Here is a 54911-nt window from a genome sequence, read left to right as displayed (position 1 = left end):
ACTGTCGCCGTGGAATTGATGGCCAGCGGCAACGACGCGCTTTTTGGTTACTTTTTGTCGCTCGGACAAAAAGTGACTCGCCGGCTACGCCGGCGAAACCGCGGCGCCCGCCAAGAACGACACGCCCAATACCAACCACACATCCGTACATCTGGCCCGAGCACGACGGACGGCGATGCCGAAGAAGAGGCCAAGCGTGTGAACTGTCTCGCAGGTGGCGCCGATGCCACGCAGCTTGAACGATCCGGACGGCTGCAGCGATTCCAGCTTGAGCCAGACAGTACGTCCGGCCGCTGCGCTCAGCGATGGCGAGGCCAGCAGAGGGGTCTCGATGCCATCACGCGATCTCGACAACCACCTTGGCGCGCGCGGTGCCTGCGGTGACGAGTTCGTATGCCTGCTCCGCCTGCGCCAGCGTGAAGCGGCGCGGATCGACCACCGGCCGCAACAGCCCGCTTTCCACCAGCCGCGTGGCCTCGCTCATTATCTCGCCGTGATGGGCGCGCAGCTTGCCGGTGAGCAGCGGATACAGTGTGAACACGCCGGAGTAGGTGGCTTCGCGGAATGACAGCGGGGCCAGCGCATGCGTTCCCCAGCCGAGCGCGCTCACCACGTGGCCGAAGTGCTTCACCGCAGTGAACGAGGCATCCAGGGTCGGGCCGCCGACCGTGTCGACGACCAGCTCGAAGCCTTCACTCTGCGTGTGCGCGGCGACGTACGCTTCGACAGGCTGCGCGCGGTAGTCAATGGGCGTTGCGCCGAGCTCGCGCACCAGGTCAAGATCCTTCTCACTGGCCGTGGCAAACACTGTGGCGCCCAGCGCGCGTGCCAGTTGCACCGCGATATGGCCCACGCCGCCAGCGCCGCCTTGCACGAGCACGGTCTGGCCGGTCCGCAGATGCGCCCGATCGACGATACCGGCATAGGCCGTGATGAAAGCCAGCGGCAGGGCAGCGGCCTCGCGCATCGACAGATTCGAGGGCTTGCGGGCCAGGAGGTCTGCGTCGACGGCAGCATACTGCGCGAGCGAACCCTGCAGGCCGCCCACGCCGCCGGTCATGCCGTAGACTTCATCGCCAGGGTGAAAAGCGGTAACGCCTGCACCGACTGCTTCCACCGTGCCGGCCATGTCAATGCCAAGCACGAGTGGTAGTGGATGCCGCGCATGCGCGGCGGCGCCCGCCCGGATCTTGGTGTCGAGCGGATTGAGGCCGCTCGCAGCGATGCGTACCAGTACCTGCCCAGGGCCAGGGGTGGGCCGGGGCAGTGTGGTTGGTTCGAGGGGGCCGTTGTAGTGGTTCAGCACCAGGGCCTGCATGGACATCGTCATCTCCTGTGTTTCCATTCGGTCGTCACGCCTGGCAATCTTGCATTCCGCGTGTCGTTGGACTCATGATGGTTCATGCGGAATCGCATGGAAATTAATAATCCTGAATGGTGGCTAGTCATAAATGCATGACCGTGGACTCGAATGGAGCGATGTGCGCATCTTCCTTGCCATCGCACGGGCCGGGACGCTCGGCGGCGCGGCCCGGGTGATCGGCCAGACACAACCGACCATGGGCCGGCGCCTGAGGGCGCTGGAGGAGGCGGTCGGGCAGGCCTTGTTCCACCGCACCAGTGATGGCTTGGTGCTGACCGACGAAGGCAGCGCCGTGCTGGTCTACGCCGAGCGCATGGAGGAGGAGGCACTCGGCCTCTCCCGAGCGCTGGCAGGACAGGGCAACACACTGACAGGCTCGTTGCGTGTCACGTCGTCCGACTGGTTCGGCATGCATGTGCTGACCCCGGTCTTTGCCCGTTTCCTCAGGCAGCATCCGGATGTGTCGCTGGAACTGGTGACGGATTCCCGCCAATACAGTCTGGCGCGCCGCGAAGCCGACCTGGCGTTTCGCATCACGCCGTTCGAGGAACCCGACGTCATCCAGCGCAAGCTGATGCACATGAACTACGCGCTGTACGGGCACCGGGATCTCGTGGCGCCTCGCGCCGGCGATGGCGAGGGTGTAGCGCTCATCAGCATGGATACCGCTTTCGGCACGCTGCCCGACGTGGCATGGGTCGGGCGATTGCTGCCCAGGGCACGCATCGTTTATCGCAGTAACAACCGTGGCGTACAGGCGCGCATGTGCGCCGAGGGCGGTGGCTTCGCAGTGCTGCCGTGTGCGCTGGGCGATGCCACGCCGGACCTTCGGCGCATCGATCTGGGCGAAGCGCCGCCGGGGCGCGATGTCTGGTTTGGCCTTCACCGCGACCTGCGCCGGCTGGCACGCTTGCGGGCGTTAGTGGACCTGACGGTGGCGTGCCTGGGAGAGCGATAGGTGCGCCGCGCGCGCTCCGTCAGACGGCATCGCGCATCGTGGTTCGCAATGATCGCTGCTGGCGCCGATACGCGCCTGGCCCCACACCGAATTGTCCGCTGAAGGCGCGCCCGAACGCAGCCTGCGAGGCGTAGCCGCACCGCTCGGCGACGGCGGCGGCCGAGAGGTTGTCCTGCTGCAGCAGGCGCGCCGCGCGCTCCATGCGTAGCGTCGTCACGAGTTCCAGCGGTGTAATGCCGCCCAGTTGTGTGAAGCGCCGCGCGAGCGTAGCGCGAGAGACGTTGGCGGACTGCGCCAGGCTTTCGATCGTCCACGGCCTTTCCGGTGCGCCCACGACGGCATCCACCGCCTTCGCCATGCGCGTGTCAGCCAGCAGGGCGAGCACCCCCCGTGTCACCGTACCGCGCGAGATCAGCGTGCGCAGCAGCACCGTAAAGAGCGCGGTCGACAGGTCGGCAATGATGGCCGCACCGCCCGGCCGAGGCGTTTCGGCTTCCGCATGCATCATGCCGATCAGCCCGCGCAGCCAGCCAGCGTCATGCCCGGCCTCGCCGGAGGATGGCCCGGCCGTAGGCACGCACAGCATCTCCGGCAGTGCGCGCAGCAGGATTCCGGCGCCGCCGCCCAGAACGAAGGTGCCGCAGAGAATGTCGAGTGGCGCGTCGGCCCCCGGCACGGTGATTTCCGTGACCACGCCGTTGAAGCGCTGCGATGCCGTTCCGCGCGGCGGCCCGCTTCGCCTGGTGCGTTGCGCGCTGGCCAGCGTGTGCGCAGCGCCGCGCGGAAAGAGCAGGACATCGCCTGCGCTCACCGGCAAGACGTCCTTGCCGATTGTCACGTTGGCACGCCCGTCGAGGATCACGTGATATGGCATGTGGCCCGCCGGCGCCTGCGCGTTATGCGCGGACCACGCGCCGGCCACGCGGCAATGCAGGTCCACCGTGCCGGATGGCGACAGCAGCCGCACCAGTTCGCTGAGACTGTCCATGGGGTCTCCCTCGTGGATGAGACGATAGAGCAAAAACGTGAGCGGATTCTAGCTCTTTCGAATCTTCCAGGGGCCTACCATGAAGTCAAGGGAAGCAGTGCTTGCCTTCACTGACAGGAAACCGGAGAACCATCATGACCACTCGTCTGCATACCATCCCCGTCCAGGACGCCACCGGCCAGACCGCCGAGCTGTTCGGCGCCATCCGCAAGGCAATCGGCAAGGTGCCGAATGCTTATGCGACCATCGGCAGCAATGCCCCTGCTGTGCTTGCCAATGCGCTGCAGACAGGGCAGATCTTGAAGAATGGCGCTCTGTCGGCGCGTGAGTTGGAGGCGATTAACCTGGCCGTCAGCGAGCACACCGGCTGTGACTATTGCGTGGCTGCACACACGCTCATGGGCAAGCTGGCAGGATACAGCGGGCAGCAGATGCGCCAGTTGCGGGAGGGAAGCTACCCCGATGACGTGAAGATCGATGCGCTGGTGCGCTTCGTGCTGGAACTCGTTGGTACCCGTGGTACGGTGCCGGCGGAGAGCGTGCAGGCGGTGCGCGCCGCCGGCTACACGGATGGCCAGATCGTCGAGGTCATCCAGGCCATGAGTGCCATCCTGTTCACCAACATGGTCAACCGTGTGAACGACACGACGCTGGATTTCCCGGCGGTGGCCTGACACGCTCTCCCGGCGGGCGCCTTGAATGGGCAGCGCCGCCGGGGGGCGAGGCCGGCCCGAGTCCGGACATACCCGTCCAGCGGGTCAGGTATCTCTGGCACGAACAGGGTTTCGGGATTCTTCTGTTTCGCTTGAAGATCATTCAAGCGCCAGCCCAATTCTCAATCGGTGCAGCGGCAACCAGAATGGATACCAACTTGACCGATACGGGTACGCCGCCATGCAACTGGACCACGCCACCATCGTCAGCGAGGATCTCGCGACCGTTCGCCAGTTCCTTATTGAAGTCGCTGGCCTGCAGGAGGGCCCTCGCCCGCCTTTTCGCTTCGAAGGTTACTGGCTGTACCTCGACGGTCGTCCCGTCGTTCATCTCGCTCCGGCTACGCGCGAGGGCATCGATGGCCTGGCGTTGAATCGTATCGACCACATCGCGTTCCGCATCGGCAGTCGAGGCGAATGGGCCGCGCTTCTGGCCCGCCTCGATGCGAGGAAGATCTCCCATCACGTGTCCAGCTTGCCACCGCTGCAAGACGTGCAGTTGTTTGTTTCCATCGCGCCTGGCGTCGGCGTGGAGTTCGTCACGGCGCTCGCCAATGTTGTTGGCCAGACAACTACCTAGCACCCGGCCACCGTATTTCCGTTCCACCCAGGGAGCCCATCATGACCACCCCATCGCTTGCCCGTCACTTCGTCCATGCCACGCTCGCTGCAATCGGTGCAGCCATGTTCTCGGCAGCGCTGCCTGCCATTGCCGCTGACGATGAACTTGCGCAACCAGAGACGCTGATCGTCGACAAGACGCTGCCAGCGCAGCAACTTCAGGCGCAGATCCTGGCTGCCCGGACCTACGCGACATTCTGGAGCACGGGCGACGAGGCACAGGCGCGCCGGGCGCTCGCTCCGGACTTTGCGGATCGCACACTGCCAGCGGGCCGGCCACAAGGCATTGCCGGTCCGCTTGCGGCTTCGCAGGGATTTCATGCGGCAGTGCCTGACGTGCATGCTTCCGTCGAGCAGATGATCGTGACCGGCGACCGCGTCATTTCCCATCTGCGCTTTACCGGCCATTTCACCGGCAGGTTCAACGACGTGCAAGGCAAGGGCCAGCCGGTCGACTTCATCGCCACTGACATCTATCGTGTCAGGAACGGGCAAATCACCGATAACTGGCATCTCGAGGACAACTTCACGTTCCTGCAGCAACTGGGGGTAGTGGCAAAGTAAGCAGGCGGAAACCGGGATACAGCCCGGATGAAGGACCACGAAGGAGTTGCATCATGAATTTCAATGGCATGAAGGTCTTGATCGTCGGTGGCAGTTCGGGCATTGGCGCCGCCACGGCCAGCGCGTTTGCGCTGCAGGGCGCGCACGTGACGATCGCATCCCGCAATCAGGCGAAGCTTGAGGCGGCCGCCCGCAAGCTGGGTGAAAACGTCAGGACGGCCACCATGGACACTACCGACGATGCCAGCGTCCAGGCATTCTTCGATACCGCCGAAGCATTCGACCACGTCATTGTGTCGGCGGCGCACACGCCGACCGGGTCGGTACGCGGTCTCGAACTGGCCGACGCCTATCGCGCAATGGATAGCAAGTTCTGGGGCGCCTATCGCGTAGCGCGCGCCGCGCGGATCCGCGAGGGCGGTTCCCTCACGCTGGTATCGGGATTTCTTGCCGTGCGTCCCAGCCAGACGTCCGTGCTGCAGGGCGCGATCAACGCCGCGCTCGAATCGCTTGGCCGGGGTCTGGCGCTGGAACTCTCGCCGGTTCGCGTCAATACGGTGTCTCCGGGCCTGATCGCTACGGAACTGTGGTCGAAGCTTGATGAAGCCGCGCGGGAGAAGATGTTTGAAGCCGCCGCGGCACGGCTGCCGGCGCGCCGGGTGGGGCGGCCAGAAGACGTTGCCAACGCGATCCTCTATCTTGCATCGACCCCGTATGCCACTGGATCAACGGTACTCGTTGACGGAGGCGGGGCGATCGCATAAAGCCTGCCTGCAAGACCTGCCCCCAACGCGTGCCAGCGGCCATGACGGACAACCTTGGCGATATCCGGCTCTTCGTCGAAGCGGCAAATCTCGGCAGTCTTTCGGCAGCGGGCCGCAAGCTCGGCCTGTCGCCGGCTGCGGCCAGCGCCCGGCTCGTCAAGCTCGAGTCTGCGCTGCGCACGCAATTGTTCGAGCGTACGACGCGCAAGTTGCGGCTGACCAATGAGGGCCGGATCTACCTTGCCCATTGCCAGCACGCACTCCAGACGCTTGAAGATGCGCATGCCATGCTTCATGCAGGCCACACACAGGTGAGCGGACGCCTGCGCGTTTCCGCAACGTCGGACTTCGGGCGCAGTATGCTGAGGCGCTGGCTGGACGAATTCAATGAAGAGCATCCGAACGTCAGCATCGCGCTGGTCTTGTCCGACTCGATCCAGCATCTGCTCCACGACGATATCGACATCGCGATCCGGTTTGGCGTGCCTGCCGACAGCACGATGATCGCGAAACGCCTTGCCGATAACCGGCGTGCACTGTGTGCGTCGCCTCGATATATACAGAAGTTCGGTGTTCCCGTTCATCCCGACGACCTGTCGGAACACAGGTTCATACTGCTGTCGTCGGCGTCGGGCGTCGCCAACGATTGGCACTTCACTCGCGACGGGGAAACCGTGCAATTTTCCGCGCCGGTTGCGAGCTCCCGCGAGACGAACGACGGTGCACTGGCAAGGGAATGGGCTGTGGAAGGACGCGGCATTGCCATGAAGTCGATCTGGGATATCGCGGCCGATCTGCGCGATGGGCGGCTCGAACTGCTGCTGCCGGAATGGCGTTGTCCGGACTTGCCCATGAATGCCCTCTTTCAACGCAATCGATACATGGCGCCGCGTGTGCGTGTGCTGCTCGATTTTCTGGGAGAGCGCATAGCGCTGGCTTCTGCAGAACTCGAGAAGTTTTTCCGCTAGCCGGGCAGTACACGTTCGCTGCTGGCTGCATCTACGCTGCTGCGGCTGCCCGGCGCTTGCCTATGCGAACGTGACTCCGGGACGCCTCCATGGCATTCATTTTTGTTTGCGCGCCATGCAATAACGTAAATTTACAGGCAGGCGTGCATGAACAATCATGATCCGTGCGACCGGCAGTCCAACCCGGCACGGATGTCACGTCAGGTGAACGGTGCTCAGGTCGCCCTTGAGTGTGTTCATGTAGTGAAGGAAGGAGACCTTGTCATCAAAACGAAGGTTGATCACCGCCTGGCGGTAAAACTCGTGGATCTTCGGCTGCAGTTCTTCCCAGAACTGCCTTCCCTTGCTGGTCAGGACCACGCGTCGTGCGCGGCGGTCTTCATCGCTGGTCACGCGCGAGACGTGTTCCTCGCGCTCGAGCCGCTTTAGCACGCCATCGAGGTTCTGGCGGCTCACCACCAGATACTCGGCCAGTTCGGAGAAGGACATGCCGTGCGTGGCCTTCGGCCGCGACAGTGCTCCCATCACGGCCCACTGCACACCACTGATCCCCAGTTCGTTGGCGGTCTGGCGATGCAGGATGTTGCCCACCTGAAAAAGTCGGAAGAACAGCCGGTTGGTGACATCCAGTCCGGACTGGTCAGGACGCTCTTCTGCGCTTGCGGATTTCATCTGCTTCCCTTTGCTTCGAATCTTGTTGGCTTCCATGAGGCATGAATCGACTGGACGCCAGATGATACCTTGCCGTCGCCGCTGCGCCGCCCTGACCAGGGGCCGCAGCTTTTTTATTGTGCTTTAACATCAATGTGTTGACATAGATTCCGCGCCTAGCACTGGATTTGATAGGCAAATTTAAGTGGCTTCTCAAAATATTTATATCAAGATCTTGTCATATATGGGGTTGAGCGCCTAGACTTCCGATCACCACAACACACGGTCTTGGAGGCAAACAAACCATGGATCAGTACCCACGCCTGATGGCTCCCCTCAGCGTTGCAGGCATCACCCTCAGGAACCGCATCGTGATGGGCGCGATGCACACCCGGCTGGAAACCCTGGACAGGCCGCATGAAAGGCTGGCCGCGTTCTACGGCGCACGCGCCAGGGGCGAAGCCGGCCTGATTCTGACCGGCGGGTATGCGCCCAATCCCGCGGGGGTTTTCGAACCTGGCGCGCCGCTGCTATGCGAACGCAGTCAATTGGCGGAGCACCGTGCGATCACGGGGGCGGTGCATGCAGCAGGCGGGCACATCGCGCTGCAGATCGTTCATGCAGGTCGCTACGCCAAGCACCCTCTTTGCGTGGGGCCGTCTGCCGAGCGGGCCCGGATCAACCCGATTGCGCCACGCGAGCTCACGACGGAGGAGGTCTGGCAAACCATTGAGGACTTTGCCAATACCGCGGAGCTTGCGTGGGAGGGTGGCTACGACGGCGTCGAGATCATGGGGTCGGAGGGGTACCTCATCAATCAGTTCACGGCGCCGTTCACGAATCAACGAACCGATGAGTTCGGCGGCAGCTTCGAGGCGCGCATCCGCTTTCCGCTGGAAGTCCTGAAGGCCATTCGCCGTCGTGTAGTGGACCGCTTTCTGGTGGTCTACCGGATTTCCGCCGTTGACCTGATCGAGGGCGGGATGACCGGCGCGGAGGTGGCCGAGCTGGCGCGGCGCGTGGAGGCCGACGGCGCGGACATCATCAATACCGGGGTGGGCTGGCACGAGTCGGCGGTGCCGACGATTGCCGCGTCCGTACCGCGCTCGGCGTGGGCGTATGCGATCGAGAATGTGAAGCGGGCAGTTGACATCCCCGTGATCGCATCGAACCGGATCAATACGCCGGACGGCGCCGAGGCGCTGCTGTCATCAGGCTGTGCCGATATGGTTTCCATGGCAAGGCCATTGCTCGCGGACCCCGATTTTGCCAGGAAGACCCGCGTTGGAAAGGCGGCCGAGATCAATACCTGCATCGCTTGCAACCAGGCCTGCCTGGACCGCATCTTCACAGATCGCACCGCCACCTGCCTGGTGAATCCGCGCGCAGGCAGAGAGATCGAGTTCATGCCAAAGCCACCCGAAGGGACAAAGCGGATCGCGGTGGTCGGTGGTGGGCCTGCTGGCATGTCGTTTGCCATCAATGCAAGCGAGCGCGGTCATCGGGTCACGCTGTTCGAAGCCGGCAATGAACTCGGCGGTCAGCTCAACATGGCGCGCGTCGTGCCGGGCAAGAATGAATTCAACGAGATGCTCCGGTATTTCCGTACCAGGCTCGACGGCCTTGGTGTGACGGTACATCTGGGACGCTTCGTGAAAGCCGGCGAACTGCTGGAAGCTGGATTCGACGCAATCGTGATTGCGACGGGCGTTCGTCCGCGCTCACCTGGCTTTCCAGGAGTGGATCATCCCAAGGTTCTTTCATACGTCGATGTGCTCGCCCGCGGCGCTGCCGTCGGGCAGCGGGTGGCCATCATCGGCGCAGGCGGTATCGGCTTCGATGTGGCCGAGTTCCTGCTCGGCGATGCGGAAGAGTCACTGGATCCCGCCAGTTTCCTTGCTACATGGGGTGTCGATCCGTCGCTGTCCACGTCAGGCGGCCTGAGCGAATCGGCCGAAACTGTTGCCCCCGCCCATGCGCGCAGGGAGGTACACATGTTCCAGCGCAAGCCCGAAGCACTGGGCAAGCGCCTGGGCAAGTCGACCGGCTGGATTCTCAAGTCCAGGCTGAAGCGGGCCAACGTTGCGATGGCGAGCGGAGCGGTCTACGAACGCGTGGACGATGACGGCCTGCACTACACGATCGACGGCAAGACGCACGTTCTGCAGGTCGACAACGTCATCCTCTGCGCCGGCCAGGAGTCCGAACGCGGGCTCTACGAAGCGCTTCGGTCGAGTGGTGCAAATGTCCACGTAATCGGAGGTGCCGATGTGGCCAGCGAGCTGGATGCGCTGCGCGCGATTGATCAGGCAACGCGGCTCGCCATGACCGTATGAAGGCGCGTGGCCCTATCGGGCCGCAAGAACAGCCATACCACCGAGATGCAGGACTTCCTGGAGACACTTCATGGTGACAAAATTTGATCGGGAGCTCGATCAGCGCGCGGCAAACTACCAGCCGCTGACGCCGCTCCATTTCCTGAATCGGGCCGAGGATGTATACCCGCATCGGATCGCCATTATCCATGGCGACCGCTCATACACGTGGAAGGAATATGCCGGACGCTGCAGCAAGCTGGCTGGCGCGTTGATCGATCACGGCATCGAACGTGGCGATACGGTTGCCATCCTGGCGCCCAACACGCCAGCCATGCTCGAAGCGCAGTTTGGTGTGCCGATGGCAGGCGCCGTGCTGAACTGCATCAACATTCGCCTTGATGCCGCGGCCGTCGGCTTCATTCTCCGGCATTCCGAGACCCGCCTGCTGTTTGTCGATCAACAGTTCGCCGAGGTTGCGCGCGCGGCCATCGCCGTGCTTGGCGAGCCGATCACCGTTGTGGATATCACGGACCCTGAGGTGGCGGGCAGCCGGCCGGTTGGGCGTATCGAGTATGAGTCGTTCCTCGCCGGCGCGCCGGACACGCCGGATATTCGCCTGCCCCTGAGCGAATGGGACGCGATTGCGCTCAACTACACGTCGGGAACCACCGGCAATCCGAAGGGTGTCGTGTATCACCACCGGGGCGCATATCTCAATGCGCTGGGGCAGCTTGTCAATGCCGAGCTGAGCGGCGACGTACCGGTCTACCTGTGGACCTTGCCGCTGTTCCACTGCAATGGCTGGTGCTATGCCTGGGCGCTCGCCGCGGTCGGCGCGACACAGATCTGTCTGCGCAAGGTGAGCGGAGCCGCAATCTATGACGCGATAGCCAACCACGACGTCACGCATTTCTGCTGCGCCCCGACAGTGCTTTCCTTCCTGATCGAGAGTGTGCCGCCGTCGTGGGTGCCACCGGCCAGGCCGATCCGTGTGCTGTCGGGCGGGGCGTCACCGCCGCCGGCGGTCTTCCGCAGGCTGATCGAGCTCGGCTTCCGCGTGCAGCATGTCTATGGCATGACCGAGATGCACGGGGTTGCCACGATCTGCCAAAGCCAGGAGGCATGGCAGGCGCTGCCGGAAGAAGAGCATCTGGTTCACCTTACCCGACAAGGAGTCAGAACTGTCGTCATGAACGAAATGATGGTGGCGGATCCCAATACGCTATCGCCGGTTTCGCGGGATGGCAGTTCGATGGGGGAAATCCTGCTCAGGGGCAACCTGGCGATGAAAGGCTATTTCAAGAATCCCTCTGCAACGGAGGAGGCGTTCGCAGGTGGGTGGTACCACACCGGAGATCTCGCCGTGGTTCATGCCGACGGATATATCGAAATCAAGGATCGCTCAAAGGACATCATCATCTCGGGGGGAGAAAACATTTCCTCGGTCGAGGTCGAGGACGTCCTTTACGAGCATCCGGCCGTAGCAGGCGCGGCTGTAGTTGCGGTGCCGGATCCACGTTGGGGAGAGGTGCCATGCGCCATCGTCGAACTCAAGGCGGATATGGCGGGTGACATCAATGCCAGTGAAATCATCAGCTTCTGTCGCGCCAGACTACCTGGCTTCAAGGCGCCGCAGCACGTGATCTTTGACAGTCTGGCGAGAACCGCGACGGGAAAACTTCAGAAATTCAAGCTACGCGAGTCCGCGTTACAGCACCTGGTGGGCAACGGTGCGATCGGGCCCGATTCAGGTACGACGGAGTAAGGGAATGCGAGATCTCGACAACAAGGTGGTGGTGGTTACAGGCGCGGCTGGCGGAATCGGTACTGCAATTTGTCGGCGCTTCGTCGATGCCGGCGCCAGGGTGGTAGCGGTAGACAAGGATGAGGATGCGCTGCAACGGCTTGCCGAGGCACTCCGGCCCTTCAATGCCCAACTGGCATTGCTCCCGCTCGATATTACCAACCACGAGCACGTCGTCAGCCGGATCGGTTCGATCGCGGAGCGCCTGGGCGGTATCGATGCTCTGGTCAACAATGCGGGATGGGATCTGCCGGTGCAATTCCTGGAAAGTTCGCCGGAATTCTGGAACAAGGTCATCGCCATCAATCTGGTCGGTCCTTTGAACCTGCACCATGCCGTGCTGCCGCACATGATATCGAGAGGCGGGGGCATGGTGGTCAATATCGCCTCGGATGCCGGCCGCGTGGGATCTTCGGGGGAGGCCGTCTATTCCGCATGCAAGGGCGGGATCATCGCTTTCACGAAGACGATTGCCCGGGAATGTGCCAATCACAATATCCGTGTCAATACGGTCTGTCCGGGGCCCACGGACACCGCGCTTCTGCAGTCATTTGGCGGCGATGGCGAATATGGGAAGAAGCTCTATGAAGGGCTGAAGCGCGCGATCCCATTGAAGCGTCTGGGCAAGCCGGAAGACGTTGCCGGAATCGTCGTCTTTCTCTCCAGCCCGGAAGCCGGGTTCATCACTGGCCAGACCATTAGCGTATCTGGCGGTCTCACCATGCACGGCTAAGCACCATGACGAAATACACCGACATTTTGTTCGACAGGAAGGACGGCGTTGCACGCATCACGATCAATCGTCCCGAGCGTTATAACGCATTCCGGGGGCATACCTGCGAGGAGTTGATCGATGCGTTCAACACGGCGGGATGGGATCCTTCCATTGGCGTGATTGTCCTGACCGGCGCGGGAGACAAGGCCTTCTGTACGGGCGGAGATCAATCGGCACATGACGGCAAGTATGACGGCAGGGGCGTGGTGGGGTTGCCCGTGGAGGAGTTGCAGGGCGTGATCCGCGAAGTACCGAAGCCCGTCATTGCGCGTGTCAATGGCTATGCAATCGGCGGCGGCAACGTACTGGTGACGTGCTGCGATCTTGCCATCGCATCGGACACCGCAATCTTCGGGCAAGTGGGGCCGAAGGTCGGTTCGGTCGACCCGGGCTTCGGCACGGCCTTCCTGTCGAGAGTCGTCGGAGAAAAAAAGGCGCGGGAGATCTGGTTCCTGTGTCGCCGCTACCCGGCAAAACAGGCGCTGGAGATGGGACTGGTGAACCGGGTGGTTGATCCTGCGGAACTCGATGCGGAGGTGGCTATCTGGTGCAACGAGATCCTGGGCATGAGCCCGACCGCGATTGCCATCGCCAAGCGATCCTTCAATGCCGATTCCGATTCGATCCGGGGCATTGGCGGGCTCGGCATGCAGGCCCTGGCGCTCTACTATCAGACCGCCGAATCGCGCGAGGGCGTGTCTGCATTCCTTGAGAAGCGCCGGCCGCAGTTCCGGGGCATCGTGAACGGCCACCAAGGCGACGCGTAAGCGGGGGAGGGAACCATGCCGATAAACCTGCACTACGACGATTATCTTGCTGTCATCACCATCGACAGGCAGGAAAGCCTCAATGCCCTGAGCCGTTCGCTCATACAGGAACTTGGACTGGCGATCGATGAGGTCGCGAAGTCGCCCGCCAGGGCGCTTGCCCTGGTCGGCGCGGGAAACAAGGTATTTTGTGCGGGCGCCGATGTCGAGGGCCTGCTTGACCGAGGTTTCTGGGCCGAGCGCGAAGGGATTCGACTGGGACAGGATACCTTCGCAAAGCTTGACCGCCTGCGTGTCCCTTCCATCGCGGTGCTGCACGGCTATGCGCTCGGTGGTGGGCTGGAACTTGCCATGGCTTGTACTTTCCGGGTCGCGACCACAAGCGGAAAGTTTGGCCTGCCGGAGGTCAGGCTGGGTCTATTGCCTGGATACGGAGGCACGCAGAGACTTCCGCGGCTGGTCGGAGAGTCGTGTGCGCTGGAGTTGATCATGACAGGTCGAATGATCGATGCGCGCGAGGCCAGGGAAATCGGACTGGTCAATGACGTCGTGGAAGACGGCGATGCGGTTGCCATTGCAAAGGCCTTTGCCGATCGCTTCGTTCGTCATAGCCAATGCGCTTCCCTGCTGGCCCGGACTGCCGTGCAACGTGCCCTGGACCTGCCGCTGGCGGAGGGACTGCGTATGGAAGCGGACCTCATTGTGCAGGCATTCCAGACCGAGGATGCGCATGAGGGGATCCGCGCCTTTCTTGACAAACGGTCTGCTTGTTTCACGGATCGCTGAGCCCGGTCAGCCGCTCCACGCCCCACCAAGGCGATTTGGTAGTGTTCAGAGGGGTGCTTCGGCAGGGTAGTCTGTCGCAAGCACAACCCGCCCCTCGATTTCACTGGAACCGTCTCGGATCGTCCAGGAGGGGGCATCCAAGGGACGCGTCTGCCAAGCTCCGGTCAGTCCCCGCGCGCACCATGTTCACGCAGGGACTCCATCCAGCGGGTACGTGTCCTCTCGTTGGCAAAGGTGAGCCCATACAGGTTCTCGCGGATTGGCTTGATCCCGGCGAAACTCAGCATGCTTCGCTCGAAGCCGCGAACTCCGTATGCGCCGAAGTACCAGCGATACAGCGGCGCCGGCATTCCCATGGTCACGATGACGCGTGCCGAGCGGCCGGCGAGCAGTCGTCTGGGGAAACCTTTCTTCCCGTAGTCCATGGCAAAGCCGGGCCGGAAGATGTGTTCGAGAAAACCCTTGAACAGCGCCGGCATGGTTCCGTGCCACAGCGGAAACAGAAAGACCCAATGCTCCGCCCAGCGCATGTCTTCCCTTGGCTGCTCCAACGCAGGAGGCAATATGCCAGTCTCGAACTCAGCTTGCGTGCGAAGCAGCGGGAAGTCGAGCTTGGCCACCTCGACGCGCCGTACGACGTGTCCCGCCGTGGTCGCGCCTTGAGCGTAGGCGTCGGCCAGCGCATGCAGCAAGTGATGGCCCGATGGGTCTGGATGCCCCTGGATGATCACGATGCGCTTGGACATGCTGTGGGCTACCTTTACAGTTCAATTCGCGCGCTTGAGAGCAAATCGTAGGTGAGGCGAATATGTGCCTCCAGTGCGAGCGCAGCGCGCGCTTCCTGGCGCGCCACGGCGGCCTCAAAGATGGCCGCATGTTCCTCATGCACGTTCCGAGTGGTGGATTGGTTAGTCCCGAGGCGGATAGCAACGTGCCGGTAGCGTTCCCCGTGACGGTAAAGGAGCTTCAGCAGATATTGACTCCACGGCGAGCGGTGCGCCGCGATCAGGGCTTCATGAAAGTGCCGGTTGGCCTGCTCCCAGCCAGCCGGGTCCACCGAGGGGCCACGGGCTTCCCAGGCGCTGAGGTTGTCGAACGCTGCGCGCAACTGAGCTTCCCATTGCGTATCACCATAGCGAATGGACAGACGAAGCGCTTCAGTTTCCAGGCGCACCCGCGTGTCGGTGAGGTCCCGCAGGTCGTCGAGCGAGATTGTTGTGACCCGATATCCTCGCTGGCCTTCAACCGTCACAAGGGCATCGGATACCAGGAGCGCCAGGGCCTCTCGTAGCGTGCCGGCACCCACTTCATAGCGATCCTTGAGGTGTTCGACCCGCAGGCGCTCGCCGGGGCCGATTTGCCCTTGGACGATGTCATGGCGCAACTGGAGATAGGCGCGTTCGCACAGCGTGCGCGGTTCGAGGAGGTCAGGGGGCTGAGGATCGGCTGTGACGCTCGGTCGAGCGCCGCGGCGTTGGGTGGGAGTCATGCTTGGCTACCGTTGTCTTGTTGGCGTTTGAGGCGATAGGCCAGTTGCGGACGAGTCAGACCAAGTTGCCGTGCTGCGCCGGACAGGTTACCCCGCGCGCGCTCGACGGCAAGATCGAGAAGTTGGTTCTCCAGCGACTCCAGGCTGAGCCCGCTATCGAGAATGCGTGCACAGAGGGCCTGCTCGCTGTCCGGCCACACCGGTGCCAGTCGGCCTCTCGCGCTGACTGTGGCCTGTATCCCGGGCGGCTGGTGCGGAAAAAGATGTTCCAATTCGATAGTTCCACCTTGCGACGCCAGGATGACGCCGCGCTCAATCAGGTTCTCGAGTTCCCGCACGTTGCCGGGCCAGTCGTGGTGCAGGAGTGCCTGCATCGCGCGTTCACTAATTCCTGAAAGGCGCTTCTGATGGAGTGCGGTGAAGCGCGCCAGGAGGTGGTTTGCCAGTGGCTCGATATCGGTCGTCCGCTCGCGCAGTGGCGGAATGCAGATTGGATAGACGTTCAGTCGGTACAGAAGGTCACGCCGAAATCGTCCCTGTGATACCGCCGCCTCAAGATCGACATTCGTTGCTGTCACGAGGCGCACATTGACCTTGCGCGTGGTCTCCGCGCCGAGGCGCTCGATCTCGCCGTCCTGTAGTACGCGCAGCAGCTTGGCCTGCAAGGGCAGGGGCAGGTCGCCGACTTCATCGAGGAAGAGCGTGCCGCCGTCCGCCCGCTCGAAACGGCCGCTGCGGCTGACGTGCGCGCCGGTGTAGGCGCCGCGCTCGACGCCAAACAATTCTGCCTCGATCAGGTCAGCGGGCAACGCGGCGCAGTTGACAGCAATGAAGGGGCCGGCGGCGCGGGCAGATCCCTGGTGCAAGGCGCGCGCGAAGCGTTCCTTGCCCACGCCCGTTTCGCCGGTGAGCAACACGGTTACCTGTGTGGCGGCGGCGCGATTAAGCAATGTGTGGGCTTCCTGGAACGCGGGCGAGGTCCCGACAAGCATGCCGGCGGAAATGGCCGGCTCGCGCGCTGACTCGATGGTGGTCACCAGGGCCTGCACCTGCTCGTTGAGCGCGGCGATCGTGTCGAGAAGGGAATCGTCCTCGAAGTACTGGCGCTGTTCAGCGGCATCAGGCCATTCGTCGACAGGTCGGCCGACGATCTGGCAATGGTCCGCGCCGTAGGCCGCACAACACGTTTCCTTGAAGACGATGAGGCGGCCCATGAAGGCACTCGTGTAGCCACTGGCATATCCCAGCAGAACCCAACACGCAGGCGTTTCCGCGAGCCCGAAGGTTTGCCTGTGGGCATGGGCTTCCCATGAGTTGTCCCAGCGGAATTCGCCGGCGAACTGACCGGTGGCGGCATCGAAATCGAGTTGGACGGGTGTCACACAAGCAGCGCCTTCGAGCATGTGCAGTTGCGGCCCGACCAGGAAGGCGGCGTCGAGCGAGAGTGCGCCGCGCGTCGTGCGTGCAAACTCGGCGTCGCGCCGGCCAGAGGCGTATCCCATGCGCGTGAGCAGCCGGCGCGCGTGCACAGGCCCCACCGAATGGATCAGGTCCTGCCTCAGGCCGCTCAGTGCGGCGGTATGCAAGAGCAGCATGCGGCGTTCGCCCAGCCAGATGGCGCCGCTCTCGGGATCGAAGCGCAGGAGGTGCCGCAGGTCGGCATTCGGAGGGTAACTGAGTTTGGCTTCCACGACGTTCGGTCCCCGGCGTTAGATGGAGGGTGGAATCTCGATATTCTGGCCGATTGCACCGAACGAGGCAAGGACCCGGCCAGCGTCAATGCCGGCTTCGATTATTTGATGAAGTTGGCGGATCTTTGCGCGTTGATCATATCGTCAAATCGAACCCCGGAGGCGTCACACCTTGCTGGAGATCCCCGCGGAAAGATGAATCGGCGTCGAAAAATCTAATGGTTTTCCCTAAAAATATCGAGATTTAGCAGGGTGGCTCGGCTTGTTGGTACGGCTTCTGCAATACGTCCGGCGCGACTGCGCTGCAATGCCAGGCGGTCGCAGGCATCACAACAGCAAATGCGAAGGCTCGTCCGCTACCCCGGGCGACGCCGCGCGTTTCGCAATCCCGAAAACGACAAGGAGACACTCGTGAGAGGCAACTACGTCCGCGTGGCTGTGGCGCTATGCGCTGCGGCGTGCGGAACAAAAGCGGGAGCAACGGACGTGTTCAATCTGGAAGGCTTTGGTCCCGTTTCCCGCGCGATGGGCGGGACCAGTGCGGCCTTCGACATCGGGTCCGCGGCGATGATGGCGAATCCGGCAACACTCGGCCTGATGGCCGAGGGGAATCACCTGCATCTGGGGCTCGACGTGGTGACCACCGACATCAAGGCCACCAATACAGCAACGGGCGAGACGGCACGGTCCGGCAACCACGGCAACAATAACGGGCCATACCTTGCGCCCGAGGCCGCGTTTGTCTACCGGCACGATGACTTCGCCCTCGGTGCCGGCATCTTTGCGGAAGGCGGCCTCGGTACGCAATATGGAGGCAGCAGCTTTCTGTCGCGCACGTCCAATGGCGTGCAGACCGGCCTGGATCAGTTCTCCAGGCTGCTGGTGCTGCGCATCCCCTTTGCGGTGGCCTATCGGCCGACGGACAAGCTGACGCTCGGCGCCTCGCTGGATGCCGTCTGGACGTCGCTCAATCTCGGCACGCTGCTCGATGTCACGCAGATCGGCACACTCGCCAGCCAGCGGCGCGTCAGCGGCTCGCTGGTGCCCACGCTGCTTTCCGTGCCCGGCCTTTCCGGCGGCTATCTGGGATTCTCGCGTAACGCGCCCGTCGGTGGCGGGGCAGATGCCTGGGGCATCGGCGGAAAACTGGGGCTGACCTACGACATCACGCCCGATACCCGCGTAGGCCTCGCCTACAACGCGAAAACGCGGGTGGGCGATCTTCGCGGGCAGGCCACGCTTGCGGCTGTCAGCACGGTCGCGGGCAACATTCCGCTGAGCGGCGAGGTCAGGGTGCGGGACTTCCAGATGCCGGCGCAGTTCACGGTGGGCATCAGCCACCAGTTCAACGAGCGACTGTCGGCTTCGGCGGACTACCAGCGAGTGTTCTGGTCGAGCGTGATGCGTGACATCAACGTCACCTTCACGCGTGGGGGCGCGAACCTGGACCTGTCGCTCCCGCAGAACTACCGCGATACGAACGTGTTCGGCCTTGGCGTGGCGTACCGCTTCGATTCGGCCTGGACGGTGCGCGGCGGGTTCCACTATGCGCAAGAAGCCATCCCGAACGGCACGCTGCTAGCCGTTGTGCCGGCCATTCCCACCACCACCCTGACTGGCGGCGCGACCTACGCGTTCGGCAAGGACGATGCGATCGATTTTGCCTTGTCGGTGGTGTTGCCAAAGACCGTGGGGAATGCCAGCCAGCCGAATACTGCGGTACCGCTCACCGTGCGGCATTCGCAGCTCAACGCGGTTCTGGCATACCGCAAGCGCTTCTAGCGCAGCGAGCCCCCTGGCGCAGCGCAATGCGCCGCGCCGGGGGGCATTTCATCATTGCGCTTCAGGCGTAATGCCGTATTTGTGCAGCCTGTACGCCAGCGTCGGACGGCTGATTCCCAACACCCGGGCTGCGCGCGACAGATTGCCGTTGGCTTCCGCCACGGCTGCACGCAGCATGGCCACCTCCGTTTCGGCCAGACCAGGTCGCCCTTTGGCAGCGCTCGGCGGCGATTCCGCTTCGCTGGTTTCGCTGACGCGTCCGATGCTGCCGCTGCGCTTCAGCATGAAAGCGGTGGTATCAACTTCCTCGCCGCTGGTGAACAGGTGGCACAGGTCGAGCGCGCCACCGTCCTCGGCCAGAATGACCGCGCGCTCGATCATGTTCTCCAGCTCCCGGACGTTGCCCGGCCAGTCATAGGCGAACATCGCGTCCACGGCGCGCTCGCGGAAGCCCGTGATGTGCTTGTCATGCTTGCGTGCCATGCGCTGGAGGAACCAGTTCATCATCAGCGGGATGTCGTCGCGGCGCTCTCGCAGCGGCGGCACCTGGATGGGAAAGACGTTCAGGCGGAAGAACAGATCCTCACGGAAGTGGCCAGCCTTGACAGCTTCACGCAGGTTCACGTTCGTGGCGGCCACCACCCTGACGTTGATTTTCCGGGTGCGTGTATCGCCCACACGCTCGATCTCACCCTGCTGCAGTGCGCGCAGCAGCTTACCCTGTGCCGTGAAGCTCAGTGTGCCGACCTCGTCGAGGAACAGCGTGCCACCATCGGCCCGCTCGAAGCGTCCGGCGCGGGATGTGGTGGCGCCCGTAAAACCTCCGCGCTCGACGCCGAATAATTCGGATTCCATCAGGTGTTCGGGAATGGACGCACAGTTCACCGCGACGTAAGGGCCGTCGGCGCGCTTGCTCAGGCGATGCAGGTTGTTCGCAAAGACTTCTTTGCCAACACCGCTTTCCCCCAGGAACAGCACGGTGGCGTCGGTGGGCGCCACCTTGTTGACCATGTGGCAGACGGTGTTGAAGCCGGCGGAGATGCCGACCACGCCGAAGCTGTTCTCCGGAGCGCTGGACAGCCGCGCCGCGATGCGGCTCGTGGCGGGCAGGGGGGCCTCGTCCTCCGGTGCCCATTTGACGAAATCGCCGATCCTCAGGAAGCGCAGGTCGTCCTGGGCGTCTTCCCATTCCTCCACCGGCTTGCCTACCACGCGGCATTTTGCATGCCCCATCCCCCGGCATTCGGTTTCCCTCCACAGGATGGGACGGCCCATGAAGGCACTGGTGTAACCGCATGCATAGCCGATCAGCATCCAGCACACGGATTCATTGCCGATACCATAGCCGGCGATGTGGGCTTCCGCCTCGGAGCTGTCCACCAGATAAAAATCGCCAAAGTAGTGGCCACGCTGGACATCGATATCCAGCGCCACCGGTTCGCAATGCACCATACCCTCCAGCGAGACCAGTTGTGGACCGGCCAGGAAGTCGTCATAGGTGTTCAGGCCGGCGCGGACCTTGCGCGCCATCGCTGCGTCCCGCGTTCCAGCCTGGTAGCCGATACGGGTGATCAGTCCGCGCGCTGTTTCCTTGCCAAGGCTTTCGATCAGTTCTTGCCGCAAGGCGCCAAGAGAGCTGATATGCATTAGCATCATGCGCTGGTCGTCCAGCCAGATGCGCCCCTGCTGCGGCGCGAAGCGCAGGCGCTTGGCGAGGTCGTGGATCGCCGGCACCCGGATTGCCTCGGGGGACTCGCGCTTCTGATTCCGTCCGGGATGGTCTTGCGCCGGTGAGCCGGACTTGGGTTTTCCGGGATGCCTCTTCGCCATGATTTCCTCAATCGCGACCGGCGCGGTTGCGGACGCGCGAGCGCGGTCTCGCGCCTCGTGCGGTCCAGTCCGGGGACCGATATCCACCGGCCCCCGCAGGCCATGTAGTGCTCGGTAGAAGGAGCTTATCGCCAACTTCCAGATATGGCGATTGGTAATCGCACGCGGCATTTGCGATCAGGCTATCCGGTGTCGCGGCTGTGCGCTGGGCGTCCCAAGGCAGATGTCGCCGGCCTAGACAAAGCGGTCGAAGCGGATCTGCCCGAACGGTACCTGGTGCTTGTGCATCAGGAGTGCCTGTATAGCTTCGATCATGGGGGGCGGGCCGGCAAAATAAAAGTCGTAGCTGCCGAGGGGAGCCGTCAGGTTACGCTCGACTTCCTCGTGTACGAACCCCGTTGGACCCTTCCAGGTGCTTTCCGGTGCAGACAGTACCACCGACAGCGCAAGCCGCTCGTCTTCGGCGAGTTTCTCAAGGGCGTCGAGGGCACCGAGGTCAGCCTGCCCCCGGGCGCCATAAAAAAAGTGGACGCGCCGCGAACCGCCGTCAGCGAGCGCTCCGCGCGCGACCGACAGCATGGGTGCCAGGCCCGAGCCGCCGGCAATGCAGACGATGTCGCGGGGGCTGTCCTCGCGCAGATAGGCGTGGCCGTACGGCCCGTCGAACACGATGCTTTCCCCGATTCCGACCTGGTCGAACAGCGCGTTGCTGCCGGACCCGCCCGGCACGCGGCGGATCACGAACTTCCAGATGCCTTCCTCGTTGGGCAGGTTGGCCATCGAATAGGCGCGGGCGCCCGGTGTACGGGGCAGGTAGAGCAGCGCGTACTGGCCGGGCCGGAACTCGGTCGCGCCCGGAACCCGGAACGTGAACTCGCTCATGTCAGGGGTCAGCGCGCGGCGTGCCAGCAGTTCCGCTGCGCTGCGATGCGCTCGGACGGCCGGGCGATACGATTCGTCGCAGCGCACGCGGATCGTGCAGTCGCCTAGGGGCCGCGACTGGCAGGCAAGGTACTTGCCGCGCTTGCGGTCACGCTCGGACAGGCCGGGCGCCTCAGGCCAGACGGATTCCATGAGCCCGTCCACAAGGTCGAAGCGGCACGCGCCGCAGCCACCGACGCTGCACTCGTGGGGCAGGGCCATGCCGGCGCGCAGGGCGCCGCGCAGCAGCGTGTCTTCCTCCGCGGCGACGGTGAACGCCGTGCCGCCTTCGATCGATATCTGGTATTTCATAGGGTTCCGATGGTGGCTGTTGAGTCGCAGCGCCCGGCATGTCCTGCGTTACAGGCCTGCCAGGCCGATGCTGTCCCAGAAGTCGCGCACGGCCGCGCAGGCCCGCGCCTTCGCGTTCGGCGCGTCGGGCAGCGCCGCGCAGTAGGCACTGATTGCATCGTCCGCGAGCGGCGCCCACCGGGCAATCGAGCCGGCCAGCACGTCACGATTGCCCGGCGTCTCCAGGGCCATGCGGACGAGCGCGCCGGCCCAGTGCCGGTGCCGCTGGGCGTCCGCAAGCTGCGTGTCAGTCAGCAGGCCGAGCAGGGTGTCGCCGTTGTGGCGCGCCGCCTCGCCAAGCCCGCGCAGGACGGCTTCTTCCATCGCCGGCCGCAATACCAGGCTGAAGGCGACGAAGCACTCTGCCCAGTCCCATGCCACAAGCGCGTGTTCAGCCAGCTTGCGCCAGCCCTGCCAGGCCGGGTCTTGCTCCCAGTACCTGCGCTCGTCGGTGCCAAAGCCCACCTCGCCGAAGGTCTGAGACAGCTCTCGCGTGCGATACGCAGTGTGGGTAAGCCACCGCAGCGAGTCGGCGGTCTGGTAGGCGGCGCAGTTCGAGATCGTGGATGCGGGGGCCATCTGCGTCAGGTAGGCCGATCCCATTTGCAGTGTGTGGAACAGATAGCGTGCCGGGGTGTACAGCCGCGCCAGCGTGCCGGCCCAGGCGTGCTCCAGCATGGCGTCATGGCCGCGTTCGGAAAACTGGTCCAGCAGGCCGGACACATAGGTTTCCTGGCCGTCCTGCAGCATGTTGTAGGTGCGGTAGACGAGTTCGTCGGGATCGCGAAAGGCGTTCCAGTCGGCGTGTTTCAGCGGCGAGGCGTTGCGGTGACGCTTAAACCACTGCGCCATTTCGAAATTCGGATCGAGTTCGAACGGCGCGTCGGGGTTGTCGGTCGTGTAGTGCAGGTTCGTCGAGACAATCTCGTACTCGCTAGGCTTGCGCCGGCGCGCGGCCAGATGGCTCCAGGTCTTCAGCGGCTTGAGGACGTCGGGTTGCGTGGTCATGCTCGTCTCCGGTTACAGCGTCTTTTCGTAATAGAAGCGGACGTAGTCGTCCGTGGTCTCGATGCGACCCGCGAACGAGCTGAGGTTGACCTCCAGCTCGGACATCCTGAATGGGCGGCCCAGCGCATCCTCCAGCGTGGCCCGGCGCAGGATCAGTTCGCCGTCGGTGTCGATGCGCACGTATGCGAGCTTGTCGTCGACGCGGATTTCCTTCCCTGGGTTGTCTTCCTGCGCGGCCTCGATGACGCCCGACGTGATGCTGCTCGCGCGCAGTACGGGGCCGACGCGGTTGTTTCGGTACGCCTCGGCGGTGTTGTGGTCCCTGCTCATGATCGATTCCTGTGCAATATCAGCAGTTGGCGAACAGTGGTTCGACGCCTTCGACAGCGATGAGGATGTCGTCGCCATCCACCTTGACGGCATACTCGGCAAGCCGGCACCCACCGGGGTTGATGCCCTTGCCTGTGTTGGCATCGAAGGTCCACTGGTGGGCCCGGCACATCAGTACGCGCCCGTCGAACTTTCCCTCTGCGAGCGGAATGTCCTGGTGCGGGCAGATGCCCTGGAATGCGCGTGGCGCGCCGCCTTCGGGGCGGACGAGCACGATGACGTGGCCGTCCACCTCTACTTCGGCCATGTCGCCTTCCCACAGCTCGTCGAGCGTGGAGACTTTCTGGAAATTCATGGTGACCTCATGCATCGCAAAAGATGAATTCGAGCGACTCCATCGGCTTGATATCGGTGTCGCCGAGCCGGGCGTCGCGGGGGTAGAACTGGTCGCTCCCCTGACGCCGCACCCGGACGACCTTGCCGGGCTGGGGCGCCACGCGACGGCCGACTGAATGGTGCGCGGCGGCCGCCGCTACCTCGTCCATCGAGTTCTCCGTATCGACGGCGACGAGCTGCAGCACGAAGTCGTACTGAAAATTCGAAATCACTGGAAACAGTGCCATGTCATCCTCCATCTGGTGGCCGCGTCAGGCGGCCTTGTTCTGTTCGCGCTGGCGGCGGTAGGCCTCTACCCACGCGTACTGGTGTGCGTCGTCGCCAATCTCGCCGGGGGCGAGGTTCATGTACCGGAGTGCGCCCCCCAGGTCGGGCGGCTGGATGTGCCCGGCGAGGAAACGGTCGACCAGGGTCAGGTGGTCGCGGTAGCGCAACGGGTCCTGCTGGAAGACCCAGCGGTCGATCTCGGAGTTGAAGTGGTACGTGCGGCCGTTGTACTCGAGCGGATAGTCCCTGACGTTCCAGCCGTTGCCGGGCACCGCGCAGATTGGCAACTGGCTCATGTTGCAGACGATGGGCAGGGTCTCGGGGACGGTCAGTTCCTTCCTGCCCGCGATCAGGTTGTCGATGATGACGTCCCAGGCCTTGCCGAACGTGTCATTCCAGCCGGGATACTTTTCCTCGAGCCAGTCGCGGCAGTCCGGCGTCATGCCGGCGGCCGGGTTCCACCAGACGGTCGGCCTCCAGAACCAGATGCCCATCTGGTAGGCATGGTGCTGGTAGTCGAACTCGTTGATCATCTGGTCCCAGTACCAGGGCAGGTCGAGACCGAGGTCGATCAGCGTGCGCTCGAACTGGCCGACGATCCATTCCGTCATGAACTCCTTGAATGACTCCTTGCGATGCTGCAGCGGCGTGGCGTAGTCCATCGACGTGCCAGTCAGCAGGGAGAACAGGCGCCATGCGCGTGCAATGGCCACGTCCACGAGCTGCTGCGCCTGCTCCTTGCGCCCGTTGGCGATCAGGATCTGCAGTGCCGGGCCACCGATCTGCGCGTGCCGCGACTCGTCCGTCTGGATGCTCGAGATGAGGCTGGCGAAGGTGAAGTCGCCGGCTTCCGCCGCATCGGCCGCCAGCCCAAGGAACTGCATGTTGGTGAAGCCCGTTTCGAAGGCAAACGTAAGCATCACGGCAATCTCGATCGCGCTGCGCGACATGAACAGGTCGTCGAAGGTGCTGCGGGCGGCGATCGCGCCCCATTCGTTGGTGTGATAGGCCTTGTGCGCCCAGTCGAACTGCCGGTCCTTCGGGCAGTAGTCGTGCGGAAAATAGAGCTGCAATTGCCCGTGGCGGTTCTCGTCGAGCATGCCGAACGTCGCCATGTTGCGCATCCCTGGCGCGCGGCCGAAGCGGGCCATGCGTGCCTCCGCGCTCATCGCCGCGTATTCGCCGAGCGCGATGGCACCGTAATGCGCCTTCAGGGTCGACAGCCAGCCGGGATCGGCGTCCTCGAACATGCGGCTGCGCTCGAGCGCGGCCTTCACGGAATAGGCGCCGGCGTCCTTCTCGCGCTGAATGCGGACGTATTCCGGATACGACGTCTTGTAGGGCTCGTCATAGGTTTCCCAGACTTCCATGGGCACGCCCTGCGCCCCAGCCATGACCTCCGGGAAAAGGTCGGACTCGGCGACGTACGTCGGCGTCCAGTTCGTTGTGCGGGCAATGTCGTACCACGCTGCGCGTTCCAATAGCGCCATGGGATATCTCCTTGGTGGATGTCATGTCTTTCTTGCTTTGCTGACCCGGTTGCGAAAGGCCGCGATCCCGGGGCGCTCTCCCTTTCGCAAATGCAATGCCAGCAGCCATGGCGCTGCAGGGATGCTGCATTGCAAAACCCCTGGAACGTGAGGGATGGCGGGGTAGTCCACCGGGATTCGAGGCCTGGACCTGTGCGCCGCAAAAAGGGACCAGCCCCTGTGGATTTCAGTTTTTGATGAGATCCGCGCCGTCTTCGCTGAGCCGCCGGTTTCATCAAATGATAAGAATCTCGAGAATCTTGCGAATTAGCGGATTGGTGTGGTCAGCTAGGGGAATCGATCATTTGATGAAGGTGGCTTTGAATCGATTCCACCAAATCATCAAATTTCGCGCCAATCCACGCCATTCTCCGCCCACTCGCCGCTCATCGGTGCCTGGGAAAAGGTGGCCTTTCCATCGCGCGCCCCCAGGTTTCAGTAGGGGTTTTCCCTGTAAATATCGAGATTTTCATCGATCACGCCGTCGGCTGGCACAGCTTCTGCAAAGACCGGCTGTCACCGCGTCACCGCGCAGTGGCTAGCGCAGATTCACCAACCACCACGAGGACATGCCCATGACTTCCCCCTGCGCCACAACCGGCGATGCACTGCCCGATGTCGATGTCACGCGCAAGTTCGTGAGCCGCGTCGAGCGCCATGACGACGGGCTGGTGAGCTTCGAGTTCGCCATCGGCTGGCCGGAGTTGAGCGTAGACCTGCTGCTGCCGGAGCCGGCCTTCATGGCCTTCTGCGACCGGCATCAGGTGACAAGGCTGGACAACTGAGGCGGCGCAGACCGCCGAGGCCCCATTTCAAGCAAGCACCAGGAGACATCCGCATGAATATCGATCTGCAGACCCGCGAGATCACGCCGTTGCGGCAGACGTTCGCACACGTTGCACGACTTGTCGGCGAAGGCAAGGCCGCATCGCGCTATCAGGAGGCCACCTATGGCGGGCAGCCCATGGCCAACTTCCACTACCGGCCGACGTGGGACCCGGCGCATGAGCTGTTCGACGCCAGCCGCAGCCGTATCCGTCTGGCGGACTGGCAGGCCTTGAAGGATCCGCGCCAGTTCTACTACGCCACGTGGACGATGACCCGCGCGCGGCAGCAGGAGGCGGTGGAGGCCAACTTCCAGTTCGTGGAGTCGCGCGGCCTGGCCGGTTCGATGAACGATGCGCTGCGCACGAGGCTGCTCGACGTACTGCTGCCGCTACGCCACGTGGCCTGGGGCGCGAACATGAACAACGCAGCGATCTGCGCCTATGGCTACGGGACGGCGTTCACTGCGCCGGCGATGTTCCATGCGATGGACCACCTCGGCATCGCGCAACTGATTACCCGCCTGGCGCTGGCGCTGGACGAGCCCGACGTGCTGGATGCTGGCAAGCGCGCCTGGCTCGACGATCCGCGCTGGCAGGATCTGCGTCGCTATGTGGAGGACACGTTCGTCGTGCAGGACCCGGTGGAGCTGTTCGTCGCGCAGAACCTTGCGCTCGATGGCCTGCTGTACCCGCTGGTCTACGGCCATTACGTCGATGACCACGTCACGCTGCATGGCGGCGCGGCGGCGGCCATGCTGACCAGCTTCATGCCCGAGTGGCACGACGAGACCACGCGCTGGATCGACGCCGTCGTGAAGGCGATGGTCGCGACGGCCGAGCCCGAGGCGGCCGCGAACCGCGAACTCCTGACGCAGTGGTTCCGGCACTGGGCCGGCCGCGCCGCGCAGGCCCTGGCGCCCATCGCCGAACTGGCGCTCGGTGAGCACGGTGCCGCCGCGCTCAGCGAAGTCTCCGCGGCGCTCGATGCACGCGCCGCAAAACTCGGCCTCGCGCCCTGATTCCCGTCACACGTCCGACTTCTTGCAGAGGAACCCCCATGTCCCAGGTCTTTATCGCCTTCCAGGCCAATGAGGAATCGCGTCCGGTCGTCGAAGCGATCGTGACTGACAACCCCGAGGCGGTGGTCAGCTATCCCACGGGGCTCGTCAAGATCGATGCCCCCGGCCGGCTCACGATCCGTCGCGAAACCATCGAGGAGCAGACCGGCCGGCCTTTCGATCTGCAGCAGCTTCACGTGAACCTGGTCACGCTGTCGGGCCACATCGACGAAGACGACGACCAGCTCACGTTGAGCTGGAACCACTGAACGCCGCTGGACGCACAGCACCGCACATACCGACAAGAGGAGACACACCATGGATACCCGCGTTGCCAAGAAGAAGCTTGGCCTGAAGGAACGGTACGCCGCCATGACCCGCGGCCTGGGCTGGGAGACCACGTATCAGCCGATGGACAAGGTCTTTCCCTACGACACCTACGAAGGCATCAAGATCCACGACTGGGACAAGTGGCAGGACCCGTTCCGCCTGACGATGGACGCCTACTGGAAGTATCAGGGGGAGAAGGAAAAGAAGCTGTATGCGGTGATCGAAGCCTTCGCGCAGAACAACGGCCAGCTTGGCGTCAGCGACGCCCGGTACATCAACGCACTGAAGCTGTTCCTCCAGGGCGTGACGCCGCTTGAATACTGCGCTCACCGTGGCTTTGCGCATGTTGGCCGTCAGTTCACCGGCGAGGGCGCGCGCGTAGCCGCGCAGATGCAGTCCATCGACGAACTGCGCCACTACCAGACCGAGACGCACGCGATCTCGCACTACAACAAGTACTTCAACGGCTTGCACCAGTCGCACCACTGGTTCGACCGTGTCTGGTACCTGTCGGTGCCGAAGTCGTTCTTCGAGGATGCGTGCACCGCCGGTCCGTTCGAGTTCCTGACGGCCGTGAGCTTTTCGTTCGAGTACGTGCTGACCAACCTGCTGTTCGTGCCCTTCATGTCCGGCGCGGCGCACAACGGCGACATGAGCACCGTCACCTTCGGTTTCTCGGCACAGTCCGACGAGTCGCGGCACATGACGCTGGGTATCGAGTGCATCAAGTTCATGCTCGAGCAGGATCCCGGCAACGTGCCCATCGTGCAGCGCTGGATCGACAAGTGGTTCTGGCGCGGTTACCGCCTGCTGACCATCGTGGCGATGATGCAGGACTACATGCTGCCCAAGCGCGTGATGAGCTGGAAGGAGGCATGGGAAATGTACGCCGAGGGCAGCGGTGGTGCGCTGTTCAAGGACCTCGCGCGCTACGGCATCCGCGAGCCGCGCGGCTGGAAGGACGCCTGCGAGGGCAAGGACCACATCAGCCACCAGGCGTGGGCCACCTTCTACAACTACGGGGCCGCGGCGCCTTTCCATACGTGGCTGCCGCAGGAAGAGGAAATGCAGTGGCTTTCGCAGAAGTATCCCGAGAGCTTCGACAAGCTGTATCGCCCGCGCTTCGAGTACTGGCGCGAGCGCGCGGACGAAGGCCGCCGCTTCTACAACAAGACGCTGCCGATGCTGTGCACCACCTGCCAGGTCCCGATGTTCTTCACGGAGCCCGGTGATGCCACGAAGATCTGCTACCGCGAGACCAGCTACTTCGGCAACAAGTATCACTTCTGCTCTGACCACTGCCAGCACATCTTCGAGGACGAGCCCGAGAAGTACGTGCAGAGCTGGCTGCCGGTGCACCAGATCTACCAGGGGAACTGCTTCCCAGAAGGCACGGACCCGACGGCGGAAGGTTTCGATCCGCTGACAGCCGTCCTGCAGTACTACGAAATGAACATCGGACGGGACAACTTCGACTTCGAGGGATCGGAGGACCAGAAGAACTTCGCCGCCTGGACAGGAGAGAAAGCATGAGCGTCGTCGCCAATCCCGCCGCCGGGGTGCCTTACCAGTTCCCCATGAAGGACGTGCGTGAGAACTTCCCCGCGCCGTTGCTGTACATCGGATGGGAAGACCACCTGATGTTCTGCTCGCCGGTCTGCGTGCCACTGCCGCCCGAGATGCCGTTCGGCGCGCTCGTCAGCCAGGTGCTGCCCGGCATCTACGCCGAGCACCCTGACTTCGAACGGGTCGACTGGAACACCGTGCAGTGGTTCAGGTCGGGAAAGCCGTGGACGCCGGACCTGGCCGCCTCGCTCGCCGCGAACGGGCTGGGCCACAAGGACGTCATCCGTTTTCGCACGCCGGGACTTACCGGCATCAACGGTTCCTGCAGCTAAGCCATGTGCAATCAAGTCACCATTGAACCCCTTGGCGCCACGCTGGACGTGGCCGAGGGCCAGACGCTGCTCGACGCCGCGCTGCGGTCGGGCGTGTACATACCGCACGCCTGCGGGCACGGGCTGTGCGGCACGTGCAAGGTCCAGGTCACGAGCGGAGAAGTCGACCACGGCGCGGCCAACCCGTTCGCGCTGATGGACTTCGAGCGTGAAGAGGGCAAGACACTTGCTTGCTGCGCGACGGCGCTTACCGATGTCTGCATCGAGGCAGACATCGAGGAGGAGCCAGATGCCCGCGTTATCCCGGTGCGCGATTTCGCGGCGACGGTGACGCGCATCGAAACGCTCACGCCCACGATCAAGGGGCTGCGCCTGAAGCTGGACCAGCCGATCGACTTCCAGGCCGGCCAATACGTGATGGTCGAGATTCCCGGGCTGGGGCAGCGGCGTGCGTTCTCGATTGCCAACGCCCCCGCCGAAGTCGCGGAAACCGGCGAGATCGCATTGCAGGTGCGCCGCGTGCCAGGCGGGGCGGGAACGGGCGTGCTGCATGAGCAGGTGCAGGTCGGGGACGCGCTGCGCGTGACTGGACCCTATGGCCGCTTCTTCGTGCGGCAGTCGGCGGGCATGCCGATGCTGTTCGTCGCGGGTGGATCGGGTCTTTCCAGCCCTCGCTCGATGATCCTCGACCTGCTTGCGGGCGGCTGCGCGCTTCCCATCACGTTGATCAATGGCCAGCGCAGCCTGGAAGAGCTGTACGGCCACGACGAGTTCGTCGACCTGGCTGCGCGGCACCCCAACTTCCAGTACGTGCCCGTGCTGTCCGGCGAGCCGGAAGACAGCGACTGGCGTGGTGCGAGGGGCTACGCGCACGACGCCGCGCGGACGCTGTTCGACGGGCAGTTCGCCGGTCACAAGGCGTACCTGTGCGGGCCCCCGCCGATGGTGGAAGCCACGATCGGCACGTTGATGCAAGGGCGGCTTTTCGAGGAGGACATCTACACCGAGAAATTCCTCTCGGCGGCAGATGCCGACGCGCAGCGCAGCCCGCTGTTCCGGCGCGTGTGAGAAGGAGGGCCGTGCAATGCCGGATGAAAGACCAAAGGTTGACGTCTGCGTGGAGCAGACCCAGGAGCACTACGTCTGCGCGACGAGCGAAAGCCTGCTGGCCGGCATGTTGCGCCTTGGGCGCAAGGGCATCCCGGTGGGCTGCATCAACGGCGGCTGCGGGGTATGCAAGGTGCGCGTCATCGAAGGCCGCACGACGCGACTGGGGCCGCTCAGCCGGGCGCACGTCAGCGCTGAAGAAGAAGCACAGGGCATCACGCTGGCATGCCGCGAGGCACCGCTGACCGCCGTGCGGCTTGCCGTGCTGGGCCGGATCGAAAAATCGTTCTTCAAGGGCTTCGCCGCGTCTGCGGGGGCGCAGCCCGACCACAAACCGCAGTGAGACCCTCAACGAGGAGACAGACATGGGTGTGCTACGAATCGGGCATGCAAGCCTGAAAGTGATGGACATGGCAGCCGCGCTGCGGCACTACGAGAACGTGCTGGGCATGAAGGTGACGATGCAGGACAAGTCCGGCAATGTCTACCTGAAGTGCTGGGACGAGTGGGACAAGTACTCGCTCATCCTCACACCATCGGACCAGGCCGGCCTGAATCACCTCGCCTACAAGGTCGAGAATGACGCCGATCTCGACGAACTGCAGGCCAGGATCGAAGCCTGGGGCATCCGGACCACGATGCTGCCCGAGGCAACGCTGCCGTCCACGGGACGGATGCTGCAGTTCCTGCTGCCGAGCGGCCACGACATGCGACTCTATGCCATGAAGGAAGTGGTCGGCACGGAGGTAGGCAGCCGCAACCCGGACCCGTGGCCGGACAACATCAAGGGTGCGGGCGCCCATTGGCTGGACCATGCGCTGCTGATGTGCGAGCTGAACCCCGAGGCGGGTATCAACACCGTGGCGGACAACACGCGCTTCATGCGGGAAGTGCTTGGCTTCTTCCTGACGGAGCAGGTGCTGGTGGGTCCGGATGGGTCGGTGCAGGCGGCGACGTGGCTCGCCCGCAGCTCCACGCCGCACGACATCGCCTTTGTTGGCGGCCCGCGCAGCGGCTTGCACCACATCGCGTTTTTCCTCGACTCATGGCACGACGTGCTCAAGGCCGCCGACGTCATGGCGAAGAACAAGACGAAGATCGATGTTGCGCCCACGCGCCACGGCATCACGCGCGGGGAGACGATCTACTTCTTCGACCCGAGCGGCAATCGCAACGAGACATTCGCCGGGCTGGGGTACCTTGCGCAGCCGGACCGTCCCGTCACGACGTGGAGCGAGGACATGCTGTGGACCGGCATCTTCTATCACACCGGCGAAGCGGTGCCGTCCTTCACGGACGTGTACACCTGATCGCCCCCGTGCCGGCCGCCCTCCCCACGATCACTTTCCGCAGACTGCCATGTCCCTGACCGCTTCCGACGCACCCTGTGTGAGCGAACCTCGTTCCCATATCACGCTGCCTGCCGCACAGGCCGCGGTGACGGCCGCGGTGGCGGCGGCAGCGGAGCAGGGCCTGCGCATCAACGTGGCCGTGGTGGATGGCGGTGGCGCGCTGGTGGCCTTTGCGCGCATGACGGGTGCCTTCCTGCACTCGATCGACATTGCCATCGACAAGGCGCGCACGTCGGCCAGCTTCGGCTTTCCCACTGCGCAGTGGGGCGAGTTGCTTGCCGGTGACGAGCCGTTGCGTCTCGGCCTGGCGACTCGCCCGGGACTGGTGATCTTCGGCGGGGGTTTGCCGATGCGCGAGGAGGGCGAGGTGATCGGCGGCATCGGCGTGTCCGGCGGCTCGGCCGCACAGGACGAAGCTTGTGCACGCGCTGGCCTGCACGCCATCGGCCTGCAATGAATTTTTTTCTCAACCAGGACAGGGACTGTCTGCCTCGGGAATCCGACCGTGAAGCAATTCCGCAATTTCATCAATGGCGAGTTCGTCGCCACCAACAAGACATTCGAGAACCGCGCGCCAGTGGATAACCGGGTAATCGGGCTCGTGCACGAGGCGGGGCAGGCCGAGGTGGATGCCGCCGTTGCCGCCGCGCGCGCCGCGCTGCATGGCGACTGGGGGCGCATGCCGGTAGCCCGGCGCGTTGAACTGCTGCATGCCGTGGCCGACGAGATCAATCGCCGCTTCGACGATTTTCTGGAAGCCGAACTGGCTGACACCGGCAAGCCGCGCAGCCTCGCTGCGCATATCGACATCCCGCGCGGCGCCGCCAACTTCAAGGTCTTCGCCGACATCGTCAAGAACGTACCCACCGAAAGCTTCGAGATGACCACGCCGGACGGTGGCACGGCGATCAGTTACGCGCTGCGCGCCCCGCTGGGCGTGGTGGCGGTGGTCTGCCCGTGGAATCTGCCGCTGCTGCTGATGACATGGAAGGTGGGCCCCGCGCTGGCCTGCGGCAACACGGTGATCGTCAAGCCTTCCGAGGAGACGCCAGCCACGGCCACGCTGCTGGGCGAGGTGATGGAGAAGGTCGGCGTGCCAAGAGGGGTCTACAACGTCCTGCACGGCTTTGGTCCGGGCTCGGCGGGCGAGTTCCTGACCCGCCATCCCGGCGTCAACGGCATTACGTTCACCGGCGAGACGCGCACCGGCGAGGCCATCATGGCTGCGGCGGCAAAGGGCGTGCGGCCGGTCAGCTTCGAACTGGGCGGCAAGAACGCGGGCATTGTTTTTGCCGATGCCGACTTCGACAAGGCCGTGGCCGGCATCGCGCGCAGCGCGTTTGAGAATTGCGGGCAGGTCTGCCTGGGCACCGAGCGTGTGTATGTGCAGCGGCCGATTTTCGACAGGTTCGTGCAGGCGCTCAAGGAGAAAGCCGAATCGCTGCGCATCGGGCCGTCCGACGCCCCGGGCGTGGGCCTTGGCCCGCTGATCTCGGCCGAGCACAAGGCCAAGGTGGTGTCCTATTACGACGTGGCGCGCAGCGAGGGCGCGACAGTGGTGACCGGGGGCGGCGCACCGTCCATGCCGCCGGAGCTTGCCGAAGGCCATTGGGTGCAGCCGACGATCTGGACCGGCCTGCCCGAAAGCGCGCGCGTAATCCGGGAAGAAATCTTCGGCCCCTGCTGCCACATCGCACCGTTCGACACCGAGGAGGAGGCCATCGCCCTGGCCAATGCCACGGACTATGGGCTGGCCACCACGGTCTGGACGCAGGACCTTGGCACGGCTCACCGCATGGCGCGCGCCATCGACGTCGGGCTGTGCTGGATCAATAGCTGGTTCCTGCGCGATCTCCGCACGGCATTCGGCGGGGCCAAGGCGTCGGGTATCGGCCGTGAGGGCGGTGTGCATTCCCTGGAGTTCTACACCGAACTGCGCAATGTGATGGTGAAGCTATGAGCGAGAGCGATTTTCAGGTACCCGAGGCCCGCTACGTGAGAACAGGTGCGGTGACAACGCACATCCATGACGTTGGCCGGGGTTCGCCCGTGCTGCTGCTGCACGGATCCGGCCCAGGGGTCAGCGCGTGGGCCAACTGGCGCCCGGTGCTGCCGGCGCTGGCCCGTGAACGCCGCGTCATCGCGCCGGACATGCTTGGCTTCGGCCAGAGCGACCGTCCGGCCGGACAGGTCTATGGCATGGACGTCTGGGTGCAGCAGGCCCTGGACCTGCTCGATGCACTGGAACTGCCGCAGGTCGATCTCGTCGGCAACTCGTTTGGTGGGGCGCTGGCCCTGGCGCTTGCCATCCGTGCACCGGGGCGGGTGCGGCGGCTTGTGCTGATGGGATCGGTCGGGGTGCCATTCCGCATCACGCCGGGGCTGGAGGCAGTGTGGGGCTATGAGCCGTCACTGACGGCAATGCGGGGGCTGCTGGACCTGTTCGCCTACGACCGTGGCCGTGTGACCGACGAACTGGCCCGGCTGCGGTACGAAGCCAGCGTGGCACCTGGCGTGCAGGAATCCTATGGCGCCATGTTTCCCGCGCCGCGCCAGCGGTGGGTCGACGCGATGGCGAGCGCCGAGGCGGATATTCGCGCGCTGCCGCACGAGACGCTGGTGGTCCACGGCCGGGAAGACAAGGTCATCCCGCTGTCCAATTCGCTGACGCTGGCGGACTGGATTCCCAACAGCCAGCTCCATGTATTCGGCCGTTGCGGCCACTGGACGCAGATAGAGCACAGCGCGCGCTTCGCGACGCTGGTGAGCAACTTCCTGGCCGAAGCCGACGCCGCTGCAGTCGCTTGACCCGAATTTCACGTATCGAGGAACACTCATGGACGCTACAAAGATCGAACACTACGGCGACGCGCTCTACGAATCGCTCCTGACGCGCAAGCCGCTGGAACCACTCACCGACCGCGAGCCGGACATCACCATCGAAGACGCCTACCAGATCCAGTTGCGCATGATCGGTCGCCGCCTCGAAGCGGGCGAGACCGTGATCGGCAAGAAGATCGGCGTGACCAGCCGGGTGGTGATGGACATGCTCGGGGTGGACCAGCCCGACTTCGGTCATCTGCTGTCCGGCATGGTCTTCAACGAGGGCGAGCCGGTGGACACGGGCAAGATGATCGCGCCGAAGGCGGAGGCAGAAGTGGCTTTCGTGCTGTCCCGAGACCTCTGCGGACCGGGCGTGACCGCAGCCGATGTATTGCGTGCTACCGATTGCGTGATGCCGTGCTTCGAGATCGTCGATTCCCGCATCCGCGACTGGAAGATCCGTATTCAGGACACCGTGGCCGATAACGCCTCGTGCGGCGTCTTCACGCTCGGTGGCACTCGCCGCAGCCCGCGCGACCTCGATCTCGCGCTGGCAGGCATGGTGCTGGAGAAGAACGGCGAGATCGTGAGCACCTCGTGCGGCGCCTCGGTGCAGGGCTCTCCCGTCAATGCGGTGGCGTGGCTCGCGAATACGCTGGGCCGCTTCGGCATCGCGCTGAAGGCAGGCGACGTGATCCTGTCGGGCTCGCAGTCGCCGCTGGTGCCCGTCAAGCCGGGCGACAGCCTGTACTGCAGCGTAGGCGGCCTGGGTAGTACTTCGGTGCGCTTCATCTGACTCATACCATCGGGAAACCAGATCATGACATTGAACCGGGAAACCATCGAAGCGCTCGCTGCGCATGTCGAGTGCGCGCAACTTGCCGTGCGCGACATCACGAAGATCACCGACGAATACCCTGATCTCGACTGGGCCGACGCCTATGACATCCAAGACGAGATCCGCCGGCGCAAGGAGTCGCGCGGCCTCAGGACGGTGGGGCTGAAGGCCGGGCTCACGTCGTTCGCCAAGATGAAGCAGATGGGGGTGGAGACGCCGGTCTTTGGCTTCGTCAGCGAAGACATGGCGCGGCCGGACGGCGGCGAGATCCGCATGTCTGAGTTGATCCATCCCAAGGTGGAGGCCGAGATCTGCATCGTCACCAAGGCGCCGCTGCGGGGCCCGGGCTGCCACGTGGGCAGTGTACTGGCGGCAATCGACTTCGTTGTGCCGGCGGTGGAAATCATCGACAGCCGCTACCGCGACTTCAAATTCGACCTGAAGAGCGTCATTGCCGACAACACATCGGCGGCTCGCTTCGTGGTGGGAGGACGTGCGCGCGCCCTGGAAGATCTCGACCTGCGCACGCTAGGGGTGGTGCTGGAGAAGAATGGCCGTGCCGTCGCCATGGCGGCCGGCGCGGCGGTACTGGGTCATCCTGCGGCAGCAGTGGCGATGATGGCGAACCACCTCGGCGCGCGCGGACAGGAAATCCCGGCCGGCACGTTCATCATGACTGGCGGCGTGACCGAAGCCATTACCGTCGCGGCGGGCGACAGCGTGTGCGTCCGCTTCCAGGATCTCGGCGACGTGTCGATGCGTTTCGTGGAATGAGTGCCCCGTGCCTGCGAGATTGCAGCAAGCCACGGTTTCGGCGCTGCTCTTGCCTGGCATCGGCACGGTGGTTTGCGAAGCGCGCCGGCGAGAAATACGGTGTGCCCCCGCGCGACCTGAGGGTCGAACCCGGTCGACGAGGCATGGTCGGCGGCCGGGAAGACATGATCCAGGAGGCGCTCACGATGGCCCGCGAGGGAGCTTCGGCGAGCGTAAGTGGTACCTGTTCACTAATCGAATTTTCGGAGCAATATGATGCCGTTTGCGCAGATCTACATGATCGAAGGCCGCACCGTCGAACAGAAGCGCGCCGTGATACAGAAAGTCACGGCTGCCCTGGTGGAGGCGACGGGAGCGCCCAAGGAAAACGTACGGGTCTGGATCCACGATGTGCCAAAGGAGAACTGGGGAATTGCGGGTGAGTCGGCAAAGGACCTTGGTCGCTAGGTCTTATTCGACTTCGCCGCTGTCAGTGTCGCTGACCTGCGCATCGCGTTCATGGCTCATGGCCGCCGCCGCAAGTGCCGTGGCATTTTTCTCGGCGGCTTCCTTGCGCTCGCTGTAGCGATCCGTCAGGTAGTCGCTACGATCACGGACCAGCAGTGTGAACTTGTAGAGCTCCTCCATGACGTCGACCACACGGTCATAGTAGGAAGATGGCTTCATACGGCCGGCCGCGTCGAACTCCTGGTATGCCTTGGCGACCGACGACTGATTGGGAATCGTGACCATCCGCATCCAGCGGCCCAGCACACGCAGCGAGTTGACGGCGTTAAACGATTGCGAGCCGCCGCAGACCTGCATGACCGCAAGGGTGCGGCCCTGGGTTGGGCGAATACCGCCCATCTCCAACGGAAGCCAGTCGATCTGGTTCTTGAACACGGCGGTCAGCGTGCCATGCCGCTCGGGGCTGCACCAAACCTGGCCCTCCGACCATTCAGACAGCTTGCGAAGCTCGACCACCTTCGGATTGTCAGGCGGCACGCTGTCAGCCATCGGCAAGCCGTGCGGATCGAATACGCGTGTTTCGGCCCCGAATTGCTTGAGGATGCGCTCGGCTTCCATCACCAGCAGCCGGCTGTACGAAGTCTCGCGCAACGAGCCGTATAGCAGCAGGATTCTCGGCGGGTGGGTGCTCAAGCGAGCGGGCGTGAGCTTGTGTAGGGCAGGGGTATCCAGCACCGCCGGGATGACATTGGGCAGATTTTCGGTCACGGCGCGACCCTCCGGCCCTGCCCGTCAACAACGACCTCGCCATCTTCCTTGGCGAAAGCGCCTCGTTGAGGCGAGGGCAGAATGTCGAGCACGACCTCCGAGGGGCGGCACAGCCGCGCGCCAAGCGCCGTGATCACAAACGGACGATTGATCAGGATTGGATGCGCCATCATGGCGTCGAGCAACTGGTCATCCGTCAGCGCCGGATCCGCGAGGCCCAGTTCGGCGTAGGGCGTGCCTTTCTCGCGAATGGCCGCTCGTACGGTCAGCCCCGAGTTGCGGATCATGTCCCGCAACACGCCGCCCGGGGGCGGCGTGTGCAGGTACTCGATGACGGTTGGCTCAATGCCTGCATTGCGAATCATCGCAAGCGTGTTGCGTGATGTACCGCAGTCCGGGTTGTGATAGATGGTGACAGACATACAGATCCTCAGAGTGTTTTTGCCCACGCCTGAATAATCATCGAGGCGCTTCACGTTTTGGCTGTCGCGGCGACGGCGGAAAGACTCACAGGCGAGCAAGGGTACGCGGCCCGCTTCGAGACCATGAGCGACCTGGTCGGATATCTCACGGAGAACTGCTGCTGCGGCAATCCACATGATCGAGCGCCCATCCTGCCGACTGGACAAGTAGTCCAGCGCGATGGAGTTCGTTTGAGGCGAAATGACAACGACGAGGCCGGCTCCTGCTTGTACAAGCAGCCGGAACACCGACACGCGGACGGGATAAGCGGCGCATCTAGGGCGTTTTTGTTTCTATCATTCGAATATAGTCGAATTATGGAAATCATGCAACCGAACCGGAGGATTCTCCGGTAAGAGAAAGCTGGGGGGGGGTTGCCTATTGAAAATTTTGCTCTGCAACTTGAAGTGGGGACGTCGTTGCCCTAGAAATACTTAGACAATTCCAAAATTATCGAGATCTAGTCGCGTGCCCCCTTGGGAAGCGCGGCCGCCAGGCAAGTCGCCCCTATAGCCCCGCGACCACGACCTACCTCAAGCCACCCGGCTCGGTCCGTGATCGCTTTTGGAAGGAGGGGCGACATGTCAGTTTCGCGCAGAGAATTCCTGAAGGCCGTCGGTGGCTCCGCCGCTGGGGTAGGTATTTCTGGTGCTGTGGTGAGTCCGGCGAGCGCGGCCGCGCCGGCAGTGGACGTGGGGCGCACAACGCTGCCGTTCAAACCGAAGGTCATCGCCCGTGCTGGCCAGCTACAGCCCAACACGCCGGTCAGCTTTACCTACCCCGATGCCTCGTCACCGTGCGCGGTGATCAAGATGGGCGCGCCAGTACCTGGCGGCGTCGGCCCCGATCACGACATCGTTGCCTACAGCACACTTTGCACGCATATGGGCTGTCCCGTGGCCTACGACAAGGCCGCGCGCACGTTCCGGTGCCCCTGTCATTTCAGCATCTTCGATCCCGAGAGGTCCGGACAGATGGCTTCGGGCCAGGCAACCGAGAATCTGCCGATGGTCCAGCTCGAATACGCCGCCGATGGGAGCGTAAAAGCCGTCGGCGTTGAAGGACTGATCTACGGGCGTCAAGCCAACCTGCTGTAGAAAGGGGGCACCTCCATGGCGACCAACAAGGACCGGGTGGCGCTGCCACCCGTCAATGCGCAGCGCACCAATCTGACATGCCACTTCTGCATCGTGGGATGCGGGTATCACGTCTACAAGTGGCCGGAAAGCAGCGAAGGCGGTCGGGCTCCTGGCGAGAACGCACTCGGCCTGGACTTCCGCAAACAGCTTCCGCCCCTTTCCGTAGTGATGACCCCGAACATGCAGAACACGATCGCGGATCGCGATGGCCGACGCCACAACATCATGATCGTCCCGGACAAGCAGTGCTCGGTAAACAAGGGCCTGTCGTCCACGCGCGGTGGCCAACTGGCCAAGGTGATGTACAACCCGGACGGCGTCGGCCGTGCGCGGCTGCGCAGCCCCCGCGTCTATGTTTCGGACCAGTGGGTGGACACCAGTTGGGACGATGCGCTGGCCCTGTATGCCGGCCTGACAAAAAAGATCCTCGATCGGGACGGCCCCGCAGCACTGGCATTCGACTGTTTTGACCACGGCGGCGCCGGCGGCGGCTTCGAGAACACCTGGGGCACAGGCAAGCTGATGTTCACGGCGCTAAAAACGCCGCTGGTTCGCATCCATAACCGCCCGGCCTATAACTCCGAATGCCATGCCACCCGCGAGATGGGAATCGGCGAGTTGAACAATAGCTACGAGGACGCGGAACTGGCAGACGTGATTGTTGCGGTCGGGTGCAACTCATATGAGACGCAGACCAACTATTTCCTCGCCCACTGGCTGCCCAATCTGCAGGGCCAGACGATGGACAAGCGCAAGCAGCGCTTCCCTGGTGAGAGCGTGGTCGCTGCCAAGGTCATCTTCGTCGACCCACGCCGTACGACGACGATCGCGATCGCGGAGCAGGCCGCTGGCAAAGAGAACGTCCTGCACCTCGATATCGAGCCCGGCACCGATATCGCGCTATTCAACGGACTGCTCACCTACGTGGTAGACCAGGGATGGCACGACAAGGAGTTCATTGCCACCTACACCACGGGGTTCGACGCCGCGCTGCGCGCTAACAAGCTGTCTCTGGACGAATGCAGTCGCATCACCGGCGTGCCCGTCGACAAGCTGCGTCGCGCGGCGGAATGGGCATACAAGCCGAAGGCCTCCGGCCATCGTCCTCACACGATGCATGCCTACGAGAAGGGCATCATCTGGGGCAACGACAACTACCTGATTCAGTCCGCGCTCGTGGATCTGGTGCTCGCTACGCACAATGTCGGCCGGCGCGGCACGGGCGTCGTCCGCATGGGCGGCCACCAGGAGGGCTACGCCAGGCCCCCATATCCGGGCAACTCCAAGATCTATGTCGATCAGGAGATCATTCGCGGCAAGGGCCTGATGTACACCGCCTGGGGCGCGAATCCGTTTCAGACCACGCTCAACGCCCAGGAGCATCGCGCGGTTATTCTTCGCCGCGCCGGCATCGTCCGCGAAGCCATCGCCCGCCAACGCGGGGCATCAATGCAACAAATGGTGGATGCGATTTATGACGCCGTGAAAAGCAAGGGCGGGCTCTTTCTTGTCAACATCAACCTTTACCCCACGATGCTGGCGGATGGGGCGCACCTGATGCTGCCAGCGGCCCATCCCGGCGAGATGAATCTCACTTCAATGAACGGCGAGCGCCGGATGCGACTGTCCGAGCGCTTCATGGATCCGCCGGGCACGGCGCGGCCGGATTGCCTGATCGCCGCGGACATTGCCAATACACTCAAGCGCATGTACGAGGCCGAAGGTAAGCAGGATATGGTGGCGCGCTTCAGCGGCTTCGACTGGAAGACGGAGGAAGATGCCTTCAACGATGGATTCCGTCAGGCAGGACAGCCTGGCGCCGTGCCGATCGATAGCCAGGGTGGCAAGACGGGCAACCTGGTCACCTTTGAGCGGCTGCGCGCCATGGGCAACAACGGCGTTCAACTGCCGGCCCAGGCGTTTCGCGATGGCAAGCTGATCGGCACCGAGATGCTCTACATGGATGGCAAGTTCGATACTGCCAACGGCAAGGCGGAGTTCAAGCCCGCCGCCTGGCCCGGCCTGCCGAAGCCGGTGGCAGACCAGAAGGCCAAATACCATTTCTGGATCAACAATGGTCGTGTCAACGAAGTCTGGCAAACGATGTACCACGACCAGTACAACGAATTCGCGCGCGCCAGGGTGCCGATGGCCTATCTCGAAATCAATCCAGAGGATGCACGGGCGCTTGGTATCAACTCCGGCGATGTGGTCGAGGTCTACAACGACTATGGCTCGACCTATGCGCTGGCCTACCTTGAGCCGGACATCAAGCGGAATCAGACCTTCATGCAGTTCGGTCACTACAACGGCGTCATGGGCAACGTGACCACACCGTGGACGGACCGCAATGTCGTGCCGTACTACAAGGGGACCTGGGCGGATCTGCGTCGCATCGGCAGTGCGGCGGACTTCAAGGAGACGGTGAGCTTCAAGAGACGTCGATTCGAGGCCACCTGATCGCCAGCAGGGCCGGACATGTCCCGCCCTGAGACAACGTTTTCAGGGTCGATCTGCCTGATGCTCGCCCGAAGACTCTATGACATTGGGGTGGCCGCGGCGCACCTGCCGCGGCTCCAGCATACGGTGCACCATGAGCCCGATGGCCGCCCCTGCACACTGGGCAAGAACGAAGCCCGGCACGCTGGCCGGCGCGATCCCGGCGAAGCTGTTGCTGAACATGCGGCCGAATGCTGCCGCCGGATTGGCGAACGACGTGGAAGCGGTGAACCAGTATGCCGCACCGATATAAGCCGCGACCATCGCCGAGGCGCGGCCGTTCGGCGCGCGCAGAATCACCAGTAGCAGGCCCGCCGTTGCAACGGCTTCCGCGATCCATTGCCCCGGGCCGGTGCGCACCTTGGTCGAGAACTGGAGGAGCGTCATGTCGAACATCGCATGCGCCAGCCATGCACCGAGAACCGCGCCTGCGAGCTGCGCGACGATGTAGGGAATCAAGGCCGATGCGGGCAGCTCGCCTTGTACCACCATGACCGCGCTGACCGCCGGATTGAAGTGCGCACCGCTGATGGGGCCAAACACCTCAATCAGGATGTACAGGCCACAAACCGTGGCCGCGGTATTGGCCAGGAGAGCGACAGCGACATTCCCATCGGCGAGCCGCTCCCCCATGATGCCCGAGCCAATCACGACGGCCAGGAGCAATGCCGTTCCCAGTGCTTCTGCGGCAAGCCTGCGCTGCAAATCAACCATGATGCTTAGCTCTTCGAAATCCGGTCGAGGCTTTCCTGCAGCTCGGCATTACTCATGTTTTCCAGCGGCAGCATCAGCAACTGGAGCATGCGATAGCCGATGGCCTGCCGAGTCAGTTCGAAGGCCTGGCGCTTACCCTCATCGCCTCCCGGCGCGTTCGACGGATCCGCATAGCCCCAGTGGACCTTGACGGGGCTGCCCGGCCAGTAGGGACATTCCTCTGCGGCGGCACTGTCGCACACGGTGATGACCACGCGCATCTGCGGTGCGCCATCCGTGACGAACTCGTCCCAGCTCTTGCTGCGAAATCCCGCGGCGTCCACGCCAATGTTTGCCAGGGCCTCAAGTGCAAAAGGGTTGATACGGCCGCTCGGTGCACTGCCGGCACTGTAGGCTCGCACATCCTTGCCCAGCCTATCGGCCCAATAGTTGAGCATGCCCTCGCTGAGGACGCTGCGCGCGGAGTTGTGAGTACAGAGGATCAGTACATTTGTGCTCATGAAGGGAAAAGGCTATTTCTGCCCGATGTCGCGCACCGCCTTTTGCAGCGCGACTTTATCGAGCTTGTAAATCGGTAAGGACAGGAGCAATTCGATGCGTCGCTTCAGCGTGAGCGCCGTATCGCGTATCGCTTGCTGCTTGCGTTCTTCCGTCCCTTCAACTGCCACTGGGTCTGCAACACCCCAGTGCGCGGTCATCGGTTGGCCTGGCCATACCGGGCAGACTTCGCCGGCGGCCTTGTCGCATACGGTGAAGACGAAGTCCAGCTCGGGCGCGCCATATTGCGAAAACTCATCCCAACTCTTGCTGCGAAAGCCGTCCGTTGGGATCCCATACTGCTTCAGCGTGTGCAGTGCATGGGTGTTCACGCGGCCGGTGGGGTGGCTACCGGCGGAAAAGCCCCTGAAACGGCCTTGTCCGAGATGGTTCAGCAGGCCCTCGGCCAGGATCGAGCGGGCCGAGTTACCCGTGCAGACGAACAGGACGTTGTAGGTTCTTTCCGTCACGATGGCGCTCCGCGCGTTGGCTCAGCAGCGAACAGCCTGGAGTAGAACGCAATGCTCTTGCTCAGGTCATCGACGTGGAGGTGAACGTGAAATCGCTTCATCAGAATCCTCCGTCAGCATTTGCAGGAGGTCGCACTGACCTCAAGGCAGGGCTCGCCTTGACAGCAGTTGGCCGTCAGGAAGCCCAGCAGCGCATTCATGTGGCCGAACTCTGCCCGATAGATCAGATTCCGGCCCTCACGCTGCGTCGTCACCAGGCGCGCGTGCATGAGTTCCTTCAGGTGGAACGACAGCGTGGCGCCCGGCACGTCGAGCTGCTCGGCGATGACCCCGGGGGTCAAACCTCCCGGGCCGGCAACCACCAGCATCCGAAAGACTTGCAGACGGAGGTTGTGTGCCAGCGCGGCGAGGGAACGGACAACGTCATGTTCTTCCATATTTCCACTCTATTCGAAAGATGAAATAAAGGCAAGTTGCCGCCAAGTGAGAATGGGCGCCTGTCGGCGGTCGCAGGGGGGACCGGAAGCTACTCCACCTCAGCCTCGTCGACCCCTGGACCGACACAGGACTTGATTGATACCAGTCAACAAGCAAGGATCTGCGGCTCCTATCATAAAAAAAATCGGTGGCTGTGGCGTCACGCGACCGCAGCCTTCCGTTGCATGCGGGGTGCCATCGGACTGCTTGCCCCAGCCCGTCTTGTCTCTTCACATTCCCGCATTCGAGGCGTCTCCGAATGGGTTGGCAAGCGGTACCCTGTTTCCTGACTGCAAAGGAGAGTCGTCATGGATGACGAGATCAGGAAGAAGATCCTGGCGCTACTAGAGCAACACCGGATCATGACGATCGCCACGATCCGGCCGGATGGCTGGCCGCAGGCGACCACTGTGGGTTACGTCAGCAAAGGCCTTGTCCTCTATTTTCTGTGTGGGCTGGACAGCCAGAAAGCAGCTAATCTGGCTCTGGACGACCGGGTATCCCTAACCATTGATGACGATGCCTCTGAACTGATGGCGATCACGGGGCTTTCCATGGCCGCGCGCGCGAAGCTCGTCCTCGACCCCGTCGAGCAGGACGAGGTCCTGCACATGCTTCCCCTCAAGTATCCGCAGCAAACCAAGTTGCCAGTATCAATGCCTACCCGGAACGACGTAAGGATATTTCGAGTGACGCCTACTGTCATTTCCGTCCTTGACTATTCGAAAGGCTTCGGTCACACCGACCTGGTCGTGTGCTAACACTTGATTAGATCAACATAGACGTCGGTCGGTAATCCGCCACGCAGTTCTGCAACCGAGACGGCTCCGTCAAATGAGAAACGCGCGCGTCATGCCGATACGTTGCGCATCCCCGGCAGGGCGCAGTGTCCGAAAGCCGATGAAGCCGGCGCAAAGAAGTGGCGCGGCATGCTCGTCGTCGTACGCTTCGGGAATGCGAAAGCAATAGCTGGCATCGGCGACCACGTACTCGGCGTATCCGCCGTCACGCGTATAGCCGTGGAACTGCGGTGCGTCGCAGAGGTTCTCCCGCTCGCTCAGGCAAAAGCGGCACTGCCCGCAGGTGTGTCTCAGCCATGTCACGCCGAGCGCGCGGACGGTGGCACCATGCCTGAGCCAGTCTCGGCGAGAAGCGTCTGTGCGGTAAAGGCGTGTCCGGCGCGGCACCGAAGCCGCGGCATTCTCTTGTCTGGCAATTGGTAGAGTTCGCACTGGCAGACTGGACAGTTGAGATCAGTCGGAGCGCCGAGTTCCCGCAGCCGCCGCCAATCCTCGCTGCCCGAGACGTCCGCCGCGATGCGGCATTCGATCGCCATGAGTTCATCCAGGCCGCAGTCTCCCGGCTCAGGGTCGTCGGCTGCCAGACGCATGAGGACCTCCGCCATGTCGTCCAGTCTGCAACAGTAGTCCGCCTTCACGTGTGCGAGCGCACTGCGAGGCATTGACGGCGAAGCAGCTTCCAGGGGGTCCTGAATGATGGCAACACCGCCGCGGTCTTTAATGGCAATCAGTCCGGCCGTGCCGTCGTTGAGTTCGCCAGTCAGCACGACGCCGACCACGGCATTGCCATACGATAGTGCCGCTGAGCGGAACAGCGGATCGATCGCGGGCCGGACATGGTTCTCGCGCGGACCCTGCGACAGCCGTATGTAGCCCTTGCCTACCAGCAAATGGTGGTCAGGCGGTGCCACGTAGATGTGCCCGGCTTCGATCGGTTCCAGGTCCCTGGGGTGCTCCGCCGGCAATGGTCCAGCCCGGGATAGTATGCGCGGTAGCCAGCCGCGGCTGGCGGGGCTGACATGCTGCGCAATGAATAAGGGAGCAGGAAAGTCAGCCGGCAATTGCCTGACAAGCCGCGATAGCGCGGCGATGCCGTTCATCGAAGCGCCAATGACAAAGATACGGCCGCTCATGATGGAGAACCTGAGACAAGAAAAACGGCACGAAGCTTGAGCATACGTGATGCCGATGACTTGTTCATCATGCCTTCTCCCTAATGCAGACGCCGAACCGTAGCGACGAGGTTGTGAAGAGACCGAAGAGCTGACTGTTCCGCGTGGATGGCAAGTGCTGAACTGCCGATGCCAAGTCCGTTGCCGGTCCTGGCCATGATGATCAAATCTTGTGCGGCATGACCCTGATTTCCGGTTGGAACGCCCAATGGAGAGCGCTGCTGCGCTTCCACTCTGGATTCACCCTATGACGCCGATTCCAGGCCCGGTTGCTGTAGATCAACAAGCCGTGGACTGGTGGTGCAACGTGGGCTGATCCGTGGAAATTTCACTTTGTCCCGCCATGCAAGTGGCGGGATCGCGTCGTCTGTTTCCGTACGTCAGTGCCTTGTTGGCTTGCGCCATGTCAAGAGCTGTTCTTTACCGCCTACTACGCTGTCTGTTGGCAGAAGCGTTTGGTGGAGGCAGCATGGATGCAGGAAAGCAATTGGCTCGTGCACGTGAAGTGAGCCTCAAGACAAGCGTTGTGCTGCAAAGGCGTCTGAAGAACGCGCAAGAGGCATTCAGTCATCGCGTGCAGGAAGCCATGGGCCAGGGGCGCGACGCGTATCAGCGAGGCATCCGGACGGGTTGCGGTATGGGTGATCCCGACAGACGAAGAACTGATGATCGCCAGGCATCCCAAGGCATGGATCGACGCGGGGGCAAGATGAAGACGAGCGCAGGCGAGCATTACCCAGCCACGCTCGCGATACCCCTGCACTGCAGGACGCCAGGCTTCAACGAGGGCGACATGCGCGTTCGAAGTCAACCGCCGATCCTGGTACCTGGAAGCCGACGTCTGTTTTTTATGGGGTCTTTACACCGTGCGCCGGTTTATTGACGCCGCGTGCATACCGCTAGCTATACGCTGAAGCCGTGAGAACCAGGGTGTACCGCCCGCATACAGGCAAGCGATGATCAAGATACTTGTACCAGTCGATGGTTCCGAATGCGCCCTGGCAGCCGTACGCCACGCTGCCTTTCTCTACCGAGAGGGGAGCGTCGCGGAAATCGTGCTGGTCAACGTGCAGCCTCCGCTGGAGCGTAGCCGAGCCCGCGCGTTTCATTCGCTACAACGCTTGCGGGACGTTGAAAGCCGTGGAGGCGAAGCGGCGCTATGCGAGGCGCAAGAAATTCTTGAGGACTCCGGTGCTCCGTATGTACCCATCATCGCGCTTGGACCTGTCGCTCAGGCTATCGCAAGATTGGCCGAAGAGCACAACTGCGATGGCATCGTGCTGGGGTTAGGACTCTGGTCGAGAATCAAGTCTTGTGTTGGCGGAGGATTGCCGGCGGGCGTGATGCGGCGGACGTCGCTCCCCTTGACGGTTGTCAAGGCCCCCACGTCGGGAGAAGCCAAACTGGATTTCAGGGTGCCCGCCGCACAAGGGCAACATGTACATCAGAAGCCACGTCTGGTCATCCTTCCACAGGATCACTAGGAACCGGGCGGCGCGTCAGTTGCGCGGAAGGCATTGGGGTGCATTTCAAGACCGAATGGAGTTCCGCTATGGGATATCGGATTCTGATCGCCGGACTATCAGTGCTGGGCCTTGTCCTGCTGTTTGGCTTCCAGCTTCGCCTGACAAGTAAACTCGGCCGCAGGGAAGACGAAGCCGTGCATCGAGAGGCGGACGGCGAGAAGGGGAGTGACGCGGCTTGAGCAAGCGATATCCGGCCTTGGGGGAAGAGTATGGCTTGCGGCAGCATCTTCGTGTACGCAGACAAGGATCCCGCCGCTCAGCGGCGATTCCAACTGGCGGCGCAGCTCGCGCACAAGAACGCCTCTCCGCTTGTTGCCATGCTGGCGGGCTTTGTTCCGGACCCGATGTGGTTCTACCTGATGAACAGTCCTCAGGCGATTGTCGAGCAAGACCAGAAGCTGCGGCGCCAGGCTTGGGACACGGCGCGGTCGAGCCTGCAAGTCGTCGCCGATACGGCGCAAGTGGCCGTCGAGTGGCGAACGGCGGAACTGGATGCCGTTAGTGAAGCGTTGCAGGCTTCGCGCGAAGCGGGCCTGATTGTCGCCGGGCAGTATGACAGCTCCAATATCGAAGGGCCAATCGCCGGGGAGATTCTGGAAGCCTTGATTCTCGAAAGCGGCCGTCCGGTTCTCGTCGTGCCACAGGCAGGTCAATTTCCAACAATGGGGACGAGGGCGCTCATCGCGTGGAATGGCAGCCGTGAAGCCGCGCGGGCGTTGCATGATGCGCTGCCCTGGATAGCGGGAGCCTGCGCGCGCGTTGTGTGCGCGAGAACGGACACGGACCCGCGCCCAGATGCAACACCTGTTGCCCATGCAATGCGAGTGCTGGAACGGCAGGGCATGCGCGTGGAAGTCGAGACCTGCGCGAGCGGGTCAGATATCTCCGTTGGCGAATTGCTCCTGTCTCGCGCGGCTGACTTTGGCGCGGACTTGATTGTGATGGGGGCGTATGGGCACGGCCGGATGAGAGAGCTGGTCTTGGGCGGGGTCACGCGTGCGTTGCTCGCGTCGATGACAGTTCCAGTACTGTTTTCACACTGAAGCCAAGACACCGATCAGGAGCCCACGTTGTGCGGTGTGGGAAGGGGCTCGAGCGCGTCGGTTTCATCCAGGTGGAACAGTGCGTCGAACTGGCCGGCGATGGACGCATCGAAATAGTGGCTGGCCCGCTCCGACTGTGGCAAGTAAAGCACGCCGATCGCCCGCTCGAGCATAGCTTCGAATAGCGTCCGGCTTGCGCCGGCGCCCAGCGCTAGAAAGAAGCGGTCCAGTCTGGTGGTGTGAAACAACGCCTCCCAACTGCCCGGCAATGCAGGGACAATGCGCTTTCGCTCGGGCTCGCCATCCCACTCGGATGCCGCGCACACGTAGCCCGTATAGGTAGTAAAGCCGACAAGAAGCGCTCGTTCACCGGCCAGCCTGCGAACCAGTTGGCCGAGATTCCACTCGCCGCGCAAGCGGGATTCCGTTGCGTTGGCATCGCCAACATGTGAATTGTGCGCCCAGACTACGGCGCGCCCACTTCCGCCGCGCCGCTGCCTGTACTCGACCAGCGATTTCAACGTCTGGGCCATATGAGCGTCGCGCAAATTCCAGGTGTTGACGCGACGCCCGAACATCTCGCGGTAGTAAGCCTCGGCATTCACCACCACCAAGGCGTTCTGCTCCGCAAAATAGTGCGAGTCCATCGCGGCGAGGCCGTTCCGCGAAATGCGGGCGGCTTCATCGCTGCGCAATTGAAGTAACTGACGGATGGCACCCTCGGTGGCCGGCATGCGGGAGCCGGTCGCAGCCTGGTAGCCATAGGCTGCGGGGTCTCGCACATGGTCAAGCGCGGCGTAGTACTGCCGGGCAGACTCTGCCTGCATGGGGTCGATCGGCGCGAGATACCGGATCACGGCCTCGGCGGAGCGATACAGGCTGTAAAGATCAAGGCCATACACACCCGTGCGACGCTCGGCAGGTAAGCCCGCGTTATGTTCGCGCAGCCATTCAATGAATAACAGGAACTCCTGGTTTCGCCACATCCAGGATGGGAACCTCTGAAAATCGGCAATAGCCCCTGTGCTGTCGTCGTCGCCTTCGCCCTGCACATAGCGATTGACTCGCCAAGCGTCCGGCCAATCGCCTTCGATGGCAACGGCATCGAACCCTTCGTCCGTTATCAGCGCTTGCGTGATCTCTGCACGCATTCGGTAGAAGTCGGCAGTGCCGTGCGTTGCTTCACCAAGCAGAACGAACTGTTTGTCGCGTGCCAGTTCAAGCAGCGGCAAATAGTCGGACGAGGTGCCATCCAGCCGAAGGGCGGCTTCCCGGACTGCCAGGAAAGGTGTGAGCGCAGACGGCATAGCGGGTTCCCGATAAGTTTTGCTGTCAGGCGGCCTCAGCGCGCCTTGCGTGCGCAGGCGTGCGCGCGAGCAGCGCATCGAGCGCTGGCCGATCGACCACCTCCTTGTCGAGCAGCAGTTGTGCCAGAGCGTCGAGCAGCGGGCGCTGCGCGAACAGGGTCTTGCGGGTCCGTTCGGCAGCCTCGGACAGAATCTGGCGGACTTCTTCGTCGATGGTTTGCGCCGTGCGCTCGCTGTACTCCCGATCAGGCCGGGGCAGCGCGGGGCCGATCGGCAGCAGGCTGTTGCCTGTGCGTTCATAGCATGGCAGCCCAAGCGAACTGCTCATGCCATATTGCGTCACCATCTGGCGAGCCATGTCGGTGGCACGCTCCAGGTCGTTCTGGGCGCCGGTGGAGACATCATCGAAGACAATCTGTTCGGCCACACGCCCGCCCAGCAACACATCGAGCCGGTCGAGCAATTCGCTGCGCCGAAGCAGGTAGCGGTCCTCCGCTGGTGTCTGCTGCGTATAGCCAAGCGCGCCTACGCCACGCGGAATGATGGAGATCCGCGAAACCCGGTCGGCATGCGTGCGGCTTTCCGCGACCAGTGCGTGTCCTGCCTCGTGGTAGGCAATGGTCTGCTTCTCCAGCGGGATCATGACGCGATTGCGCTTTTCGAGGCCGCCGATGATGCGGTCGAGTGCCTCGTCGAAATCGGTCATATCGACTGCAGCCTTGTTGTTGCGCGCGGCTAACAAGGCCGCCTCGTTGACCAGGTTTGCGAGGTCTGCACCGGCGAAGCCCGGTGTGCGTGCGGCGAGGTCGTGCAGAGCGACTTCAGGGGCGAGCGTGACATGGCGGACATGAACGTGCAGGATCTGTTCGCGCCCGGCAAGGTCCGGGCGGTCAAGCACGATGTGGCGGTCAAACCGGCCCGGCCGCAGCAGCGCTGCATCAAGGATCTCCGGACGGTTGGTGGCGGCCATGATGATGACCCCTTTGTTGGTGTCGAAGCCGTCCATTTGCACGAGCAACTGATTAAGCGTCTGTTCTCGCTCGTCCTGGCCGCCTGCCACGTTGAGGGTGCGGGTCTTGCCCAGCGCATCCAGCTCGTCGATGAAGATGATGCACGGTGCCTTCTTGTCGGCCTGGGCAAACAGGTCCCTGACACGAGCGGCGCCAACGCCCACGAACAGCTCGACAAACTCGGATCCGCTCATGCTGAAGAACGGCACGCCGGCTTCGCCGGCAACCGCACGCGCCAGGAGCGTCTTGCCAGTGCCAGGGGCGCCGAGCAGCAGCACCCCTTTCGGTATCTTGCCGCCCAGTCGTCGATAGCGTTGGGGTTTCTTCAGGAAGTCGACCACTTCCATCAACTCTGCCTTGGCCTCGTCGATGCCGGCGACGTCAGCGAAGGTGACACCGGTCTGCTGCTGCAGATAGATCTTTGCTTTGCTCTTGCCAATCTCGAGCAAGCCGTCCCTGCCGCCGCCCATGCGCTTGATCACCAGGGTCCAGATTCCGAGGAAGACCAGCGCCGGTACGATCCATGAAAGGACCACGCCAATCCACTTGCTGTCGGCTTCTCCGGCATACCGCACATGTGCGGCGTCCAGATCGGACAGGAGATTGGGGTCATTGATGCGGACGGTAGTGAACCCATGCTCGGCGCGCCCGGACTTCTGCAGTGCCGCGGCTTGGTCGCGGGGCAGAATCGAATCCAGCCCGGCTGTGACGACCGTGCCGCTGATCTCGGTTTCGCCAACGCTTGCGGTTCGGACCTTGTCGGCTTTGAGCAGCGCCTTGAAGTCGCTGTAAGCCAGCGTCTGTATGCTGGCCGCACTGATGTAGAACTGCAGAATCAGTATCGCAACGCTTGTGAGAATCAGGTACCAGAGCGAGAACTCGGTTTGCTGGCGTTCCATGGTTCGATTGACGGCGGGGCTGGCCTCGGTAGGTTGGTGCTTCGTCAAACATAGTGCCAGCCACCGAGCCGAGTTTGATCGGCATCAACGGTTGCGGAAGGAGCCATGGCGACGCCTTGCGTGGCCAGCGAATCCTCCCTTTCTCGTTTTGGGCATTCCGCCCTGGAAATCGCATCGCAATGAAGTCACGGAAATTCAAACTACCAGGCTGGCCAATTCGGGCCACCACAGCATGCGAGCCGCGACGCCATGCCTGGGCACCCGAAGGGCCGTGTCGACTACGCTGCCATCGTACTCGACGACGAGGCGATAGCGACCAGGCGTCAACCGGACCAAGAGGAACGGGCCGTCGACATATGCCTGGAATACCAGCGAGCCATCGGTGCGGTAGATATTCGCTTTCACCCCGGCGATCCATGCCCGCTGTTTGCCGGCAAAAGCCAGGCAGAGATTGTAGAGACCGGCGACGTCGCGCATGTCGATGGCCTGGGCCGGATCTGCGCTGCCACTGAAGTAGGCAACGCCATTGGCATTCGTGGCCGCAGCATACGAATGGCGTTTTGCGGAATCGCCCGGTGCTGGCGCTTGCTGACGCGTCACATTCTGTCGCTTGAGCGCGGCGCAGGCGCCGACGCCGACGGGCATCTGCTCTTCAGGCGCGACGCGGCCTGCACGAGCCATGTCGCTGTCATGGCCGATCCGTGCCACCTGTTGCGCATATCGTGCCGGCAATGGGATCGTGGCGGCTGAGGGTCCTGCACCGTAAGCCGCGCGGCAAGTTGCCAGACACAGGAGTATCAGTACCAACTGGCGGCCCAGCGCAGTGCACGCCCGTTTCAGGGCGCCTCTCCGGCCTACCGCCGTGCGGCTCGGGCAGATCAGCCCAATGCTGGCAGGCCCGGTGGGGGGCGCGGCATGCCGCGAATCTCCGGGGATTCCCACGTGCGCCTGTGGTGGCCAATGCGGTTCGATAGGCATAACGATCGGCGGGCGAGCACTCGCCTCAAGCGGGAAACCTGAAATGGCCACTATGCAGAACGATGCTATGTGCGCCAGTCACCTCGAACATGCTACGAGCGACGTTCTCGATGGCCTTGCGATGAGACGAGAAGGCGGATGCCAGATCTTCATAGAGATACGACCGTGCGCCGAAATGGTCTTCCAGCGCCTCTGCCGTGATCTCGAAGGTGGCGGCGGCGCCGTCGATCTGTGCCGGGCACTGCAAGCTGGGCCCCGCCGGGCAATACGCCGGTACGGAATCGGGAAAGAGAATCTGGCTCATGGCGGCAACCTGCTCAACTGCGATGGATCATGGCCGCTCCGCGAGTGGCGGAGTCCGATACCTGAAGGCTAGATGCCGCGACACAACAGGACTTGACGCGTATCAAGTCGGACGAGCGTCCGGGGTCCTTCGTAGCCACCCTCGCGAGTCTTGCCGCGCGACAACTGCGCGGATGCGCTTCCTCTGGACGATGGTGATTCCCATCCTGGCTATGTCTCTCACTGTGATTCGTAGTGGGTTTTGGGGATATGTCGAACTGGATTGACGGGGGTATCCTGGTACTGACCATGCATGCGGAGCAGCAGTACATCGTGCGCGCGTTCCAGGCCGGTGCGGCGGGCTACCTGACCAAGGAGAGCGCTGCTACCGAGCTGGTTTCGGCGATCAACCAGGTCGCAAGCGGGGGCACGTACGTCAGCCAGGCGATTGCCGGCAAGCTGGCGACCAGCCTGCAGGAACATCAGGAAGAAGCACCGCACTTGCGTCTGTCCGACCGCGAGCTGGAAGTCTATCGGCGGCTGGTGCTGGGCGAGCCGCTGACTGTGATCGCGACAGCACTGTGCGTGAGCGTCAAGACGGTCAGTACCTACAAGATGCGGCTGATGGAAAAGATGCACGTGCCCAGCGAAGCGGCGCTGCTGCGCTATGCCATGCGCAACCATCTGTTCGACGAGGAAGAGGACATCTGAGGCACGTCCGCAGCCGGTCGACTCGGGCACTTCTTTGGAGCGCGTCCTCAGGATTCAGCAGTTCGATCTGCTTGCCCTGTGCCCGAATCAATCCTTTCTTCCTTCCGGAAGCGGGACAGCGTACGGCTGCCCGACCAGCACGACAATGGGGGCGAAGCGCCTCGAGTGCCGGCAAGTCGGTGACGGCGTCCGTACCAGCCCCGACCACTTGCATGCCGGCGACAGCCCTGAGCAAATGCAGTTGCCCCGTCCTGATCGGACTCGCGTGCTCAGGGATGTAGACAGTCAGGTCGTGGAGTTGAGTGCGGTTGCTCATGTGCCCAGTACCGTCGCCGGCCGTGCCTTTCGAAATCAGGCAGGGCTGAGACTGAGGTCAGGCTTGCAGCATGTCAGGCTTGCCTGACAGCGTCGCGGCGGATTCCGACCTCGGAAAAGTCGCTCCAGCGCTGCATGGGCGTCGATGCAGCGGTCTTGATGCAGAACAAACGCCCGCCGCGCTCAACTGCCAATCTGGAAGCAGCCGGCATTTCCGGTTCTGTTCCCGTCTTCAAGGAGATCACCATGACCAACCTCAGGCACTTTGATCCGTTCTCTGTCGAACCCATCAGCGACATGCTGCAGGGCATGCTGCGCTCATTCCGCGGGACTGCCGATAACGGCCTCGCATTCAAGGTCGATGTGTCGGAAACGGACAGCGCCTACACCCTGGCAGCGGAACTGCCTGGTGTGAAGAAGGAGGACATCGACGTATCCGTTGACCGCGGCACGGTGATGATCAGCGCAAAGGTGGAGAAGTCCTCCGAGCAAAAAGACGGCGAGCGCGTGATCCGGCGCGAGCGCTACAGCGGCTCGATGCAGCGTGCCTTTACGCTGGACGCCAGCATCGACGAGGGCAAGGTCGAGGCCAGCTACGACAACGGTGTGCTGCGCGTGGTCCTGCCCAAGAAGGAAACGTCGCCGCAACAGCGGATTACCGTGAAGTGAAGCCGTGACTGGCCAAGGTGCGAACCTTTCAGGAACGGCATGAGC

At 63.1% G+C, this 54911-nt stretch carries 60 protein-coding genes and 3 pseudogenes; 36 read left to right on the top strand and 27 right to left on the bottom strand.

Features of this window, described 5'->3' with window-relative positions; translation table 11 throughout:
* Window positions 1-84: 84 nt before the first annotated feature.
* Window positions 85-354, bottom strand: coding sequence for a pyridoxal-phosphate dependent enzyme (locus KHO41_RS41980; protein WP_376989846.1), 270 nt, complete (start codon window positions 352-354; stop codon window positions 85-87).
* Complete coding sequence (locus KHO41_RS28710) at window positions 338-1324, bottom strand: zinc-dependent alcohol dehydrogenase family protein (RefSeq protein WP_211956630.1); 987 nt, start codon at window positions 1322-1324, stop codon at window positions 338-340. Before KHO41_RS28710 ends, KHO41_RS41980 begins: the two co-directional genes overlap by 17 nt.
* Before the next feature lie 127 nt (window positions 1325-1451).
* Between KHO41_RS28710 and KHO41_RS28705 the strand changes: the two genes are divergently transcribed.
* Window positions 1452-2321, top strand: a complete 870-nt coding sequence (locus tag KHO41_RS28705; protein ID WP_211956629.1) for a LysR family transcriptional regulator — start codon at window positions 1452-1454, stop codon at window positions 2319-2321.
* A gap of 19 nt (window positions 2322-2340) precedes the next feature.
* Here KHO41_RS28705 and KHO41_RS28700 read toward each other — a convergent pair whose 3' ends face one another.
* On the bottom strand, window positions 2341-3309 hold the full coding sequence (locus KHO41_RS28700) for an AraC family transcriptional regulator (protein ID WP_211956628.1): 969 nt from the start codon (window positions 3307-3309) through the stop codon (window positions 2341-2343).
* A gap of 134 nt (window positions 3310-3443) precedes the next feature.
* Between KHO41_RS28700 and KHO41_RS28695 the strand changes: the two genes are divergently transcribed.
* The 5 genes from KHO41_RS28695 (at window position 3444) to KHO41_RS28675 (ending at window position 6939) form a co-directional block, all read left to right on the top strand.
* Complete coding sequence (locus KHO41_RS28695; RefSeq protein WP_211956627.1) at window positions 3444-3983, top strand: carboxymuconolactone decarboxylase family protein; 540 nt, start codon at window positions 3444-3446, stop codon at window positions 3981-3983.
* A 220-nt stretch (window positions 3984-4203) separates the two neighbouring features.
* Window positions 4204-4602 (top strand): VOC family protein, encoded by a 399-nt coding sequence (locus tag KHO41_RS28690; protein WP_211956626.1) that lies wholly within the window; start codon window positions 4204-4206, stop codon window positions 4600-4602.
* A 41-nt stretch (window positions 4603-4643) separates the two neighbouring features.
* A complete protein-coding gene (locus KHO41_RS28685; protein WP_211956625.1) occupies window positions 4644-5207 on the top strand; it encodes an ester cyclase in 564 nt (187 codons plus the stop codon).
* Between the two features lie 53 nt (window positions 5208-5260).
* Window positions 5261-5971, top strand: a complete 711-nt coding sequence (locus KHO41_RS28680; RefSeq protein ID WP_211956624.1) for an SDR family oxidoreductase — start codon at window positions 5261-5263, stop codon at window positions 5969-5971.
* Between the two features lie 41 nt (window positions 5972-6012).
* The gene (locus tag KHO41_RS28675; RefSeq protein WP_211956623.1) at window positions 6013-6939 is read left to right on the top strand and encodes a LysR family transcriptional regulator; all 927 of its coding nucleotides are present in this window, start codon (window positions 6013-6015) and stop codon (window positions 6937-6939) included.
* Window positions 6940-7134: 195 nt separating this feature from the next.
* Here KHO41_RS28675 and KHO41_RS28670 read toward each other — a convergent pair whose 3' ends face one another.
* Window positions 7135-7611 (bottom strand): MarR family winged helix-turn-helix transcriptional regulator, encoded by a 477-nt coding sequence (locus KHO41_RS28670; RefSeq protein WP_011295878.1) that lies wholly within the window; start codon window positions 7609-7611, stop codon window positions 7135-7137.
* Window positions 7612-7895: 284 nt separating this feature from the next.
* Between KHO41_RS28670 and KHO41_RS28665 the strand changes: the two genes are divergently transcribed.
* The 5 genes from KHO41_RS28665 (at window position 7896) to KHO41_RS28645 (ending at window position 14040) form a co-directional block, all read left to right on the top strand.
* Window positions 7896-9926: an NADPH-dependent 2,4-dienoyl-CoA reductase gene (locus tag KHO41_RS28665; protein ID WP_211956622.1), complete on the top strand. Its 2031-nt coding sequence runs from the start codon at window positions 7896-7898 to the stop codon at window positions 9924-9926.
* Between the two features lie 70 nt (window positions 9927-9996).
* A complete protein-coding gene (locus KHO41_RS28660; RefSeq protein WP_211956621.1) occupies window positions 9997-11673 on the top strand; it encodes an AMP-binding protein in 1677 nt (558 codons plus the stop codon).
* 4 nt (window positions 11674-11677) lie between these two features.
* Window positions 11678-12445, top strand: a complete 768-nt coding sequence (locus KHO41_RS28655) for an SDR family NAD(P)-dependent oxidoreductase (RefSeq protein ID WP_211956620.1) — start codon at window positions 11678-11680, stop codon at window positions 12443-12445.
* 5 nt (window positions 12446-12450) lie between these two features.
* Window positions 12451-13254, top strand: coding sequence for an enoyl-CoA hydratase-related protein (locus KHO41_RS28650; protein WP_211956619.1), 804 nt, complete (start codon window positions 12451-12453; stop codon window positions 13252-13254).
* 15 nt (window positions 13255-13269) lie between these two features.
* Window positions 13270-14040: an enoyl-CoA hydratase/isomerase family protein gene (locus KHO41_RS28645; RefSeq protein WP_211956618.1), complete on the top strand. Its 771-nt coding sequence runs from the start codon at window positions 13270-13272 to the stop codon at window positions 14038-14040.
* Between the two features lie 164 nt (window positions 14041-14204).
* Here KHO41_RS28645 and KHO41_RS28640 read toward each other — a convergent pair whose 3' ends face one another.
* From KHO41_RS28640 to KHO41_RS28630, 3 genes are read right to left on the bottom strand one after another with little or no spacing between them, the layout of a single operon-like run.
* Entirely contained in the window at window positions 14205-14786 is a 582-nt protein-coding gene (locus KHO41_RS28640; protein WP_211956617.1) for an NAD(P)H-dependent oxidoreductase, read from the bottom strand.
* Window positions 14787-14800: 14 nt separating this feature from the next.
* The gene (locus KHO41_RS28635; protein WP_211956616.1) at window positions 14801-15529 is read right to left on the bottom strand and encodes a GntR family transcriptional regulator; all 729 of its coding nucleotides are present in this window, start codon (window positions 15527-15529) and stop codon (window positions 14801-14803) included.
* Window positions 15526-17220: a sigma-54-dependent Fis family transcriptional regulator gene (locus KHO41_RS28630; RefSeq protein ID WP_211956615.1), complete on the bottom strand. Its 1695-nt coding sequence runs from the start codon at window positions 17218-17220 to the stop codon at window positions 15526-15528. The genes KHO41_RS28635 and KHO41_RS28630 overlap by 4 nt, the downstream gene beginning before the upstream one ends.
* A 411-nt stretch (window positions 17221-17631) precedes the next feature.
* Here KHO41_RS28630 and KHO41_RS28625 point away from each other — a divergent pair, with 411 nt between their 5' ends.
* A complete protein-coding gene (locus KHO41_RS28625; RefSeq protein ID WP_211956614.1) occupies window positions 17632-19002 on the top strand; it encodes an OmpP1/FadL family transporter in 1371 nt (456 codons plus the stop codon).
* 51 nt (window positions 19003-19053) lie between these two features.
* Here KHO41_RS28625 and KHO41_RS28620 read toward each other — a convergent pair whose 3' ends face one another.
* The 7 genes from KHO41_RS28620 to KHO41_RS28590 all read right to left on the bottom strand — a co-directional run bounded on the left by KHO41_RS28620 (window position 19054) and on the right by KHO41_RS28590 (window position 25595).
* Window positions 19054-20832 carry a sigma-54-dependent Fis family transcriptional regulator gene (locus KHO41_RS28620; protein ID WP_244874069.1) on the bottom strand — a complete coding sequence of 593 codons (1779 nt, stop codon included), beginning with the start codon at window positions 20830-20832 and terminating at the stop codon, window positions 19054-19056.
* Window positions 20833-21066: 234 nt separating this feature from the next.
* Window positions 21067-22065 carry an FAD-binding oxidoreductase gene (locus tag KHO41_RS28615; RefSeq protein WP_211956613.1) on the bottom strand — a complete coding sequence of 333 codons (999 nt, stop codon included), beginning with the start codon at window positions 22063-22065 and terminating at the stop codon, window positions 21067-21069.
* Between the two features lie 48 nt (window positions 22066-22113).
* Entirely contained in the window at window positions 22114-23112 is a 999-nt protein-coding gene (locus KHO41_RS28610; RefSeq protein WP_211956612.1) for an aromatic/alkene monooxygenase hydroxylase subunit beta, read from the bottom strand.
* A 12-nt stretch (window positions 23113-23124) separates the two neighbouring features.
* Complete coding sequence (locus tag KHO41_RS28605; protein ID WP_211956611.1) at window positions 23125-23442, bottom strand: MmoB/DmpM family protein; 318 nt, start codon at window positions 23440-23442, stop codon at window positions 23125-23127.
* Between the two features lie 19 nt (window positions 23443-23461).
* Window positions 23462-23797: a Rieske 2Fe-2S domain-containing protein gene (locus KHO41_RS28600; RefSeq protein ID WP_041680674.1), complete on the bottom strand. Its 336-nt coding sequence runs from the start codon at window positions 23795-23797 to the stop codon at window positions 23462-23464.
* Between the two features lie 7 nt (window positions 23798-23804).
* On the bottom strand, window positions 23805-24065 hold the full coding sequence (locus KHO41_RS28595) for a toluene-4-monooxygenase system B family protein (protein WP_211956610.1): 261 nt from the start codon (window positions 24063-24065) through the stop codon (window positions 23805-23807).
* A 24-nt stretch (window positions 24066-24089) separates the two neighbouring features.
* Window positions 24090-25595, bottom strand: a complete 1506-nt coding sequence (locus KHO41_RS28590) for a ferritin family protein (protein ID WP_211956609.1) — start codon at window positions 25593-25595, stop codon at window positions 24090-24092.
* A 614-nt stretch (window positions 25596-26209) separates the two neighbouring features.
* On the opposite strand from KHO41_RS28590, the gene KHO41_RS28585 reads away from it, so the two are divergent.
* From KHO41_RS28585 to KHO41_RS28515, 15 genes and pseudogenes are all read left to right on the top strand, one after another.
* Entirely contained in the window at window positions 26210-26419 is a 210-nt protein-coding gene (locus tag KHO41_RS28585; RefSeq protein ID WP_244874068.1) for a phenol hydroxylase subunit, read from the top strand.
* A gap of 53 nt (window positions 26420-26472) precedes the next feature.
* The gene (locus tag KHO41_RS28580; RefSeq protein WP_211956607.1) at window positions 26473-27480 is read left to right on the top strand and encodes an aromatic/alkene monooxygenase hydroxylase subunit beta; all 1008 of its coding nucleotides are present in this window, start codon (window positions 26473-26475) and stop codon (window positions 27478-27480) included.
* 38 nt (window positions 27481-27518) lie between these two features.
* Entirely contained in the window at window positions 27519-27788 is a 270-nt protein-coding gene (locus KHO41_RS28575) for an MmoB/DmpM family protein (RefSeq protein ID WP_011301790.1), read from the top strand.
* Window positions 27789-27837: 49 nt separating this feature from the next.
* A complete protein-coding gene (locus KHO41_RS28570) occupies window positions 27838-29382 on the top strand; it encodes an aromatic/alkene/methane monooxygenase hydroxylase/oxygenase subunit alpha (protein ID WP_211956606.1) in 1545 nt (514 codons plus the stop codon).
* Complete coding sequence (locus KHO41_RS28565; RefSeq protein WP_211956605.1) at window positions 29379-29747, top strand: phenol hydroxylase subunit P4; 369 nt, start codon at window positions 29379-29381, stop codon at window positions 29745-29747. The genes KHO41_RS28570 and KHO41_RS28565 overlap by 4 nt, the downstream gene beginning before the upstream one ends.
* Before the next feature lie 3 nt (window positions 29748-29750).
* Window positions 29751-30815, top strand: coding sequence for an NADH:ubiquinone reductase (Na(+)-transporting) subunit F (locus KHO41_RS28560; protein WP_211956604.1), 1065 nt, complete (start codon window positions 29751-29753; stop codon window positions 30813-30815).
* Window positions 30816-30831: 16 nt separating this feature from the next.
* Complete coding sequence (locus KHO41_RS28555) at window positions 30832-31197, top strand: 2Fe-2S iron-sulfur cluster-binding protein (RefSeq protein ID WP_011301794.1); 366 nt, start codon at window positions 30832-30834, stop codon at window positions 31195-31197.
* Window positions 31198-31219: 22 nt separating this feature from the next.
* A complete protein-coding gene (locus tag KHO41_RS28550; protein ID WP_211956603.1) occupies window positions 31220-32164 on the top strand; it encodes a catechol 2,3-dioxygenase in 945 nt (314 codons plus the stop codon).
* Between the two features lie 49 nt (window positions 32165-32213).
* Complete coding sequence (locus KHO41_RS28545; RefSeq protein WP_211956602.1) at window positions 32214-32663, top strand: GlcG/HbpS family heme-binding protein; 450 nt, start codon at window positions 32214-32216, stop codon at window positions 32661-32663.
* A gap of 48 nt (window positions 32664-32711) precedes the next feature.
* The gene (locus KHO41_RS28540; RefSeq protein ID WP_211956601.1) at window positions 32712-34166 is read left to right on the top strand and encodes a 2-hydroxymuconic semialdehyde dehydrogenase; all 1455 of its coding nucleotides are present in this window, start codon (window positions 32712-32714) and stop codon (window positions 34164-34166) included.
* Window positions 34163-35014: an alpha/beta fold hydrolase gene (locus tag KHO41_RS28535; RefSeq protein ID WP_211956600.1), complete on the top strand. Its 852-nt coding sequence runs from the start codon at window positions 34163-34165 to the stop codon at window positions 35012-35014. Before KHO41_RS28540 ends, KHO41_RS28535 begins: the two co-directional genes overlap by 4 nt.
* A gap of 28 nt (window positions 35015-35042) precedes the next feature.
* Complete coding sequence (gene dmpE / locus KHO41_RS28530; RefSeq protein ID WP_211956599.1) at window positions 35043-35825, top strand: 2-oxopent-4-enoate hydratase; 783 nt, start codon at window positions 35043-35045, stop codon at window positions 35823-35825.
* 24 nt (window positions 35826-35849) lie between these two features.
* A complete protein-coding gene (dmpH, locus tag KHO41_RS28525; protein ID WP_211956598.1) occupies window positions 35850-36641 on the top strand; it encodes a 2-oxo-3-hexenedioate decarboxylase in 792 nt (263 codons plus the stop codon).
* A gap of 71 nt (window positions 36642-36712) precedes the next feature.
* Window positions 36713-36838 (top strand): annotated as a pseudogene (locus KHO41_RS28520) (4-hydroxy-2-oxovalerate aldolase); the annotation flags it as partial.
* A 58-nt stretch (window positions 36839-36896) separates the two neighbouring features.
* Window positions 36897-37088, top strand: a complete 192-nt coding sequence (locus KHO41_RS28515) for a 2-hydroxymuconate tautomerase (RefSeq protein ID WP_211956642.1) — start codon at window positions 36897-36899, stop codon at window positions 37086-37088.
* Between the two features lie 3 nt (window positions 37089-37091).
* On the opposite strand, the gene arsH is transcribed toward KHO41_RS28515, so the two are convergent.
* Entirely contained in the window at window positions 37092-37856 is a 765-nt protein-coding gene (arsH, locus tag KHO41_RS28510) for an arsenical resistance protein ArsH (protein ID WP_211956597.1), read from the bottom strand.
* Window positions 37853-38278, bottom strand: coding sequence for an arsenate reductase (glutaredoxin) (gene arsC, locus KHO41_RS28505; RefSeq protein WP_211956641.1), 426 nt, complete (start codon window positions 38276-38278; stop codon window positions 37853-37855). The genes arsH and arsC overlap by 4 nt, the downstream gene beginning before the upstream one ends.
* 621 nt (window positions 38279-38899) lie before the next feature.
* Between arsC and KHO41_RS28500 the strand changes: the two genes are divergently transcribed.
* Entirely contained in the window at window positions 38900-39415 is a 516-nt protein-coding gene (locus tag KHO41_RS28500) for an arsenate reductase (azurin) small subunit (RefSeq protein WP_211956596.1), read from the top strand.
* 15 nt (window positions 39416-39430) lie between these two features.
* Window positions 39431-41917, top strand: coding sequence for an arsenate reductase (azurin) large subunit (locus KHO41_RS28495; RefSeq protein WP_211956595.1), 2487 nt, complete (start codon window positions 39431-39433; stop codon window positions 41915-41917).
* 42 nt (window positions 41918-41959) lie between these two features.
* Here the strand turns inward: KHO41_RS28495 and KHO41_RS28490 are convergent, their stop codons facing one another.
* From KHO41_RS28490 to KHO41_RS28475, 5 genes and pseudogenes are all read right to left on the bottom strand, one after another.
* Window positions 41960-42670 (bottom strand): aquaporin, encoded by a 711-nt coding sequence (locus KHO41_RS28490; RefSeq protein WP_211956594.1) that lies wholly within the window; start codon window positions 42668-42670, stop codon window positions 41960-41962.
* 5 nt (window positions 42671-42675) lie between these two features.
* The gene (locus KHO41_RS28485; protein ID WP_211956593.1) at window positions 42676-43170 is read right to left on the bottom strand and encodes an arsenate reductase ArsC; all 495 of its coding nucleotides are present in this window, start codon (window positions 43168-43170) and stop codon (window positions 42676-42678) included.
* Between the two features lie 12 nt (window positions 43171-43182).
* Entirely contained in the window at window positions 43183-43680 is a 498-nt protein-coding gene (locus KHO41_RS28480; protein ID WP_211956640.1) for an arsenate reductase ArsC, read from the bottom strand.
* A gap of 8 nt (window positions 43681-43688) precedes the next feature.
* Window positions 43689-43778, bottom strand: a pseudogene (locus KHO41_RS41370) (ArsI/CadI family heavy metal resistance metalloenzyme); the annotation flags it as partial.
* Window positions 43779-43790: 12 nt separating this feature from the next.
* Window positions 43791-44114, bottom strand: coding sequence for an ArsR/SmtB family transcription factor (locus KHO41_RS28475; protein ID WP_211956592.1), 324 nt, complete (start codon window positions 44112-44114; stop codon window positions 43791-43793).
* 348 nt (window positions 44115-44462) lie between these two features.
* On the opposite strand from KHO41_RS28475, the gene KHO41_RS28470 reads away from it, so the two are divergent.
* On the top strand, window positions 44463-44915 hold the full coding sequence (locus KHO41_RS28470) for a pyridoxamine 5'-phosphate oxidase family protein (RefSeq protein WP_211956591.1): 453 nt from the start codon (window positions 44463-44465) through the stop codon (window positions 44913-44915).
* 69 nt (window positions 44916-44984) lie between these two features.
* On the opposite strand, the gene KHO41_RS41365 is transcribed toward KHO41_RS28470, so the two are convergent.
* The gene (locus KHO41_RS41365) at window positions 44985-45257 is read right to left on the bottom strand and encodes an alcohol dehydrogenase catalytic domain-containing protein (protein ID WP_376989843.1); all 273 of its coding nucleotides are present in this window, start codon (window positions 45255-45257) and stop codon (window positions 44985-44987) included.
* A complete protein-coding gene (locus KHO41_RS28460; RefSeq protein WP_376989842.1) occupies window positions 45254-46087 on the bottom strand; it encodes a chemotaxis protein CheB in 834 nt (277 codons plus the stop codon). Before KHO41_RS28460 ends, KHO41_RS41365 begins: the two co-directional genes overlap by 4 nt.
* 508 nt (window positions 46088-46595) lie before the next feature.
* Between KHO41_RS28460 and KHO41_RS28455 the strand changes: the two genes are divergently transcribed.
* The 4 genes from KHO41_RS28455 (at window position 46596) to KHO41_RS28440 (ending at window position 48695) form a co-directional block, all read left to right on the top strand.
* Complete coding sequence (locus KHO41_RS28455) at window positions 46596-47009, top strand: hypothetical protein (protein WP_211956648.1); 414 nt, start codon at window positions 46596-46598, stop codon at window positions 47007-47009.
* Window positions 47010-47082: 73 nt separating this feature from the next.
* Window positions 47083-47610 (top strand): universal stress protein, encoded by a 528-nt coding sequence (locus KHO41_RS28450; RefSeq protein ID WP_211956590.1) that lies wholly within the window; start codon window positions 47083-47085, stop codon window positions 47608-47610.
* Between the two features lie 38 nt (window positions 47611-47648).
* Window positions 47649-47831, top strand: coding sequence for a hypothetical protein (locus KHO41_RS28445; RefSeq protein WP_211956589.1), 183 nt, complete (start codon window positions 47649-47651; stop codon window positions 47829-47831).
* A 51-nt stretch (window positions 47832-47882) separates the two neighbouring features.
* On the top strand, window positions 47883-48695 hold the full coding sequence (locus tag KHO41_RS28440) for a universal stress protein (protein ID WP_342344479.1): 813 nt from the start codon (window positions 47883-47885) through the stop codon (window positions 48693-48695).
* Window positions 48696-48709: 14 nt separating this feature from the next.
* On the opposite strand, the gene KHO41_RS28435 is transcribed toward KHO41_RS28440, so the two are convergent.
* The 4 genes from KHO41_RS28435 to KHO41_RS28420 all read right to left on the bottom strand — a co-directional run bounded on the left by KHO41_RS28435 (window position 48710) and on the right by KHO41_RS28420 (window position 53193).
* Window positions 48710-50002 (bottom strand): erythromycin esterase family protein, encoded by a 1293-nt coding sequence (locus tag KHO41_RS28435; protein ID WP_211956587.1) that lies wholly within the window; start codon window positions 50000-50002, stop codon window positions 48710-48712.
* Between the two features lie 25 nt (window positions 50003-50027).
* Window positions 50028-51911, bottom strand: coding sequence for an ATP-dependent zinc metalloprotease FtsH (gene ftsH / locus KHO41_RS28430; RefSeq protein WP_211956586.1), 1884 nt, complete (start codon window positions 51909-51911; stop codon window positions 50028-50030).
* Window positions 51912-52106: 195 nt separating this feature from the next.
* Window positions 52107-52592: a hypothetical protein gene (locus KHO41_RS28425; RefSeq protein ID WP_211956585.1), complete on the bottom strand. Its 486-nt coding sequence runs from the start codon at window positions 52590-52592 to the stop codon at window positions 52107-52109.
* Between the two features lie 322 nt (window positions 52593-52914).
* On the bottom strand, window positions 52915-53193 hold the full coding sequence (locus KHO41_RS28420; protein ID WP_211956584.1) for a DUF1488 family protein: 279 nt from the start codon (window positions 53191-53193) through the stop codon (window positions 52915-52917).
* Between the two features lie 272 nt (window positions 53194-53465).
* Here KHO41_RS28420 and KHO41_RS28415 point away from each other — a divergent pair.
* A pseudogene (locus KHO41_RS28415) lies at window positions 53466-53882 on the top strand (LuxR C-terminal-related transcriptional regulator); the annotation flags it as partial.
* A gap of 561 nt (window positions 53883-54443) precedes the next feature.
* The gene (locus KHO41_RS28410) at window positions 54444-54866 is read left to right on the top strand and encodes an Hsp20/alpha crystallin family protein (RefSeq protein WP_211956639.1); all 423 of its coding nucleotides are present in this window, start codon (window positions 54444-54446) and stop codon (window positions 54864-54866) included.
* The last annotated feature ends 45 nt before the right edge of the window (window positions 54867-54911 follow it).

This window comes from Cupriavidus numazuensis, assembly GCF_905397435.1.
Taxonomy (GTDB): domain Bacteria; phylum Pseudomonadota; class Gammaproteobacteria; order Burkholderiales; family Burkholderiaceae; genus Cupriavidus; species Cupriavidus numazuensis.
This window is presented reverse-complemented; position numbering and strand designations above follow the sequence as displayed.

Bases quoted from the DNA above. Each gene is read 5' to 3' on its own strand.
- KHO41_RS28700 (WP_211956628.1), bottom strand. From the start codon at position 3,309: ATGGACAGTCTCAGCGAACTGGTGCGGCTGCTGTCGCCATCCGGCACG.
- KHO41_RS28670 (WP_011295878.1), bottom strand. From the start codon at position 7,611: ATGAAATCCGCAAGCGCAGAAGAGCGTCCTGACCAGTCCGGACTGGAT.
- KHO41_RS28535 (WP_211956600.1), top strand. From the start codon at position 34,163: ATGAGCGAGAGCGATTTTCAGGTACCCGAGGCCCGCTACGTGAGAACA.
- KHO41_RS28550 (WP_211956603.1), top strand. From the start codon at position 31,220: ATGGGTGTGCTACGAATCGGGCATGCAAGCCTGAAAGTGATGGACATG.
- KHO41_RS28605 (WP_211956611.1), bottom strand. From the start codon at position 23,442: ATGAGCAGGGACCACAACACCGCCGAGGCGTACCGAAACAACCGCGTC.
- KHO41_RS28620 (WP_244874069.1), bottom strand. From the start codon at position 20,832: ATGGCGAAGAGGCATCCCGGAAAACCCAAGTCCGGCTCACCGGCGCAA.
- KHO41_RS28545 (WP_211956602.1), top strand. From the start codon at position 32,214: ATGTCCCTGACCGCTTCCGACGCACCCTGTGTGAGCGAACCTCGTTCC.
- KHO41_RS28595 (WP_211956610.1), bottom strand. From the start codon at position 24,065: ATGGCACTGTTTCCAGTGATTTCGAATTTTCAGTACGACTTCGTGCTG.
- KHO41_RS28685 (WP_211956625.1), top strand. From the start codon at position 4,644: ATGACCACCCCATCGCTTGCCCGTCACTTCGTCCATGCCACGCTCGCT.
- ftsH (WP_211956586.1), bottom strand. From the start codon at position 51,911: ATGGAACGCCAGCAAACCGAGTTCTCGCTCTGGTACCTGATTCTCACA.
- KHO41_RS28455 (WP_211956648.1), top strand. From the start codon at position 46,596: ATGGATGCAGGAAAGCAATTGGCTCGTGCACGTGAAGTGAGCCTCAAG.
- KHO41_RS28615 (WP_211956613.1), bottom strand. From the start codon at position 22,065: ATGAAATACCAGATATCGATCGAAGGCGGCACGGCGTTCACCGTCGCC.
- KHO41_RS28610 (WP_211956612.1), bottom strand. From the start codon at position 23,112: ATGACCACGCAACCCGACGTCCTCAAGCCGCTGAAGACCTGGAGCCAT.
- KHO41_RS28640 (WP_211956617.1), bottom strand. From the start codon at position 14,786: ATGTCCAAGCGCATCGTGATCATCCAGGGGCATCCAGACCCATCGGGC.
- arsC (WP_211956641.1), bottom strand. From the start codon at position 38,278: ATGTCTGTCACCATCTATCACAACCCGGACTGCGGTACATCACGCAAC.
- KHO41_RS28495 (WP_211956595.1), top strand. From the start codon at position 39,431: ATGGCGACCAACAAGGACCGGGTGGCGCTGCCACCCGTCAATGCGCAG.
- KHO41_RS28655 (WP_211956620.1), top strand. From the start codon at position 11,678: ATGCGAGATCTCGACAACAAGGTGGTGGTGGTTACAGGCGCGGCTGGC.
- KHO41_RS28580 (WP_211956607.1), top strand. From the start codon at position 26,473: ATGAATATCGATCTGCAGACCCGCGAGATCACGCCGTTGCGGCAGACG.
- KHO41_RS28490 (WP_211956594.1), bottom strand. From the start codon at position 42,670: ATGGTTGATTTGCAGCGCAGGCTTGCCGCAGAAGCACTGGGAACGGCA.
- KHO41_RS28475 (WP_211956592.1), bottom strand. From the start codon at position 44,114: ATGGAAGAACATGACGTTGTCCGTTCCCTCGCCGCGCTGGCACACAAC.
- KHO41_RS28515 (WP_211956642.1), top strand. From the start codon at position 36,897: ATGCCGTTTGCGCAGATCTACATGATCGAAGGCCGCACCGTCGAACAG.
- KHO41_RS28600 (WP_041680674.1), bottom strand. From the start codon at position 23,797: ATGAATTTCCAGAAAGTCTCCACGCTCGACGAGCTGTGGGAAGGCGAC.
- KHO41_RS28500 (WP_211956596.1), top strand. From the start codon at position 38,900: ATGTCAGTTTCGCGCAGAGAATTCCTGAAGGCCGTCGGTGGCTCCGCC.
- KHO41_RS28705 (WP_211956629.1), top strand. From the start codon at position 1,452: ATGCATGACCGTGGACTCGAATGGAGCGATGTGCGCATCTTCCTTGCC.
- KHO41_RS28565 (WP_211956605.1), top strand. From the start codon at position 29,379: ATGAGCGTCGTCGCCAATCCCGCCGCCGGGGTGCCTTACCAGTTCCCC.
- KHO41_RS28450 (WP_211956590.1), top strand. From the start codon at position 47,083: ATGATCAAGATACTTGTACCAGTCGATGGTTCCGAATGCGCCCTGGCA.
- KHO41_RS28675 (WP_211956623.1), top strand. From the start codon at position 6,013: ATGACGGACAACCTTGGCGATATCCGGCTCTTCGTCGAAGCGGCAAAT.
- KHO41_RS28425 (WP_211956585.1), bottom strand. From the start codon at position 52,592: ATGGCTCGTGCAGGCCGCGTCGCGCCTGAAGAGCAGATGCCCGTCGGC.
- KHO41_RS28575 (WP_011301790.1), top strand. From the start codon at position 27,519: ATGTCCCAGGTCTTTATCGCCTTCCAGGCCAATGAGGAATCGCGTCCG.
- KHO41_RS28420 (WP_211956584.1), bottom strand. From the start codon at position 53,193: ATGAGCCAGATTCTCTTTCCCGATTCCGTACCGGCGTATTGCCCGGCG.
- KHO41_RS28710 (WP_211956630.1), bottom strand. From the start codon at position 1,324: ATGTCCATGCAGGCCCTGGTGCTGAACCACTACAACGGCCCCCTCGAA.
- KHO41_RS28650 (WP_211956619.1), top strand. From the start codon at position 12,451: ATGACGAAATACACCGACATTTTGTTCGACAGGAAGGACGGCGTTGCA.
- KHO41_RS28690 (WP_211956626.1), top strand. From the start codon at position 4,204: ATGCAACTGGACCACGCCACCATCGTCAGCGAGGATCTCGCGACCGTT.
- KHO41_RS28680 (WP_211956624.1), top strand. From the start codon at position 5,261: ATGAATTTCAATGGCATGAAGGTCTTGATCGTCGGTGGCAGTTCGGGC.
- KHO41_RS28635 (WP_211956616.1), bottom strand. From the start codon at position 15,529: ATGACTCCCACCCAACGCCGCGGCGCTCGACCGAGCGTCACAGCCGAT.
- KHO41_RS28660 (WP_211956621.1), top strand. From the start codon at position 9,997: ATGGTGACAAAATTTGATCGGGAGCTCGATCAGCGCGCGGCAAACTAC.
- KHO41_RS28585 (WP_244874068.1), top strand. From the start codon at position 26,210: ATGACTTCCCCCTGCGCCACAACCGGCGATGCACTGCCCGATGTCGAT.
- KHO41_RS28570 (WP_211956606.1), top strand. From the start codon at position 27,838: ATGGATACCCGCGTTGCCAAGAAGAAGCTTGGCCTGAAGGAACGGTAC.
- KHO41_RS28590 (WP_211956609.1), bottom strand. From the start codon at position 25,595: ATGGCGCTATTGGAACGCGCAGCGTGGTACGACATTGCCCGCACAACG.
- KHO41_RS28695 (WP_211956627.1), top strand. From the start codon at position 3,444: ATGACCACTCGTCTGCATACCATCCCCGTCCAGGACGCCACCGGCCAG.
- KHO41_RS28470 (WP_211956591.1), top strand. From the start codon at position 44,463: ATGGATGACGAGATCAGGAAGAAGATCCTGGCGCTACTAGAGCAACAC.
- dmpH (WP_211956598.1), top strand. From the start codon at position 35,850: ATGACATTGAACCGGGAAACCATCGAAGCGCTCGCTGCGCATGTCGAG.
- KHO41_RS28485 (WP_211956593.1), bottom strand. From the start codon at position 43,170: ATGAGCACAAATGTACTGATCCTCTGTACTCACAACTCCGCGCGCAGC.
- dmpE (WP_211956599.1), top strand. From the start codon at position 35,043: ATGGACGCTACAAAGATCGAACACTACGGCGACGCGCTCTACGAATCG.
- KHO41_RS28410 (WP_211956639.1), top strand. From the start codon at position 54,444: ATGACCAACCTCAGGCACTTTGATCCGTTCTCTGTCGAACCCATCAGC.
- KHO41_RS28645 (WP_211956618.1), top strand. From the start codon at position 13,270: ATGCCGATAAACCTGCACTACGACGATTATCTTGCTGTCATCACCATC.
- KHO41_RS28460 (WP_376989842.1), bottom strand. From the start codon at position 46,087: ATGAGCGGCCGTATCTTTGTCATTGGCGCTTCGATGAACGGCATCGCC.
- KHO41_RS28665 (WP_211956622.1), top strand. From the start codon at position 7,896: ATGGATCAGTACCCACGCCTGATGGCTCCCCTCAGCGTTGCAGGCATC.
- KHO41_RS28435 (WP_211956587.1), bottom strand. From the start codon at position 50,002: ATGCCGTCTGCGCTCACACCTTTCCTGGCAGTCCGGGAAGCCGCCCTT.
- KHO41_RS28560 (WP_211956604.1), top strand. From the start codon at position 29,751: ATGTGCAATCAAGTCACCATTGAACCCCTTGGCGCCACGCTGGACGTG.
- KHO41_RS28555 (WP_011301794.1), top strand. From the start codon at position 30,832: ATGCCGGATGAAAGACCAAAGGTTGACGTCTGCGTGGAGCAGACCCAG.